General features: G+C 69.0%; 52 protein-coding genes (2 of these 52 running past the window's edge). 29 read left to right on the top strand and 23 right to left on the bottom strand.

The features are described from left to right. On the top strand, positions 1 to 59 hold the end of the coding sequence (locus ASC76_RS05595; RefSeq protein ID WP_056466926.1) for an IclR family transcriptional regulator. Its footprint begins 793 nt before the window's first position; 59 of the gene's 852 nt are visible here — the last part of the coding sequence; its start codon lies off the left edge, out of view; it ends in the stop codon at positions 57 to 59. A 7-nt stretch (positions 60 to 66) separates the two neighbouring features. Here ASC76_RS05595 and ASC76_RS05590 read toward each other — a convergent pair whose 3' ends face one another. Continuing rightward, a complete protein-coding gene (locus ASC76_RS05590) occupies positions 67 to 870 on the bottom strand; it encodes a YdcF family protein (protein WP_056463755.1) in 804 nt (267 codons plus the stop codon). Between the two features lie 101 nt (positions 871 to 971). Here ASC76_RS05590 and ASC76_RS05585 point away from each other — a divergent pair, with 101 nt between their 5' ends. Both ASC76_RS05585 and ASC76_RS05580 read left to right on the top strand, forming a co-directional pair. Further along, a complete protein-coding gene (locus ASC76_RS05585; protein WP_056466923.1) occupies positions 972 to 1,484 on the top strand; it encodes a cupin domain-containing protein in 513 nt (170 codons plus the stop codon). A 64-nt stretch (positions 1,485 to 1,548) separates the two neighbouring features. Further along, a complete protein-coding gene (locus ASC76_RS05580) occupies positions 1,549 to 5,373 on the top strand; it encodes a DUF748 domain-containing protein (RefSeq protein WP_162247060.1) in 3,825 nt (1,274 codons plus the stop codon). A gap of 18 nt (positions 5,374 to 5,391) precedes the next feature. Here the strand turns inward: ASC76_RS05580 and pdxH are convergent, their stop codons facing one another. Further along, positions 5,392 to 6,027, bottom strand: coding sequence for a pyridoxamine 5'-phosphate oxidase (gene pdxH, locus ASC76_RS05575; RefSeq protein WP_056463749.1), 636 nt, complete (start codon positions 6,025 to 6,027; stop codon positions 5,392 to 5,394). Between the two features lie 170 nt (positions 6,028 to 6,197). Here pdxH and ASC76_RS05570 point away from each other — a divergent pair, with 170 nt between their 5' ends. Then, the gene (locus ASC76_RS05570; RefSeq protein ID WP_371262084.1) at positions 6,198 to 6,845 is read left to right on the top strand and encodes an NTP transferase domain-containing protein; all 648 of its coding nucleotides are present in this window, start codon (positions 6,198 to 6,200) and stop codon (positions 6,843 to 6,845) included. Between the two features lie 11 nt (positions 6,846 to 6,856). Here the strand turns inward: ASC76_RS05570 and ASC76_RS05565 are convergent, their stop codons facing one another. Then, positions 6,857 to 7,462, bottom strand: a complete 606-nt coding sequence (locus ASC76_RS05565) for a gamma-glutamylcyclotransferase (protein WP_056463743.1) — start codon at positions 7,460 to 7,462, stop codon at positions 6,857 to 6,859. 42 nt (positions 7,463 to 7,504) lie between these two features. Here ASC76_RS05565 and ASC76_RS05560 point away from each other — a divergent pair, with 42 nt between their 5' ends. The 3 genes from ASC76_RS05560 to eda all read left to right on the top strand — a co-directional run bounded on the left by ASC76_RS05560 (position 7,505) and on the right by eda (position 10,549). Continuing rightward, positions 7,505 to 7,984, top strand: a complete 480-nt coding sequence (locus ASC76_RS05560; protein ID WP_056463740.1) for an OmpA family protein — start codon at positions 7,505 to 7,507, stop codon at positions 7,982 to 7,984. A 104-nt stretch (positions 7,985 to 8,088) separates the two neighbouring features. Next, on the top strand, positions 8,089 to 9,906 hold the full coding sequence (gene edd, locus ASC76_RS05555; RefSeq protein ID WP_056463737.1) for a phosphogluconate dehydratase: 1,818 nt from the start codon (positions 8,089 to 8,091) through the stop codon (positions 9,904 to 9,906). 16 nt (positions 9,907 to 9,922) lie between these two features. Further along, positions 9,923 to 10,549: a bifunctional 4-hydroxy-2-oxoglutarate aldolase/2-dehydro-3-deoxy-phosphogluconate aldolase gene (gene eda / locus ASC76_RS05550; protein ID WP_056463735.1), complete on the top strand. Its 627-nt coding sequence runs from the start codon at positions 9,923 to 9,925 to the stop codon at positions 10,547 to 10,549. 13 nt (positions 10,550 to 10,562) lie between these two features. Here eda and maiA read toward each other — a convergent pair whose 3' ends face one another. From maiA to ASC76_RS05530, 4 genes are read right to left on the bottom strand one after another with little or no spacing between them, the layout of a single operon-like run. Further along, positions 10,563 to 11,240 carry a maleylacetoacetate isomerase gene (maiA, locus tag ASC76_RS05545; RefSeq protein WP_056463732.1) on the bottom strand — a complete coding sequence of 226 codons (678 nt, stop codon included), beginning with the start codon at positions 11,238 to 11,240 and terminating at the stop codon, positions 10,563 to 10,565. A gap of 18 nt (positions 11,241 to 11,258) precedes the next feature. Further along, positions 11,259 to 12,557: an MFS transporter gene (locus ASC76_RS05540; RefSeq protein ID WP_056463730.1), complete on the bottom strand. Its 1,299-nt coding sequence runs from the start codon at positions 12,555 to 12,557 to the stop codon at positions 11,259 to 11,261. Then, complete coding sequence (gene gloA / locus ASC76_RS05535) at positions 12,557 to 12,946, bottom strand: lactoylglutathione lyase (protein ID WP_056463727.1); 390 nt, start codon at positions 12,944 to 12,946, stop codon at positions 12,557 to 12,559. Before gloA ends, ASC76_RS05540 begins: the two co-directional genes overlap by 1 nt. Before the next feature lie 2 nt (positions 12,947 to 12,948). Further along, a complete protein-coding gene (locus ASC76_RS05530; protein ID WP_056466920.1) occupies positions 12,949 to 13,488 on the bottom strand; it encodes a PaaI family thioesterase in 540 nt (179 codons plus the stop codon). A 55-nt stretch (positions 13,489 to 13,543) separates the two neighbouring features. Here ASC76_RS05530 and ASC76_RS05525 point away from each other — a divergent pair, with 55 nt between their 5' ends. Continuing rightward, complete coding sequence (locus ASC76_RS05525; protein WP_056463724.1) at positions 13,544 to 14,005, top strand: MarR family winged helix-turn-helix transcriptional regulator; 462 nt, start codon at positions 13,544 to 13,546, stop codon at positions 14,003 to 14,005. A gap of 4 nt (positions 14,006 to 14,009) precedes the next feature. On the opposite strand, the gene ASC76_RS05520 is transcribed toward ASC76_RS05525, so the two are convergent. From ASC76_RS05520 to ASC76_RS05510, 4 genes are read right to left on the bottom strand one after another with little or no spacing between them, the layout of a single operon-like run. Further along, complete coding sequence (locus ASC76_RS05520; protein ID WP_056463721.1) at positions 14,010 to 14,498, bottom strand: GFA family protein; 489 nt, start codon at positions 14,496 to 14,498, stop codon at positions 14,010 to 14,012. Further along, complete coding sequence (locus ASC76_RS25670; RefSeq protein WP_162247059.1) at positions 14,467 to 14,691, bottom strand: GNAT family N-acetyltransferase; 225 nt, start codon at positions 14,689 to 14,691, stop codon at positions 14,467 to 14,469. The genes ASC76_RS05520 and ASC76_RS25670 overlap by 32 nt, the downstream gene beginning before the upstream one ends. Further along, positions 14,688 to 15,479: an SDR family NAD(P)-dependent oxidoreductase gene (locus ASC76_RS05515; protein ID WP_056463718.1), complete on the bottom strand. Its 792-nt coding sequence runs from the start codon at positions 15,477 to 15,479 to the stop codon at positions 14,688 to 14,690. Before ASC76_RS05515 ends, ASC76_RS25670 begins: the two co-directional genes overlap by 4 nt. After that, positions 15,476 to 16,465, bottom strand: coding sequence for an MBL fold metallo-hydrolase (locus ASC76_RS05510; RefSeq protein ID WP_056463715.1), 990 nt, complete (start codon positions 16,463 to 16,465; stop codon positions 15,476 to 15,478). Before ASC76_RS05510 ends, ASC76_RS05515 begins: the two co-directional genes overlap by 4 nt. Positions 16,466 to 16,549: 84 nt before the next feature. Here ASC76_RS05510 and ASC76_RS05505 point away from each other — a divergent pair, with 84 nt between their 5' ends. Both ASC76_RS05505 and ASC76_RS05500 read left to right on the top strand, forming a co-directional pair. Beyond that, complete coding sequence (locus tag ASC76_RS05505) at positions 16,550 to 17,065, top strand: hypothetical protein (protein ID WP_056463712.1); 516 nt, start codon at positions 16,550 to 16,552, stop codon at positions 17,063 to 17,065. Between the two features lie 4 nt (positions 17,066 to 17,069). After that, complete coding sequence (locus tag ASC76_RS05500; RefSeq protein WP_056463709.1) at positions 17,070 to 17,417, top strand: arsenate reductase; 348 nt, start codon at positions 17,070 to 17,072, stop codon at positions 17,415 to 17,417. Positions 17,418 to 17,421: 4 nt separating this feature from the next. Here the strand turns inward: ASC76_RS05500 and ASC76_RS05495 are convergent, their stop codons facing one another. From ASC76_RS05495 to serC, 4 genes are all read right to left on the bottom strand, one after another. Continuing rightward, complete coding sequence (locus ASC76_RS05495; RefSeq protein ID WP_056463706.1) at positions 17,422 to 20,322, bottom strand: aconitate hydratase; 2,901 nt, start codon at positions 20,320 to 20,322, stop codon at positions 17,422 to 17,424. 74 nt (positions 20,323 to 20,396) lie between these two features. Beyond that, entirely contained in the window at positions 20,397 to 24,041 is a 3,645-nt protein-coding gene (locus tag ASC76_RS05490; protein ID WP_056463703.1) for a response regulator, read from the bottom strand. Positions 24,042 to 24,228: 187 nt separating this feature from the next. Continuing rightward, positions 24,229 to 25,422: a phosphoglycerate dehydrogenase gene (locus tag ASC76_RS05485; RefSeq protein WP_056463700.1), complete on the bottom strand. Its 1,194-nt coding sequence runs from the start codon at positions 25,420 to 25,422 to the stop codon at positions 24,229 to 24,231. Further along, on the bottom strand, positions 25,415 to 26,497 hold the full coding sequence (gene serC / locus ASC76_RS05480) for a 3-phosphoserine/phosphohydroxythreonine transaminase (RefSeq protein ID WP_056463697.1): 1,083 nt from the start codon (positions 26,495 to 26,497) through the stop codon (positions 25,415 to 25,417). The genes ASC76_RS05485 and serC overlap by 8 nt, the downstream gene beginning before the upstream one ends. Positions 26,498 to 26,569: 72 nt before the next feature. Here serC and sbcB point away from each other — a divergent pair, with 72 nt between their 5' ends. After that, a complete protein-coding gene (sbcB, locus tag ASC76_RS05475; RefSeq protein WP_056463695.1) occupies positions 26,570 to 28,003 on the top strand; it encodes an exodeoxyribonuclease I in 1,434 nt (477 codons plus the stop codon). 4 nt (positions 28,004 to 28,007) lie between these two features. Here the strand turns inward: sbcB and ASC76_RS05470 are convergent, their stop codons facing one another. From ASC76_RS05470 to ASC76_RS05440, 7 genes are all read right to left on the bottom strand, one after another. After that, positions 28,008 to 28,655 carry a DUF2242 domain-containing protein gene (locus ASC76_RS05470; protein ID WP_056463692.1) on the bottom strand — a complete coding sequence of 216 codons (648 nt, stop codon included), beginning with the start codon at positions 28,653 to 28,655 and terminating at the stop codon, positions 28,008 to 28,010. Further along, on the bottom strand, positions 28,655 to 31,264 hold the full coding sequence (locus tag ASC76_RS05465; RefSeq protein ID WP_056463690.1) for a bifunctional aconitate hydratase 2/2-methylisocitrate dehydratase: 2,610 nt from the start codon (positions 31,262 to 31,264) through the stop codon (positions 28,655 to 28,657). Before ASC76_RS05465 ends, ASC76_RS05470 begins: the two co-directional genes overlap by 1 nt. Before the next feature lie 53 nt (positions 31,265 to 31,317). Continuing rightward, positions 31,318 to 31,740 (bottom strand): type II toxin-antitoxin system VapC family toxin, encoded by a 423-nt coding sequence (locus tag ASC76_RS05460; protein WP_056463687.1) that lies wholly within the window; start codon positions 31,738 to 31,740, stop codon positions 31,318 to 31,320. After that, positions 31,740 to 31,985 carry an AbrB/MazE/SpoVT family DNA-binding domain-containing protein gene (locus ASC76_RS05455; RefSeq protein ID WP_056463684.1) on the bottom strand — a complete coding sequence of 82 codons (246 nt, stop codon included), beginning with the start codon at positions 31,983 to 31,985 and terminating at the stop codon, positions 31,740 to 31,742. The genes ASC76_RS05460 and ASC76_RS05455 overlap by 1 nt, the downstream gene beginning before the upstream one ends. Before the next feature lie 67 nt (positions 31,986 to 32,052). Next, positions 32,053 to 32,706, bottom strand: a complete 654-nt coding sequence (locus ASC76_RS05450; RefSeq protein WP_056463681.1) for a hypothetical protein — start codon at positions 32,704 to 32,706, stop codon at positions 32,053 to 32,055. 97 nt (positions 32,707 to 32,803) lie between these two features. Beyond that, positions 32,804 to 33,805, bottom strand: a complete 1,002-nt coding sequence (locus ASC76_RS05445) for a CoA ester lyase (protein ID WP_056463678.1) — start codon at positions 33,803 to 33,805, stop codon at positions 32,804 to 32,806. Position 33,806: 1 nt separating this feature from the next. Beyond that, entirely contained in the window at positions 33,807 to 34,793 is a 987-nt protein-coding gene (locus tag ASC76_RS05440; RefSeq protein WP_056463675.1) for a malate dehydrogenase, read from the bottom strand. Positions 34,794 to 34,967: 174 nt separating this feature from the next. Between ASC76_RS05440 and ASC76_RS05435 the strand changes: the two genes are divergently transcribed. From ASC76_RS05435 to ASC76_RS05390, 10 genes are all read left to right on the top strand, one after another. Next, complete coding sequence (locus ASC76_RS05435) at positions 34,968 to 35,726, top strand: GntR family transcriptional regulator (RefSeq protein ID WP_056463672.1); 759 nt, start codon at positions 34,968 to 34,970, stop codon at positions 35,724 to 35,726. Positions 35,727 to 35,869: 143 nt separating this feature from the next. Further along, entirely contained in the window at positions 35,870 to 36,259 is a 390-nt protein-coding gene (gene sdhC / locus ASC76_RS05430; protein WP_056463668.1) for a succinate dehydrogenase, cytochrome b556 subunit, read from the top strand. 34 nt (positions 36,260 to 36,293) lie between these two features. Continuing rightward, a complete protein-coding gene (sdhD, locus tag ASC76_RS05425) occupies positions 36,294 to 36,656 on the top strand; it encodes a succinate dehydrogenase, hydrophobic membrane anchor protein (RefSeq protein ID WP_056463665.1) in 363 nt (120 codons plus the stop codon). 23 nt (positions 36,657 to 36,679) lie between these two features. Next, positions 36,680 to 38,479: a succinate dehydrogenase flavoprotein subunit gene (sdhA, locus tag ASC76_RS05420; RefSeq protein ID WP_056466917.1), complete on the top strand. Its 1,800-nt coding sequence runs from the start codon at positions 36,680 to 36,682 to the stop codon at positions 38,477 to 38,479. 16 nt (positions 38,480 to 38,495) lie between these two features. After that, a complete protein-coding gene (locus ASC76_RS05415; RefSeq protein ID WP_056463662.1) occupies positions 38,496 to 39,197 on the top strand; it encodes a succinate dehydrogenase iron-sulfur subunit in 702 nt (233 codons plus the stop codon). Between the two features lie 7 nt (positions 39,198 to 39,204). Next, entirely contained in the window at positions 39,205 to 39,471 is a 267-nt protein-coding gene (locus ASC76_RS05410) for a succinate dehydrogenase assembly factor 2 (protein ID WP_056463658.1), read from the top strand. 51 nt (positions 39,472 to 39,522) lie between these two features. Next, entirely contained in the window at positions 39,523 to 40,836 is a 1,314-nt protein-coding gene (gene gltA / locus ASC76_RS05405) for a citrate synthase (RefSeq protein ID WP_056463655.1), read from the top strand. Between the two features lie 212 nt (positions 40,837 to 41,048). Beyond that, positions 41,049 to 41,501 (top strand): post-PEP-CTERM-1 domain-containing protein, encoded by a 453-nt coding sequence (locus ASC76_RS05400; protein WP_157615324.1) that lies wholly within the window; start codon positions 41,049 to 41,051, stop codon positions 41,499 to 41,501. Continuing rightward, positions 41,488 to 42,930, top strand: a complete 1,443-nt coding sequence (locus ASC76_RS05395; RefSeq protein WP_082548802.1) for a PA domain-containing protein — start codon at positions 41,488 to 41,490, stop codon at positions 42,928 to 42,930. Before ASC76_RS05400 ends, ASC76_RS05395 begins: the two co-directional genes overlap by 14 nt. Before the next feature lie 73 nt (positions 42,931 to 43,003). Next, on the top strand, positions 43,004 to 43,429 hold the full coding sequence (locus tag ASC76_RS05390; RefSeq protein ID WP_056463650.1) for a hypothetical protein: 426 nt from the start codon (positions 43,004 to 43,006) through the stop codon (positions 43,427 to 43,429). A gap of 90 nt (positions 43,430 to 43,519) precedes the next feature. Here the strand turns inward: ASC76_RS05390 and ASC76_RS26420 are convergent, their stop codons facing one another. Next, positions 43,520 to 46,531: a S8 family serine peptidase gene (locus ASC76_RS26420; protein ID WP_056463647.1), complete on the bottom strand. Its 3,012-nt coding sequence runs from the start codon at positions 46,529 to 46,531 to the stop codon at positions 43,520 to 43,522. A 195-nt stretch (positions 46,532 to 46,726) separates the two neighbouring features. Here ASC76_RS26420 and leuC point away from each other — a divergent pair, with 195 nt between their 5' ends. From leuC to trpB, 8 genes are all read left to right on the top strand, one after another. Further along, complete coding sequence (gene leuC, locus ASC76_RS05380; protein ID WP_056463644.1) at positions 46,727 to 48,136, top strand: 3-isopropylmalate dehydratase large subunit; 1,410 nt, start codon at positions 46,727 to 46,729, stop codon at positions 48,134 to 48,136. Between the two features lie 17 nt (positions 48,137 to 48,153). Then, positions 48,154 to 48,798: a 3-isopropylmalate dehydratase small subunit gene (gene leuD, locus ASC76_RS05375; protein WP_056463640.1), complete on the top strand. Its 645-nt coding sequence runs from the start codon at positions 48,154 to 48,156 to the stop codon at positions 48,796 to 48,798. 31 nt (positions 48,799 to 48,829) lie between these two features. Further along, positions 48,830 to 49,933, top strand: a complete 1,104-nt coding sequence (gene leuB / locus ASC76_RS05370) for a 3-isopropylmalate dehydrogenase (protein ID WP_056463635.1) — start codon at positions 48,830 to 48,832, stop codon at positions 49,931 to 49,933. Positions 49,934 to 50,022: 89 nt separating this feature from the next. Further along, positions 50,023 to 51,153 carry an aspartate-semialdehyde dehydrogenase gene (gene asd / locus ASC76_RS05365; RefSeq protein WP_056463631.1) on the top strand — a complete coding sequence of 377 codons (1,131 nt, stop codon included), beginning with the start codon at positions 50,023 to 50,025 and terminating at the stop codon, positions 51,151 to 51,153. Between the two features lie 240 nt (positions 51,154 to 51,393). Next, positions 51,394 to 54,039 (top strand): FimV/HubP family polar landmark protein, encoded by a 2,646-nt coding sequence (locus ASC76_RS05360; protein ID WP_305815376.1) that lies wholly within the window; start codon positions 51,394 to 51,396, stop codon positions 54,037 to 54,039. A 22-nt stretch (positions 54,040 to 54,061) separates the two neighbouring features. Further along, entirely contained in the window at positions 54,062 to 54,847 is a 786-nt protein-coding gene (truA, locus tag ASC76_RS05355; protein WP_056463624.1) for a tRNA pseudouridine(38-40) synthase TruA, read from the top strand. Positions 54,848 to 54,858: 11 nt separating this feature from the next. Further along, on the top strand, positions 54,859 to 55,506 hold the full coding sequence (locus ASC76_RS05350) for a phosphoribosylanthranilate isomerase (protein ID WP_056466912.1): 648 nt from the start codon (positions 54,859 to 54,861) through the stop codon (positions 55,504 to 55,506). Between the two features lie 19 nt (positions 55,507 to 55,525). Beyond that, positions 55,526 to 56,471, top strand: the 5' portion of a protein-coding gene (gene trpB, locus ASC76_RS05345) for a tryptophan synthase subunit beta (RefSeq protein WP_056463620.1). It continues 320 nt past the right edge of the window; the window shows 946 of its 1,266 coding nt (coding positions 1-946); its start codon is at positions 55,526 to 55,528; its stop codon lies beyond the right edge, outside the window.

Here is a 56,471-nt window from a genome sequence, read left to right as displayed (position 1 = left end):
CGGCCTTGCGTCGGCCGTCGGACAGCCTGCGGCTGGACGGCCCGACCCGCGCCCCCTGAAGGCCCGCTAGGCCCCGGCGACGCGGCCCAGCCACTCCCGCACGATATGGCGCACGTCGGTCAGCCCCTTCGACGACGGCATCCAGTTCAGCACCGGCAGTTCGGTGCCGCGCGCCAGGCCCATCGGCGCCGGCTCGATGCGGATGTCCGGCCCGGCCGCGTTGCGGAACGCGCGCAGCGCGCGCGGCATGTGCCAGCCGTGGGTCACCAGCACGATGTGGCGGATGCCGGCCGGCCGCAGCAGCGCGACGGTGCGGTCGGCGTTTTCGCGCGTGTCGCGCGACTGGTCCTCGACCCACTTGAGCGGGCGGCCGAACTCGCCGGCGGCGATCGTTGCGGCGATGCGGGCTTCGGGCATCGCATCGGGCTGGGCCCAGCCGACACCGCCGCTGAACGCGACCGGCAGCCCGGTCTGGCGCCCGAGCCAGACGCCGTAGCGCAGTCGTTCGAGCGACGCGTAGGCGAGGTTGCCGGTGCCGTATTCGGGCGCGAGCGGCTCGAGCCCGCCGCCGAGCACGACGATCGCGGTCGACGGGTTCGACGGCGCGCGCAGCGCCTGCACGCGGGCGGCGCTCAGTGCGGCCGGGGGCTGCAGCAGCGTTTGTGACAGCCATTGCGCCGCGCCGACGCAGCCGCTGAGCCAGACCAGCACCGCGCCCAGCAGCACCACCGACCAGCCCAGCCCGCGCCGCGGCAGGATCAGCCGCGCACCGACCAGCATCATCAGCAGGAACGGCACCGGCGGCAGCAGCAGCGCCGTGACGACCGGCTTCCAGGCAGTGATGTCGAGCAGGGCGAAGAGGCTGTTCACGGTGTGGAAGTCGGCAGGAGGGTGCGGCGGCCCGGGATTGTGCAGCAGGGTCTTGCGGCATTTGGCGCATCATCCGGCGCTGATCGACCACGAGGATGCCGATGAACGAGAAGTCCGCCCAACTGCGCGAGCGACTGATCCGCAACCACCACACGATCGAGAAGCACCGCGAACTGCGCGCGCCGTTCTACGACACGCTGTGCGCGCGCCTGGGCACCGGCACCGCGGCCGTCAAGATCGGCATCAGCGTCGACACGCTCGCGCCGGGAATGCGCGGCTGCCCTTACCACTTCCACTATGCGCAGGAGGAGGCGTTCGTCGTGCTCGACGGCGAAGGCAGCCTGCGGGTCGCGGGCGAGATCCTCCCGCTCGTCGCCGGCGACGTGGTGTTCATCCCGCCCGGGCCGGACTACCCGCACCAGATCGTCAACACCTCCGCGGGGCCGCTGACCTACCTGTCGATCAGCACGCGCGAGAGCCCCGAGGTGGTCGAGTACCCGGATTCGGGCAAGTACCTGGCGATGGCGCGCGGTACGCGCGAGGGCGTCGCCCATTCATTCGATCACGTTCACCGCGCGGCCGACGAGCTGGACTACTGGGATGGCGAGCCCTGAGGCGTCGTGTTGTGACACGATGGCGCCCTCGGCAAGCGGCCGGTGATGCAGGAGGTGGATGGTGGTGGTCTGGCTGAGGCGCTTGGCGTGGGTCGTGGGAGCGGTGCTGCTGCTGTGGATCGCCGTGTGGCTGGCCGTGCCGCCGTTGCTGAAGTGGCAGTTGCCGCTGCGCGCCAGCGAGGCGCTCGGTCGGCCGGTGACGCTCGGCGCCGTCAGCTTCCACCCGTGGACGCTGGAGCTCGCGCTGTCGGACCTGGCGGTCGGCGGGCCCGCGCCGGCGTCTGAGCCGCTGCTGAAGGTCGGGCGGCTGCGCGCCGACGTCTCGACCTCGTCGCTGTTCCGGCTGGCGCCGGTGATCGAGGCGCTCGACGTCGACGGCCTGCGTGTGCGCGTGGCGCGAACGGCCGAGGGGCACTACGACATCGACGACCTGATCACGCGCTTCACGCCGAAGCCGGATGCGAAACCGGATGCAGAACCCGCGCGCTTCGCGCTCTACAACCTGCAGGTGCGCGATGCGCAGCTGCGCTTCGACGACCGGCCGGTGCAGCGCGTGCACAACGTCGATGCGCTGCAGTTGACGTTGCCGTTCATTTCCAATCTGCCGGCGCAAGTGCAGGTCAAGGTCGAGCCGCGACTCGCGTTCCGGCTCAACGGCACGCCGTTCGACAGTGGTGCCCAGGCCACGCCGTTCGCGCAGACCAGGGCGGGCGACCTCAAGCTCGCGATGACCGATCTGGATCTCGCGCCGTACCTGCCCTATCTGCCGGCGTCGCTGCCGGTGCGCGTCACGCAAGGGCGTGTCTCGGCGGACATCGCGCTCAGCTTCTCCGTCCCCCCGGGGAGTGCGCCGAGCGTCGCGTTGAAGGGGATGGTCGGCGCCCGCGATCTCGCGCTCACCGATGCGGGCGGCGCGCCGCTCGCCGCATGGCGGCAGCTGAGCCTGCGCTTGAGTGACGTGCAGCCGCTGGCGCGCAAGGTGGGCCTCGACAGCCTGAAGATCGACGGCCTGCACGTCCACGCGAGCCGCGACGCTGCCGGGCGGATCAACCTGCTGCGGCTCGCGACGCCGGGGAGCGCGGCGGCGTCCGCCCCGGTGTCCGTCGCCGCGGCATCGGCAGCTTCGGCCGCTTCGGCGGCTGCGCGGCGCGCCGAGGCGCCGGCGGCGTGGCAGGCCAGCCTCGAATCGCTCGACCTCGCCGATGCGCGCGTGCTCTGGTCCGACGCCGCCGTGCAACCCGCCGCCGCCCTGCAGCTCGATGGCCTGTCCATCGTCGCGAAGCAGCTGCGCTGGCCGCTGGACAAGGCGGTAAACGTGTCGGTCAAGGGCGCGCTGCGCAGCGCGCCGTCGGGCACCGCGCCGCGCGCGGCGGCGGCGGCGGCGAGTGCCGCTACCGCGTTCGCCGAGTTCACGGCGGCGGGCCCGGTGACCGACCACGACGCCAGGCTCGACGTGTCGATCTCGCGGCTCTCGCTCGGCATGTTCGCGCCCTACCTGGCGCAGGCGCTGGTGCCCAGCGTGGCCGGCCAGCTCGCGGCCCAGGCGCGGCTCGATTGGTCCGGCGCGGCCGATGCGCCGCGGCTGCAACTCTCTGTCGACCAGCTCGCGCTCGACGACCTCAAGGTGCGCGAGGCGCGGCCGGCACGCAACGCGCCCGATGCCGTCGCGCTAAAGCAGCTCGCGCTCGCGGGTCTGCAGGTCGATCTGCTTGCACGCAACGTGACGCTCGGCAGCGTCAAGCTGGTGCAGCCGGTCGTCTACGTCACCCGCGACCGGGAGGGGCGCCTCAACGTGGAGCGCTGGGTCGTGGACCAGCCGGCCGCGTCGCGACCCGCCGACCCGCCCGCGCGACCGGGGGCGTCGACCGCGCCGTGGCGCGTGCAGGTCAAGGACTTCCTGCTGGACGGCGGGCAGGTGCGCTTTGCCGACGAGGTCGTGCGGCGCGGCGTCAGCGAGCCGGTGCGCGCCGAGGTCGCCAACCTGCGCGCAGCGATGCAGAACGTCGAGTGGCACGGCGACCGCGCGGTGCCCGCCGCGAGCGTGCAGCTGAGCGGCCGCGTCGGCGGCGTCACGCGCGACCGGCAGCGCGCGAACGGCACGTTCGACTACAAGGGCCGCGTCGGCCTGCAGCCGCTGCTGGCCAACGGCAACCTGAAGGTCGAGCGTGTGCCGGTTCAGCTGTTCAAGCCGTACTTCGCCGATCTGGCGCAGCTGACACTGCAGCGCGCCGAGGTCGGCTACGTCGGCAAGTTCGACGTTCGTCAACTTGCGAATGGCCTCGACGCCAGCGCCGCCGGCGACGTGTTGCTCGGCGACGTGCACGTCTCGACGCTGCCCGAGAAGGGCGCGCCGGCCAGCGTGCAGGACGGCGAGGAACTGCTGAGCTGGCAGTCGTTCGCGCTGAAGGGTGTGAAGGTCGCGATGAAGCCGAAAGCGCGGCCGCGGATCGAGATCGGCGAGGCCGCGCTGAGCGACTTCTACTCACGGCTGGTGATCACGGAACAGGGTCGCTTCAACTTGCAGGACGTCGCGGCCGGTTCGGCGCCCGAGCCCGTGCCGCTGGGCGGCGTGGCGCCCGCGTCACCACCCGCGTCGGCCGTCGTGGCCTCCGCGCCGGCGAGTGCACCCCCCGCAGAGCGACCCGAGGGCGAACTGCCGGTGGACCTCCGCATCGGCGGCACGACGCTGACCAACGGCCGCGTCGACTTCACCGACCGCTTCGTGCGCCCGAACTACAGCGCCGCGCTGACCGAGTTGAACGGCACGCTCGGCGCGTTCAGCTCCGGCACCCGCGAGATGGCGACGGTCGCATTGCGCGGCCGCGCCGCCGGCACCGCGCTGCTCGAGATCAGCGGCCAGGTGAACCCGACGGTCAAGCCGCTCGCGCTCGACATCCAGGCCAAGGCCACCGATCTCGAACTCGCACCGCTGTCGCCCTACGCCGGCAAGTACGTCGGCTACGCGATCGAGCGCGGCAAGCTGACGATGGACGTGGCCTACAAGATCGATGCCGACGGCAAGCTCGACGCACGCAACCAGGTCGTGCTGAACCAGCTGACCTTCGGCGACAAGATCGAGTCGAAGGACGCGACCAAGCTGCCGGTGCTGCTGGCGGTCGCGCTGCTGAAGGACCGCAACGGTGTGATCGACATCAACCTGCCGGTCAGCGGCAGCGTCAACGATCCGCAGTTCCGCGTCGGCGCGATCATCTGGAAGGTGATCGTGAACCTGCTGACGAAGGCGATCACGTCGCCGTTCGCGCTGCTCGGCGGGGGCGGCGGAGGCGATGACCTGAGTCTGGTGGAATTCAAGCCCGGCACCGCGCAGATCACCGGCAGCGGCGCCGGCGCGATCGACAAGGTCGCGAAGGCGTTGACCGACCGGCCGAGCCTGAAGATGACGGTGACCGGCGCGGCCGACCCGAACTCGGAGCGCGAGGCGTTCCAGGCCGCCGCACTCGAGGCGCGCCTGATCGCCCAGCAGCGCCGCGAAGGCTTGCGCAACGGTGCCACCGTTGCGCCGGCGCCGGCGAGCGGCGCCGCCAGCGCGGCGCCTGCCCCGGTCGTGCTCGGCGCGGAAGAGCGCGCACGGCTGCTGAAGGAGGTCTACAAGGACACCGATCTGCCGAACAAGCCGCGCAACCTGATCGGCTTCGCGAAGGACATCCCGGGCCCCGAGATGGAGGCGTTGCTGAAGGGGCGCGCGCCGGTCACCGCCGAGGCGATGCGCGAGCTCGCGTTGCAGCGCGGCATCGCGGTGCGCGATGCGCTGATCGCGAAGGGCCTGCCGAGCGAGCGCCTGTTCCTGGCCGCGCCGAAGCTGCGCGTATCGGGCGAGGACGATGCGAGCTGGACGCCGCGGGTGCAGCTCTCGCTCGCCGTCAACTGACCCGGCCCGCGACGCGGGTCAGGGCGCGAGGCGCTCGCGGATCCAGGCACCGTCGACCAGCCTGTAGCGCAGCCGGTCGTGCAGGCGCGAGGGCCGGCCCTGCCAGAACTCGAAGGTGTCGGGCACCAGCCGGTAGCCGCCCCAGTGCGGCGGGCGCGGCGGGTTCATCAGGTAGCGGGCACCGATCTTCGCGGCGTTCGCGACCAGCACCGCACGCGAGTCGATCACCGTGCTTTGCGGCGAGGCCCAGGCGCCGATGCGCGAGTCGAGCGGGCGGGTCGCGAAATACGCGTCCGATTCTTCGGCCGAGGTCTTCTCGACGCGGCCCTCGATCCGCACCACGCGCTCGAGCTCGACCCAGTGGAACTGCAGCGCCGCGAACGGCTGCGCCGCCAGTTCTCGGCCCTTGCGGCTGTCGTAGTTGGTGTACCAGGCGATGCCGCGCGCATCCACACCCTTGATCAGCACGATGCGACTCGAGGGCCGCCCGTTCGCACCGACGGTGGCCAGCGTCATCGCGTTCGGCTCGGGCAGCTTCGCCTCGATCGCCTGGTGCAGCCAGTGCTCGAACTGCGCCGTGGGGTCGGCCAACGAAGCCGATTCGTCGAGCTCTGCACGCTCGTAGCTCTTGCGCAGGTTGGCGATGTCGTTCATGCGGCGAGTATAGGAAGGCACGTCGGACGGCCACGACGACCGCCGCGACCGCGTCGACGTACGGGGTAGGCCTTAGGTAAAGGCACCACTTCCTGAAACCGGTGCCGGCTCCCATTCTTGGGCCATCGAAAACCGGAGATTGTGAGATTCGTCCGGTTACAAGCGCTAACGTGCAACACAGGGAGGATGCGATGGGCGGGCGGCCTGCGGTGATCGTGCTGGCAGCGGGGAAGGGGTCCCGCTTTCTGGGCACCGAGCACAAGCTCGCGCAGCACCTGGGCGCGACGACCGTCTTCGGCTGCACGTTGCAGCATGCGATCGCGAGCCACCTGCAGGTCATCGTCGTCACGACCGAAGGCCTGGCCGATATCGCGCGGCGCAGCGTCGCGGCGCGCGACGTGATCGTGCTGCCCGATGTCGGTGCGCCGGGCCAGGCGCAACTCGGCATGGGTTACTCGATCGCGTGCGGCGTGGCGGCGCGGCCGGATGCGGACGGCTGGCTGATCCTGCCCGGCGACATGCCGCGCGTGCAGCCGACCACGCTGCAGGCGGTCGCCCGCGAACTGGACCATCACGCGGTGGCCTACGCGCAGTACAAGGGCAGGCGCGGCCACCCGGTCGGCTTTTCGCCCGAACTCTATTCTGAGCTCGCCGAACTCAGCGGCGACGAAGGGGCGCGACGCCTGATCGCGCGCTATCCGGCGGTTGGCGTCGAGGTCGACGACCCGGGCGTGCTGGTCGATGTGGACACGCTGGCCGATCTCGATGAAGTGCGTCGCGCCGGCGCCGCGGTCGCCGCACCCGCGCCGCGGTGGTAGCCGCCCGCGCGTCAGGCCAGGCGGTGATGGCGCGCCAGCGCGACCAGGCGCTCGATGTCGCGGTCATGGATGCCGCAGTGCTTCAGTGAGCGGTAGGTTTCGAGCAGGTAGTCCAGCGTGCTGCCGAAGCGGCCGGTCGCGCAGCGCAGCACCTCGAGCATCTCTGCATCCGACAGCGGCCCGGTGTGCGCCGGGCTGCGCCGGCTGAGCGTGAACGCCAGCGCGCGCACCGGTCCTTGCGCGGTGCGGCAGGCGAGCCACTTCGGGTCGTACACGCCGGTCGGCATCTCGCGCACCCACAGGCGCTCCAGTTCGGTCGCGGCACGGGCGCGTTCGATGCGATAGGCCATGCCTCGGCACGAGCCGCCCGGCACCAGCGCGAACACCAGCCCCGGGCACTCGGGCGTGCCGCGATTGACCCGCGAGCGCATCTCGAGCGCGCGATGCCAGCCGTGGACGACGGCGGCGCGCTGCTCGTCGGCGTCGAACTCGGGCCGCCAGATCAGCGAGGCGTAGCCGAACACCCAGAGATCGTGCTCGCCGCCCCAGTCCTGCAGCGCCTGCGCCAGCATCGGTTGCGGGTCGCGCAGGTGCAGGGCCGAGAACGGGGACGTCATGACGTGACTCTAGAATGGAAACCGTCCCAGCAGGAGAGACCTGTGAACGATCAAAACGACGAAACCCAGAATTACGCACTGATGGTGGTGGCGGGACTGATCGCGCTGGTGGTGGCCGGCGTCCTGCTGCTCGCGGCCCGCGCCGGAACGGGCGGGCCGGCCAAGCCGCCGAGCACCACCACCACCGCGGTGGCGACCGCGATCGCCGGCGAGCCCGAGGGCCGGATCTACTTCGCGCTCGGCTCCGACGCGCTGCCGCCGGACGCATCGGAGACGCTGGTCAAGGTCGCCGACGCGGCCCGCGCGCAGAGCGGCAAGGTGGTGCTGATCTCCGGTTTCCACGACGCCAGCGGCGATGCGGCCACCAACGCCGAACTGGCCAAGCAGCGCGCCCTCGCGGTGCGCCATGCCCTCGAGGCGAACGGCGTCGCGCCGGACCGCCTCGTGATGGACAAGCCGATGGTCACCACCGGTGGTGCCGACGACCGTGCGGCGCGGCGCGTTGAGATGCGGCTGCGCTGAGGCACGGCCCTTGCCTGTGCCGATCTGGGCGTGCTGCACCGATTGATTTGACGATGTAACTCGGTTACTCGAAAATCGATGGTGTGGTTACGAAGGAGCCCGCCATGAAGCCAGCCGTCAACGAAGTCACCGCCCGCATCCGCGAGCGGAGCGCCGCCACCCGAGGCGCCTACCTGGCGCGCGTCGATGCCGCCATCGCCCGCCCGCGCGGCGCCGACCGCATGGGCTGCGCCAATGTGGCGCACGCGTTTGCGGCGCTGCCCGGTGCGGACAAGCTGCGCATCGTCGCCGAGCGCGCGCCCAACCTGGCGGTCGTGACCTCGTACAACGACATGCTGTCGGCGCACCAGCCGTACGAGGGCTTCCCGGCGCTGATCCGCGACGAGGCCCACCAGCTCGGCGCCACCGTGCAGGTGGCGGGCGGCGTGCCGGCGATGTGCGATGGCGTGACCCAGGGCCTGGCCGGCATGGAGCTGAGCCTGTTCTCGCGCGACACGATCGCGATGGGCACCGCGATCGCGCTGACCCACGACGTGTTCGACGGCGCGCTGCTGCTCGGCGTGTGCGACAAGATCGTGCCCGGGCTGCTGATCGGCGCCTTGCACTTCGGCCACCTGCCGTGCGTGTTCGTGCCGGCCGGGCCGATGAGCACTGGTTTGTCGAACACCGCCAAGTCGAAGGTCCGCGAGCAGTACGCGCAGGGCCTGGTCGGCCGCGACGAACTGCTGAAGGCCGAATCGGCCGCGTACCACGGCGCCGGCACCTGCACCTTCTACGGCACCGCCAACAGCAACCAGATGCTGCTCGAGGCGATGGGCCTGCATGTGCCGGGCGCGGCGTTCGTGCATCCGCACGCCGAACTGCGCGAGGCGCTCACGCGCGAGTCGGTGCGCACGCTGCTCGGCATCACCAAGGGCGCGGGCTTCATGCCAATCGGCCGGCTGGTTGACGAGCGCGTGATCGTCAACGCGATGGTCGCGCTGCTCGCCACCGGCGGCTCGACCAACCACCTGATCCACTGGGTCGCGGTCGCCCGCGCCGCCGGCATCGTGATCGACTGGACCGACTTCGCCGACCTGTCGCGCGCAACGCCGCTGCTGGCGCGCGTCTACCCGAACGGCGTGGCCGATGTGAACCAGTTCCAGGCCGCGGGCGGGCCCGGCTTCGTGATCCGCGAGCTGATCGACAGCGGCGCGATGCACGGCGATGTGAGCACCGTCGTCGCCGGCGGTCTGCGCGAGTACGGCAAGGTGCCCGAGCAGGCGTCGGCCCAGCGCCTGACCTGGACCGACCTGCCGGCCGCGCCGATCGACGACAGCATCGTGCGCACGGCGGACGCGCCGTTCGGCGCCGAGGGCGGCCTGAAGCTGCTGACCGGCAACCTCGGTCGCGCGGTGATCAAGGTCTCGGCCGTGCCGGAAGACCGCCACGTCGTCGAGGCCCCGGCCATCGTCTTCAACACGCAGGAAGAACTGCTCGCCGCGTTCAAGGCCGGCACGCTCGAGCGTGATTTCGTCGCGGTCGTGCGCTTCCAGGGCCCGGCCGCCTGCGGCATGCCCGAGCTGCACAAGCTGACGCCGCCACTGGGCGTGCTGCAGGGCCGCGGCTTCAAGGTGGCGCTGGTCACCGACGGGCGCATGAGCGGCGCCTCGGGCAAGGTGCCTGCGGCCATCCATGTGAGCCCCGAGGCGATGCACGGCGGCCCGCTCGGCAAGGTGCGCGACGGCGACCTGATCCGCCTCGACGCGGTCGCCGGCACGCTGGCCGCGTTGGTCGACGACGCGACCTGGGCCTCGCGCGAACGGGCCGTGCTGCCCGACGCGCAGGCCGAGATCAACGGCCACGGCCTGGGCCGTGAACTCTTCGCCGGCATGCGGCGCAACGTGCTGAGCGCCGAGCAGGGCGCGTGCACCTGGCTCTGACCTCTGGATCATCACCATGAACGACACGCTCGAACTCGTCTCCTGCGGCCCGGTGATCCCGGTCATCGTCATCAACCAGCTGGAGGACGCCGTGCCGATGGCGCAGGCGCTGGTCGACGGCGGCGTGCGTGTGCTCGAGGTGACGCTGCGCACCCCGATCGCGCTGCAGTGCATGGAGGCGATCGCGAAGGCGGTGCCGGACGCGATCCTCGGTGCCGGCACGGTGCGCAGCGCCGCCGACGCGCAGGCCGCGAAAGACGCCGGCTGCACCTTCGCCGTCAGCCCCGGCTACACCAGTGCGATCGGCCACGCCTGCCGCGAGATCGGCCTGCCGCTGCTGCCCGGCACCGCGACCGGCAGCGAGGTGATGCAGGCCAACGCCGACGGTTACTTCTTCCTGAAGTTCTTCCCGGCCATGCAGGCCGGCGGCATCCCGATGCTGAAGGCCCTGGCTGGGCCGTTCACCGACGTGGTGTTCTGCCCGACCGGCGGCATCACGCTCGCGACCGCGCCCGACTTTCTGGCGCTGCCGAACGTCAAGGTCTGCGGCGGCTCGTGGCTCACGCCAGCCGATGCCGTCGCGGCGAAGGACTGGGCCCGCATCACGACGCTCGCACGCGAGGCAAGCGCGCTGCGGCGCTGAGCGAGCGGGCGCGTCAGGCGCGCGGCGCGCCGACCTGACGCATCGGGTCCGCCTTCGCGAACGCGTCGAGTGCCTCGCACGCAGCCATGATGCGCAGCACCGTCGGGATGCCGGCGACCTCGATCTTGAACACGCGCATCACGACGATGATGCTGGCCAGACAGATGTCGGCCAGCGTCGGCGTGTCGCCGTGGCAGAAGGTGCCGGTCTGCGGGTCGCCGGCCAGGCGCTGTTCCAGCGCCTGCAGGCCGGTCGTGAACCAGTGGATCTGCCAGGCGCGCCAGGCCGCGTCGTCGAAGCCGCCGGAAGTCGTCAGGACCTTGCGCACTCGCGGCGTGACCAGCGGGTGGGTGTCGGCCGCCAGCATCGCGGCAATCGAGCGCACCCGCGCGCGGCCATGCGGGTCGGCGGGCAGCAGCGGCGGCGCAGGGTGGATCTCGTCGATGAACTCGAGGATCGCGAGCGACTGGGTCAGCGGCGTGGTCGACGCGCCTGGCGCATGGTCGACCAGCGCCGGGATCGCGCCCATCGGGTTGATCTTCAGGAACGCCGCGCCGCGCTGTTCGCCGGCGTCCAGGTCGACGTTGTGCTCCTGCGGCTGGATGCCCTTCAGGTTGAACGCGACCCGCACCCGGTAGGTGGCCGAGGTGCGCCAGTAGGAGAACAGTTCGAAGCGGGCGGTGTCGGTCATGGTGGGCTTTCCGTTGTGTCAGGCGGCGACCGGTGTAGGCGCCGGCCGGGCCTGCAGCCGGATCATCAGCACCGCCGCAGCCGCCAGCAGGCAGGCCGCACCGGCCGCGAACAGCGCCGGGTTGTAGGTCAGCAGCAGCGTGCGGGTCAGGCCCGCGCCGTAGGCGGCGGTCGCGGCGCCGAGCTGGTGGGCGGCGAACACCCAGCCGAAGATCATGCCGGCCTTCTCCTTGCCGAACTCCTGCGCGGCGAGCTTGACGGTCGGCGGCACGGTGGCGATCCAGTCGAGACCGTAGAACATCGCGAAGATCGACAGGCCGTAGAACGTGAAGGTCGAGAACGGCAGCCAGAACAGCGACAGACCGCGCAGGCCGTAGTACCAGAACAGCAGCTTGCGGTTGTCGTAGCGGTCGGACAGGTAGCCCGACAGCGTGGTGCCGACCAGGTCGAACGCGCCCATCAGCGCCAGCACCGAGGCGGCCGGCACGGCGGTCATGCCGTTGTCGCCGCACAGCGAGATGAAGTGGGTCTGCAGCAGGCCATTGGTGGACAGACCGCAGATGAAGAAGGTGCCGGCCAGGATCCAGAACGTCCGGTTGCGCGAGGCCTCGGCCAGCACCTGGAACGGACCCAGGAAGTTGAGCCGGGTCGCGCGCGGCGGCGGCGCCTCGATCGGCCCGCCGGCGGGCTCGCCGAACGCGCGCAGGCCGATGCTGCCGGGATGGTCGCGCATGAACAGCGTGGCCAATGCCGCGACGACCACGCAGGCGATGAACACCGGGATCACCGCGTAGCGCCAGCCGATGTTCTCGATCATCCACGCGGCGATCGGCAGGAAGATCAGCTGCCCGGTCGCCGTGCTCGCCGCGAACAGGCCGACGACCAGCCCGCGGTTGGTCGTGAACCAGCGGTTCGCGACCATCGCGCCGAGCACGAGCGCCGTCAGGCCCGTGCCGCAGCCGAGCACCAGGCCCCACAGCAGGAACAGCTGCCACAGCTGCGTCACCTGGGTTGCGAGCACCATCGCGACGGCGATGAACGAGGCCGCAGCGACCATGATCGTGCGCAGGCCGAAGCGCCCGATGAACACCGCCGCGAACGGCCCGAGCAGGCCGAACAACGCGAAACGCACCGCGAACACCGACGAGAGCTGGTCGGTGGTCCAGCCGAACTCCTTGCTGAGCGGCTGCAGCATCGCCCCCGGCAGCCCGAGGGCCGCGGAAGTGGTCAGCATCGCCAGGAAGGTGACGGCAGCGATGACCCAGGCGTAGTGGAAGCCGCGGCGGTCGAGCGAGCCGGAAACGGTTTGAGCAAGCATCAGATGTTGGGCCGTTCGATCAGTTCGATCTTGTAGCCGTCCGGGTCGGTGATGAAGGCGATGACGGTGGTGCCGCCCTTGACCGGGCCGGCCTCGCGCGTGACGTTGCCGCCGCCGTGGCGGATCTTCTCGCAGGCCGCTGCGACGTCGGGCACGCCGATCGCGATGTGGCCGTACGCGGTGCCCATCTCGTAGCTCGACACGCCGTGGTTGTAGGTCAGCTCTAGTTCGGCATGCTCGGGGTTCTTGCCGTAGCCGACGAACGCGAGCGAGTAGTTCTGCGACGGGTTCTCGGACTGGCGCAGCAGCGTCATGCCCATGATCTGGGTGTAGAAGTCGATCGAGCGTTGCAGGTCGCCGACTCGGAGCATCGTGTGGAGGAATCGCATGGTCAGGGGGCGTCGAAGATGAAGCAGGTGGTGGAGGCGTGAGCGTACAGCTTGCCGTCCGGCCCCACGAGGCGCCCCTCGGCAGTGGCCATGCGGTTGCCGAGGTGGATGACAGCGCCGATCGCGCGCACCAGGCCGACCTTCTCGGTCACCGGGCGCACGTAGTTGACCTTGAGTTCCGCGGTCGTGTAGGACTTGCCGGCGGGCAGCGAGACATGCACGGCACAGCCGACGCAGGAGTCGAGCAGCGTCGCGATCCAGCCGCCGTGCACGGTGCCGAGCGGGTTGTAGTGGCGCAGCTGTGGGCGACCCTGGAACACGGCCCGCAGCGGCGCGCACTCGACCAGGATGAAGTCGCTGGTGTCGTTGATCGGCGGGTACGGGAGTTCGCCCGACAGCAGCTTCTCGAACACCTGGGCGCCGCTCAGGCCGGCGACCTGGTCCGGCCGCGACACGCCGCTCTTGAACATCGACTGGCGACGCAGCGCCTCGTCGGCTTCCCATTGCGCCAGGACGGCGGAGGTATCGGTGGTCGGATTCATGGGGCGGATGCCGGGGATCAGTTGCAGGTGCAAAGATTGTAGCTACAATCATCAGATGATGTCCACACGACCTCGTAGCGCCTCGTCCAGTCCGCTCGGCTGCAGCAGCTTCAAGCTGCGGCAGCTGTCGCGCCGCGTCAGTCAGCACTTCGATCAGATCGTCGGCGCAGCCGGCTTGAAGACGACGCAGTATTCGCTGCTGTCGCACGTGGTCACCCTCGGCCCGGTGCGCCCCGGCGACCTGGCCGCCGCGATGGAAATGGACGCCTCCACCCTGACGCGCAACCTGCAGCCGCTGGTGGCACAGGGCTGGGTCGAGGTCGGCCCGGGTGACGATGGCCGCAGCCGCTTCGTCACCGCGACCGACGCCGGCCGCGACAAGCGCGTCGAGGCGCAGCGCGAATGGAAGCGGGCCCAGTTGGCGTTCAACGAGCAGGTCGGCGCGGCCCGCGTGGCGCGCCTTCACGCGCTGATCGACGAGTGCCTGGCGGCGATGAACGAGCCGCCGCCCGAGTGACCCGTTAGTCGCCGCGCGCGGCAGTGACGCCGGGTTGCACGTCCTCGCCGTAGGTCGCTTTCCAGCGCGCCATGATCGGCTCGTACGCGTCCAGCCGCTGCCCAGGCAGGCCGTCGTCGTGATGCCACGCATCGACGCGCGTCTCGATCGCGAAATGCGATGTCGGCCGGAACGCGCCCGGCTCGTCGAGACTGCCCACCGACAGGTCCATGCGCTGCGAATCGAGGTATTCGAAGCTCAGCGGCGTCCCGCAACGCCCGCAGAAACCCCGCTGTGCGAACGCTGACGATGCGTAATGCGCGGGGGCGCCGCGCGTCCATTCCACTTCGTCCCGGCGCAGGTTGATGAACGTGGCGCGCGTGTTGCCGAACGCGAGCTGGCACATCCGGCAATGGCAGTAGTAGCCCTCGCGGTGGGTCGGGCGGGCCAGGTAGCGCACCGCGCCGCACAGGCAGCCGCCTTCAACCGGGGGCAGGGTGGCGGGGTCGTTCATAGGCAATGTCCCACTCGTCGTTAGAGACCTCGATGAAGCCGTGGCGCTGGTAGAAGCGGTTGGCATCGCTGTCGCGCAGCGCGCCGACCCGAAAGATTCTGACGCTCGCCGGCGCTTCGTTCAAGAGTCGCTGCAGCACCGCGCTGCCGAGCCCGCGGCGCTGGAATCGGGCGCAGTGCGACGTCGGTGTCACGTCGCGACGGTGTAGTTCAACGTCATCCGACCGCCGTCGATGTAGACGATCTCGCCGGTGATGTAGCTCGACGCGCTGCTGGTCAGGAACGCGCACACGTCGGCGATCTCGCTCGGCTCGCCGAGGCGCTTCATCGGCGTGCGGCTCATGATGCGGGCCTTCGCTTCCTCGCTGCCGAGCACGGCCTTCTGCGCGAGCTCGGTCGCGATCGTGCCGGGCGCGACCGCGTTGACGCGGATGCCGTGGTCGGCCAGCGCCAGCGCCATCACGCGGGTGAGCTGGTTCACGCCGCCCTTGCTGGCGTTGTAGCTGGCGATGCTCGGGATCGCCATGATCCCGTTGACCGAGCTCATGTTGACGATCGTGCCCGGTGTCCTCGATGCGACCATCGCGCGCGCGACCGCCTGGCCGACCAGGAACGAGCCTTTCAGGTTGATGTCCAGCACCGCGTCCCAGTCGGCTTCGGTGATGTCGAGGAAGTCGGCGGCCTTGAAGATGCCGGCGTTGCTGATCAGCGCGTCGACGCGGCCGAAGGCCTGCAGCGTCGTGGCCAACGCGGCATCGACCTCGTCCTTCGCTGCCACGTTGCAGTGAACATAGATCGCGCGCCGGCCCTGGCCGACGAGGCGGTCGGCGAGCGCCTGGCCGCGCGCGTCGTCGACGTCCCACAGCGCGACCGCCGCGCCGTCGTGCGACAGCCGCTCGGCGCAGGCGGCGCCGATGCCCTGCGCTGCGCCGGTGACGATCGCGACCCGGTCTTCGAGGTGGAAATGAACGGCGTGGGTCATGCGGTGGCTCCTTCGGTCTTCTTCTCGCGGTTCTTGCGGTTCAGCCACACGGCGATGCCCTGGGCGTTGAGTTCGTTGTCGAGCGCGAGCAGCTCGCCCACGCGCTCGGCATCGAGCGCGCTGCCGTGGGCGCGCAGGCTGGCGAGGTGGATCGCGCCCAGGCCGTCCATCAGCGCCTGGTGGCGCCGGGCGTCGTCGGGCAGCGCGAGCGCCAGCGCCACCATCGCGTCGAGCTGGTCGAGCAGGAGCCTTGCCAGCCGCGGCACGTCGGTGACCGGACCGTAGTGGGTCAGGTACATGCGCTCCGGTCGATAGGCGAGCATGCGTTCGATCGAGCGGCGCAGCGCATCGGGCTCGAACTGCACCGGGGTCGTCGTCGGCATGATCCACGCGCCCTGGGGCGTGTCGAACTCGCGGTAGGACAGGCCGAAGGTGTCGCCGGTGAAGAAGCCGCGGCTGCGCTCGTCCCAGATGCAGTGGTGGTGGCGCGCGTGGCCGGGCGTGTCGAGGAACTTCAGCGGGCGGCCCGCGAAGTCCAGCACCATCTCGTCGGCGGTGCGCAGCACGCGCGCGGCCGGCACGCCGACCACGTCGCCGTAGGTGCGCGCCACCTCCTCGGCGCCGTAGACGGCGCGCGCGCCGTCCATCAGCCGGCTCGGCTCGATCAGGTGCGGCGCGCCGATCGGGTGCACGACCAGCTGCGCGCGCGGCAGCTGCTGCATCAGCAGACCGACGCCGCCGGCGTGGTCGAGGTGCACATGGGTCGGGATCACGTAGTCGACGTCGTCGGGCCCGAGACCGGCCGCACCCAGCGCCGCCAGCAGGCGCGGCACCGTATCGTTGGTGCCGGTGTCGACGAAGGCGGCGCGGCCGTTCTCGACGATCAGGTAGGCAGCGTCGAACACCGGCCGATGGAAGCCGGTGTCGATGACATGGATGCCGTGCTCGATCGGACGCACGAAGGGCAGGGAGGTGGTCGAGGTCATGCACCGATTCTATGGAGCCCACGTCGGGAACCGGGCTGGCCGAGGCGGGTCAGAATGCGTCGAACGCAGAACGTGGAGACGACGATGAACCCCAACACCTTCCCACGCCGCCGCGCGGCATGGCTCGGCGGGCTGGCGGCCTGCGCCGCGCTGGCCGGTTGCGGCACGCTGGCCCCCGGAGGCCTGCCGCCCGGCACGCCGATCGCGCAGGCCCGCGGCGCGCTGTTCGCGCCGACCGGCGAATATGCGCTGCCCGATGGCGGCACGCGGCTCGAGTTCGCGCAGGGCTCGTTCGGCAAGCAGACCTACATGCTGGACTTCGACCGCAGCGGCCGGCTGGTGACCTCGCAACAGGTCTTGACCGAACTGAACCTCGCGACCATCACGCCCGGCATGACGGCCGAGCAGGTGCGCATGCGCTTCGGCCGCCCGGCGTGGGTGTTCGGCGTCAACTACCCGCGCGGCCAGGTCTGGAACTACCGGTTCGACGGTGGCGACTGCGTCTGGTACCAGGTCTCGATCGCCGATGCCGACCACCGCGTCGTCGAGGCGAACGTCGGCACCGACCCGGCCTGCGACGGCCCGAACAGCCGGGACTGACGCGATGGCCCTCACGCTCTACGGAATTCCCAACTGCGACACGGTCAAGAAGGCCCGCGCCTGGCTGGCCGCGAACGGCCACGACGCCGCGTTCCACGATTTCAAGAAGGCCGGTGTGCCGCCCGATCGGCTCGACGCGTGGCTGCGCAGCGCCGGCTGGGAGCGGGTGCTGAACCGCAAGGGCACCGCCTGGCGCGCTCTCGACGAATCGGTGCGCGACGCCGTCGTCGACGCCGCGGGCGCGAAGAGGGTGATGCTCGCGAACGCCAGCGTGATCAAGCGCCCGGTCGTCGAGTGGCCCGACGGTGCGATTACCGTCGGCTTCGACGCCGAGGACTGGTCGCGGCGCTAGGCGCTCAGGCCGCCAGCAGCTGCCGCAGCACGAACGGCAGGATGCCGCCGTGCTTGTAGTAGTCGACCTCGATCGGCGTGTCGATGCGCAGGATCAGCGGCACCTTGCGGGCGACGCCGTCGCTGTGGATCACCAGCGTGGCCTGCTGCTGCGGCGCGATCTCGTCGGCGAGCTGGATGTCGAAGCGTTCGTCTCCGCGGATGCCGAGCGACTCCCACGAATCGTTGCCGATGAACTGCAGCGGCAGCACGCCCATGCCGACCAGGTTGCTGCGGTGGATGCGCTCGAAGCTGCGCGCGATCACGGCCTTCACGCCCAGCAGCTGCGATCCCTTGGCCGCCCAGTCGCGGCTCGAGCCGGTGCCGTATTCCTCGCCGGCGAAGATCACGGTCGGCGTGCCCTGCTCGATGTACTTCATCGCCGCGTCGTAGATGAACATCTTCTCGCCGGAGGGCTGGAACAGCGTCACGCCGCCTTCCTCGCGCGAGCCGTCGGGGCCGGGCGGGATCATCAGGTTCTTGATCCGCACGTTGGCGAAGGTGCCACGCATCATCACGTCATGGTTGCCGCGGCGCGAGCCGTAGGAGTTGAAGTCCGCCTTCTGCACGCCGTGGGCCTTGAGCCAGATGCCGGCGGGTGACGACTCCTTGATCGAGCCGGCGGGGGAGATGTGGTCGGTCGTGATCGAGTCGCCGAACAGCGCCATCGCCCGGGCGCCGCGCACGCCGGCCACCAATTGCTTCGGCTCCATCGTGAAGTCGTCGAAGAACGGCGGCCGCGCGATGTAGGTCGAGCCGGGCCAGTCGTAGACCTGGCCCTTGACGCCCTTGATCTTCTCCCACAACGCGCCCGGTTCCTTCGCGACCTTGTCGTAGTTCGCCTTGAACGCCTTCCCGTTCATGGCGTACTTCATCAGCGCATGCACCTCGTCGCTGCTGGGCCAGATGTCGCCGAGGTAGATGTCGCGCCCGCCCTTGCCCTTGCCCAGGGGCTCGGTCATCGGGTCTTTCAGCACCGTGCCGGCGATCGCGTACGCGACCACCAGCGGCGGGCTGGCGAGGAAGTTCGCCTTCAGGTTCGGGTGGATGCGCGCCTCGAAGTTGCGGTTGCCCGAGAGCACCGCCGCGCAGATCAGGTCGTTCTTGGTGATCGCGTCGTTGAACTCGGGGCGCAGGTCGCCGGCGTTGCCGATGCAGGTGGTACAGCCGTACGCGGCGACGCTGAAGCCGAGCTTCTCGAGGTAGGGCAGCAGCCCGGCCTTCTCGAGGTATTCGGTGACGATGCGCGAGCCCGGCGCGAGCGAGGTCTTGATGTGCGGCGCCACCTTCAGCCCGGCCTCGACCGCCTTCTTCGCGAGCAGCCCGGCGGCCAGCAGCACGCTCGGGTTCGAGGTGTTGGTGCACGAGGTGATCGCCGCGATCAGCACGTCGCCGTTGCCGAGGGACATGTCGCCCACCGCCGGCTGCTTCGACGCGGCCTCCGACTGCGCGGCCGCCAACGTCGGCCGGTTGCCGACCATCTCGACGACCTGGCGCGGCGCGCCCGGCGGCTCGGCAAGCTTTTCGTGCGGGACCTTCTCGGCCGCGTCCTCGGCCCGCACCACGTGGCGCGTGAGCAGGTGCGCGGCCGGCTGGTTGAAGCCGTTCTCGGCCGGCGGCTTGCTGAACAGCGAGGCGAACTGCGACTTGACGTTGCCGAGCTCGATCCGGTCCTGCGGGCGTTTCGGACCGGCCAGGCTCGGTGTCACGCTGCCCAGATCGAGCGTGACGACGCGGGTGTAGTCGACCTCGCCGGCGCGCGGCGCGCCGAACAGGCCCTGCGCCTTGAAGTAGGCCTCGAAGGCCTCGATCTCGGCGGTGGTGCGGCCGGTGCCGCGGAAGTATTCGATCGTCTTCTCGTCGACCGGGAAGAAACCCATCGTCGCGCCGTATTCGGGCGCCATGTTGCCGATGGTCGCGCGATCCGGCAGCGCCAGGCCGGAGGTGCCTTCGCCGAAGAACTCGACGAACTTGCCGACGACCTTCTCGCGGCGCAGGATCTCGGTGACGGTGAGCACCAGGTCGGTCGCGGTCACGCCTTCGCGCAGGCGCCCGGTGAACTCGAAGCCGACCACGTCCGGCGTCAGGAAGTAGACCGGCTGGCCCAGCATGCCGGCCTCGGCCTCGATGCCGCCGACGCCCCAGCCGACCACGCCGATGCCGTTGATCATCGTCGTGTGGCTGTCGGTGCCGACCAGCGAGTCGGGGTAGTAGACGCCGTCGGCCGTCTTGTGCACGCCGCGGGCGAGGTACTCGAGGTTCACCTGGTGCACGATGCCGAAGCCCGGCGGCACGACGCCGAAGGTGTCGAAGGCCTGCATGCCCCACTTCATGAACTGGTAGCGCTCCTCGTTGCGCTTGAACTCCAGCTTCATGTTCAGGTCGAGCGCGCTCTGTCCACCCTTTTGCTTGCCGTAGTGGTCGATCATGATCGAGTGGTCGACAACGAGATCGACCGGCACCAGCGGCTCGATCGTCTTCGGGTTCTTGCCCATCGCCGCGGCGACGTTGCGCATCGCGGCCAGGTCGGCCAGCAGCGGCACGCCGGTGAAGTCCTGCAGCACGACGCGGGCGACGACGAACGGGATCTCGTTGGTGCGCTCGGCGTTCGGCTGCCAGTTCGCGAGTTCGGCGACGTGCTCCTTCGTCACCTTGACCCCGTCGCAGTTGCGCAGCACCGATTCGAGGACGATGCGGATCGACACCGGCAGCCGGCTCACGGTCGGGAACTGCTTCGCCAGTGCAGGCAGCGAATAGAGCTGGCCGGACCTGCCGGAGGCGGTGCGGAACGATTTGCGCGTGCCGGCGAAGGCATGCGCGGCGGGTTTGGCGGTCCTGGCGGTCGAAGAATTCTTGGTCTTGGGCATGGCGGGAACCTCGTCGAAAAACGCCGGCTGGGCTGAACGAACCATTGTGTCAGCAGACGGTGACGCGCGCTCCTTCAGCGCGGGGCGAGCTCGTCGATCTGCGCGAGCACCCGATCGAGTGCGACCGCGACGTGCTCCATCTCGCCCAGCGCCGGCTGGGCCTGGCGCGCGACCAGCGCGGTATGCAGTGCCTGCGCCGCCGCGAGCAGCGCGTGGGCGCCGAGCGTGCCGGCCAGCCCTTTCATGTCGTGCGAGCGGCGCAGCGCGTCGCTCCAGCGCTGCTCGGCCAGGGCTGCGCCGACCTCGGCCACGAAATTGGCCTCGGCGTCGCGAAAGCCCTCGAGTAAACGCCGGTAAAGATCGTCGTTGCCCATGCAGAACGCGCGGCCCGCGGCGACGTCGATCGGGGTGTCGTCCGGCAGCTCGACCGGCGCGGCCGACGCGGTCTTGCCATCGCCGGCCGGCGCACCCGGGACCGCGATCCACTGCGCCATCGTGCGCAGCATCGATTCGACATGGATCGGCTTCGTGATGTGGGCGTTCATGCCACTGGCGAGTGCACGTTCCCGATCCTCGGTCAGTGCGCTCGCGGTCATCGCGATCACCGGCAGCTTCTGCCACTCGGGCCGTGCGCGCAGTTCGCGGGTCGCGGTGTAGCCGTCCATCACCGGCATCTGGCAGTCCATCAGCACACCGTCGAACGGGCCCTCGGTCGCGAGCTTGTCCAGGGCCTCGCGGCCGTCCTTGGCGACGACCACCTCCATCCCGGCGCGCCGCAGCAGTTCGCAGGCGAGCTGCTGGTTCAGCGGGTGGTCCTCGGCCAGCAGCACGCGGGCACCGGCCAGGCGCTGGCGCACCGCGAGCGACAGCGGCGGCGTGCCGGTCGCGCGGCGCGCGATCACCGGCGGCGGCTCCTGCCGGCGCGCCTGGACGAGCGCGTCGTGCAGGCTGGATGGCGTCACCGGCTTGTGCAGCACGCCTGCCAGCGGCAGGCCTGCGCAGGCCCGCACGGCGTCGTCGCGAGCGAACGCGGTCACCAGCAGGATGCAGGGATGGAGCTGCGGGTGGCGCGCCAGAATCCGCCGCGCGCACTCGACGCCGTCGATGCCGGGCATCTTCCAGTCGATCAGGAACCAGGTGTAGTCGGCCGGTCGCTCGGCGAGCATGGCCAGCGCCTCCTCGCCGCTCTGTGCGCGATCGACCACCACGCCGAGCGCCTCCAGCATCCCGCCGAGCACGTCGAGGGCGGCGGCGCTGTCGTCGACGAGCAGCGCGCGGCGGCCGCGCAGTTCGTTGGCCATCCAGGCGCGCGCCGGCGCCCGCGGCGCGCTGCGGCCGAAGCGCGCGGTGAAATGGAAGGTGGACCCCACACCCGGCGTGCTCTCCACCCACATGCGCCCGCCCATGCGCTCGACCAGCTGGCGGCTGATCACGAGGCCCAGGCCGGTGCCGCCGAAGCGGCGCGTCGTCGAGCTGTCGGCCTGCACGAAGGGCTGGAACAGCCGCGAGATCTCCTCGGCGGACAGCCCGACGCCGGTATCGCGCACCCAGCCGTGCATCTCGATCACGTCGGCGTCCTGGTGGGTCACTTCCATGCCGACCGTGACGTCACCGGCGTCGGTGAACTTGATCGCATTGCTGCCGAGGTTGACGAGCACCTGGCGAAGGCGCGTCGGGTCGCCGATCAGCCGGCGCGGCAGATCGGGCGCAGCGGTGAACAGCAGTTCCAGCCCTTTCTCGTCCGCCTTGAGGCCGAGCACGTCGGCCATTTCGCCGACGACCGATTCGAGCTCGAAGTCGATGCGCTCAAGCGCCATCTGCCCGGCCTCGATCTTCGACACGTCGAGGATGTCGTTCAGGATCTGCAGCAGGTTGCGGGCCGAGCTGTGCGCCTTCTCGACATAGTCTTGCTGCTTGTCCGGCAGGCCGTCCTCGAGCGCGAGGTGGGTCATCCCGATGATCGCGTTCATCGGCGTGCGCAGCTCGTGCGACATGTTGGCGAGGAAGCTCGACTTGGTCTGGCTCGCCGCCTCGGCGGCGGCACGGGCGCGCTCGGTCGCGGCCTGCAGCTGCTTGCGTGCGGTGATGTCCTGGATCACCGCGCAGAACTCCGGTGTGCCGGCCCATTCGAGTGCGATCACGTTCACGTCGGCGTCGAACTCGGTGCCGTTCAGGCGCCGGAAGCGCCACTCGAAGCTGTGCACGCGGTCGCCGCGCGCGGTGTGCGCGCGCAGGTCGGCCAGCGCGCGGTCGCGGCTCGGCTGGCCATCGGCCTGGGTGTCGGCCGACAGCCCCGGGAACCACGGCACGCGGCCGAGCAGCAACTGCGCGTCGCTCGTGCCGAACAGCTTCAGCGCGGCCGGATTGCAGTGGGTGATGCCGCGTTGCGGATCGAAGAACAGGTAGCTGGTCGGGGCGTGCTCGAACAACGCGGCGAAGCGCAGCTCGGTCTCGCGCCGCGAGGTCACGTCGAGCCAGTAGCCGTTGTAGGTCGTGCCGCCGTCGGCCTCCCCGCGCGGCGAGCTGTCGGCCAGCACCCAGCGGCCGCCGCGCTCGCCGGCCGGGTCCGCCGGGACGCGGAACTCCTGCGGCAGCGTGGGCGGCGCATCGCCGGTGCCGGCCAGGCGCCAGGGCAGCGTCGGATCACGCTCGATCTGTTCCGGCGGCACGCCGAACAGATCCTGCGCGCCGCGCCCGATGAACGCGAAGCGCGGCGCGCCGCGCGCCGGGCGGGTGTAGCGGAACACCGTCAGCGGCAGCGCCTGCGCGAGCTCGACGATGTCGCGACGCGCCTGCAACGCCGCGTCGACCGACTGCAGGCGGCGCCAGCTCAGCCAGATCAGCAGGCAGCCGACGGCCCACAGCAGCAGGCCGCCGGTCCACGCACTGTGGGTCAGGGGCGCTTCCTCGTCCAGCGGCTCGAGCACCCAGACCTTCAGCGGCGCGAGGTCGCCCAGTGCTGACGACAACGTCACGTGGCGCATGCCGGCGACCTGCGTGAACATCGGACCGTGCACGGCGTCGCCGAGTCGCCCCTGCGTCCAGTCCAGCGCCGGAGGCACGCGTTGGTAGACCTCCTGCCAGAGCGCGTCGGGGCGGGGCGGGGCGCCCGGCACGCGCTTGAGCATCAGGTCGTTGTGGTTGGACAGCACGACCACGCCGTTGATGTCGGTGACGAACACGCGCGCCCCGTCGGTGTCGCTGAGCAGGCGGTTCAGACGTTCGGTGTCCTGCTTGACGAGCGCGACGCCCACCGGCTGGCCGTCGTTCAGGACGCGGTTGGCGAAGTACATCCCCGGCACGCCGCTCGCCCGGCCGAGCAGGAACTGCACCGCTGCGCCGCTGGCCATCGCCTCGACAAAGTAGTCGCGCTTCGCGAAGTTGCCTTCGATCGCGGCGCGCGCGCTGCGTGCGCTCCCGTTGATCGCGACCAGCGTGCCGGTGCGGTCGATGAACGCGGCCAGCGGGATGCCGAAATCGGCCGCGATCCGATCGAGGGTCTGTTGCAGTTCGACCTGCTCGGAAACTGCGTTCGGCCCATGCGATCCGCCGACGAAGGCAGGCACGAGCCGGCGGTGCGACAGGTCCAGCGGCAGCGCGGCCAGTTGCCGGAAGGTGATCGACAGGGTGTCCTTCACGCCCGTCAGGCGCACGGCGGCCGTGGCGGCCGTGCGCTCGCGATGCTCGGCGAGTCGGTCCTGAAGCCACCAGTACGACATCGCGGCAATCGCCAGCGTCCACGCTCCGGTCAGGATCCAGAGATGACGCGGCCGGCGCGGGCGTCGGTCTCCTGCAGATTCACCCTGGTTGTTCGCCACCCGACTCCTCGCAGCGCGCCCGGCGTTTTGCCCGGGTCACATTTGGTTCACATTTCTAACAGAAATGCGAAGCGTCGAGCTGCATGGCTTAGGGGGTTTGATGAGGCAAATAGCGCACAGACAACACTCCGTCGATCGCGCGCAGCGAATCGAGCACCGGGTCAGCCACCGGGCTGTCCACGTCGACCAGCGTGTAGGCCATGTCGCCGCGCGACTTGTTGACCATGTTGTGGATGTTCAGGCCGGCGGTGGCCATCGCGGTCGAGATCTGCCCGAGCATGTTCGGCACGTTGGAATTGGCGATCGCGACGCGGTAGGCCGACTCGCGCGCCATGTCCACCTGCGGGAAGTTGACGGCGTTGACGACGTTGCCGTGCTCGAGAAAGTCGCGCAGCTGGTCGACGACCATGATCGCGCAGTTCTCTTCCGCCTCCGCGGTCGACGCCCCCAGGTGCGGCAGCGCGAGCACCTTCGGGTGGGCGTGCGCGGCCGCGCTCGGGAAGTCGCAGGCGTACCAGGCGAGGCGGCGCGCATCGAGCGCCTTCAGCACTGCCGCCTCGTTGACGACGCCGTCGCGCGAGAAGTTCAGCAGCACCGCGCCGGGGCGCATCAGGCTCAGGTTGTCGGCATTGACGAGGTCACGCGTCGCGTCGATCAGCGGCACGTGCAGCGTCACGAAGTCGGCGTTCTTCAGCACGTCGGCGACGCTCGCGGCTTTCCGGACCTGCGCGGGCAGGCTCCAGGCCGCGTCGACCGTGATGTGCGGGTCGAAGCCGTGGACCTCCATGCCGAGCTTGATCGCCGCATCGGCGACCAGGCAGCCCACCTTGCCCAGGCCGACGATGCCCAGCGTGTGGCCGGCCAGCTCGAAGCCGGCGAACGCCTTCTTGCCGTCCTCGACGGTCTTGTCCAGGTGGGGCGACGCGGTGTCCAGCCCCGCGACGAAGCGCAGCGCCGGTGCCAGGTTGCGCGCGGTCATCAGCATCGCCGCGAGCACCAGCTCCTTGACGGCGTTGGCGTTGGCGCCCGGCGCGTTGAACACCGGCACGCCGCGCTCGCTCATCGCCTTGACCGGGATGTTGTTGGTGCCGGCACCGGCCCGTGCGATCGCGACGACGCTGGGCGGGATCGACAGCGCATGCATGTCGGCCGAGCGCACCAGCACCGCGTCGGGCGCGGCCATGTCCTTGCCGACCGCGTACATCTCGGGCGGCAGCCGCTTCAGGCCGTTGGCCGAGACCTGGTTCAGCACCAGGACCTGGAACCTCGACGCCTCAGCCATGGCGGGCCTCGAACTCCTTCATGTAGGCGACCAGCGCCTGCACGCCTTCGATCGGCATCGCGTTGTAGATCGACGCGCGCATGCCGCCGACCGCGCGGTGGCCCTTCAGCTGCAGCATGCCCCGTTCCTCGGCGCCCTTCAGGAACGCGGCGTCGAGCGCCTCGTCCTTCAGCTTGAACGGCACGTTCATCAGCGAGCGGTCGGCGCGCTGGATCGGGCTGTTGTAGAACGACGTGGCGTCGAGGAAGTCGTAGAGCACCGCCGCCTTCTTGCGGTTGTGCGTCTCCATCGCGGTGAGGCCGCCGCGCTCCTTGATCCACCTGAACACGAGGCCGGCGATGTAGATCGCGTAGGTCGGCGGCGTGTTCAGCATCGAGTCGTTGGCGGCCTGCTCGGCGTAGTTGAAGGCCGACGGCGTGATCGGCAGCGCGCCGCCGAGCAGGTCCTCGCGCACGATGACGATCGTCAGGCCCGCCGGCCCGATGTTCTTCTGCGCGCCGCCGTAGAGCAGGCCGAACTTCGACACGTCGAGCGGGCGCGACATGATGTTGGAGGACACGTCGGCGATCAGCGGCACGTCGCCGACGTCGGGCGTGAAGTGGTACTCGACGCCGCCAATCGTCTCGTTCGCGCAGATGTGCACGTAGGCGGCGTTCGGGTCGAGCTTCCAGGTGTCGCGCGGCGGCACGCGGTCGAACTTCGTCGCTTCGGAGCTGGCGACGACGTTGATCTTGGCGTACTTGCCCGCCTCCTTGATCGACTTCTTCGACCACTCGCCGGTGTTGACGTAGTCGGCGCTGGCGCGGCCGCGCAGCATGTTCATCGGCACGATCGCGTTCTCGCCGATCGCGCCGCCCTGCATGAACAGCACCTTGTAATTGGCGGGCACGGCCAGCAGTTCGCGCAGCAGCGCTTCGCACTCGGCGTGGATCGAGATGAACTCCTTGCCGCGGTGGCTCATCTCCATCACCGACATGCCCGAGCCGTGCCAGTCGAGCATCTCGTCGGCCGCCTGGCGCAGCACGGATTCGGGCAGGGCGGCAGGGCCGGCGCTGAAGTTGAAGACACGGGTCATGGGAGCGGTTCTCCGGGGGCGGGTTGCAACGGGGCTGGCTAGCTTAGCCGAAGCGCCTGTTAGATTCCTCGCATGGCCGACACGACCTTCTTCTGGCACGACTACGAAACCTTCGGCCGCGTGCCGCGCCGCGACCGGCCGTCCCAGTTCGCCGGCGTGCGCACCGACGCCGACCTGAACGAGATCGGCGCGCCTCTGATGCAGTTCTGCCGGCCCGCGCCCGATTTCCTGCCCGAGCCGGGCGCCTGCGTGCTGACCGGCATCACGCCGCAGCAGTGCCTCGCGCAAGGCGTGCCGGAGCACCGCTTCGCCGACGCGATCGAGCAGGAGCTGGCGCGGCCCGGCACGATTGGCGTCGGCTACAACTCGATCCGCTTCGACGACGAGGTCACGCGCCACCTGTTCTGGCGCAACCTGATCGACCCGTATGCGCGCGAATGGCAGAACGAATGCGGCCGCTGGGACCTGCTCGACGTGGTGCGCACCACCTGGGCGCTGCGGCCCGAGGGCATCGAATGGCCGGTGCACGACGATGGCCGGCCGTCGTTCAAGCTCGAGCACCTGACCGCCGCGAACGGCATCGCGCACGCGGCCGCGCACGATGCGCTGTCGGACGTGCGCGCGACGATCGCGCTGGCCCGGCTGATCAAGGCGCGCCAGCCGCGGCTGTGGGACTTCTGCCTGCGGCTGCGCAGCAAGCACGAAGTCGTGCGCGAGATGGGCGTGGGCAAGCCGTTCCTGCATGTCTCGGGCATGTACGGCGTCGAGCGCGGCTGCATCGCGCCGGTCTGGCCGCTGGCGCCGCACCCGACCAACAAGAACGAGGTCATCGTGTGGGACCTGGCCTCCGCGCCGGACGAGCTCTTCACGCTCGGCGTCGACGCGATCCGCACCCGCATGTTCACGCGCAGCGACGAGCTGCCCGACGGCGTGACGCGGCTGCCGATCAAGACCATCCACATCAACAAGTCGCCGATCGTGATCGGCAACCTGAAGACGCTGAACGACGCGATGGCCGCCAAGTGGGGCCTCGACATCCCGCTGGCGCTGCACCACGCGGAATCGATCGCGGCGCAGGCGCACCTGCTGGCCGGCATGTGGCCGGCGATCTTCGAGCGCCCGGCGCGCGAGGGCACGACCGACGTCGACGAGGACCTGTACGGCGGCTTCGTCGGCAACGAGGACCGGCGCACGCTTCAGAAGCTGCGCACGCTGAACGGCGTGCAACTCGCCGAGAAGCGTCCGGCGTTCGCGGACGCGCGCCTCAACGAATTGCTGTTTCGCTACCGCGCCCGCAACTTTCCCGAGACCTTGAGCGACGCCGAGCAGACGCAGTGGACCGAGCACTGCGCGCACCGGCTGCACGACGGCGCCGGCGGCGCGCTGACGCTGCAGGCGTTCCTCGACGAGGTCGATGCGCTCGGCGAGGACGCCGACGAGCGTACGCAGGAGATCCTCGGCGCGCTGGTCGACTACGCGACCGAGATCGCGCCCGAGCGGGACTGACCCTTCAGGGCGCCGACGCGGCGCTGGCCGCCGGCATCGCAGCGGAAGCGGCCGCGGCGGGCGGCACCGGCGCGATCACCATCGGCTCGGCCTTCGGCTCGACAAGTTCCGCATCGGCCACGAGGTAGCGCTGCAGCAGCTTGTAGAAGCGGTCGTAGAAGGGCGCCGACGTGATCGTCTCGCTCGCGACCTTGACCAGCGAATCGTCGCTCGACGTGAACGGCAGCGACAACGAGCCGATCGCGCCGACGCCGACGCTCGCCGAGTTGTTGCTCTTCTTCAGCGCGTAGCGGTCCTGCAGCGCGTTGACGAAGGCCAGCGTCGCGCGACCGCCGCGCCCGTCCGGCGCACAGACGGTGTGGAACTCGAGCTGCACGTGCACCTCGGGCTCGGGCTGGAAATACTTGCGGCCATTGACGCGCTCACCGTCGGCCGCGGTGATCACGAAGCCCTGGCTGAGCAACGCGCGCCGTGCCGCCTCGCAGGTGTAGGCGGGCGCCGAGTCGAAGCGGCGCGAGTGCGTCGTCGTCGAGCCGAACGCTTCCGGCTCGAGCTTGACGCGGCCGCCGCCGAGGCTTCCGCACGACGCCAGCAGCGCGCCTGCGACCAGCGAAGAAAGCGCGGCCCCGAGGGGCCGCCACGCCTTGTGCATCACGCCCCGACGCTGGCCGCCGCGTCGGTGAACTCCTCGATCTGGTCGAAGTTCAGGTACTTGTAGACGGTGCCGCTGGCGGCGGTCAGCACGCCCATGTCGACCATGTACTCCTCGCGGGTCGGGATGCGGCCGAGCTTGGAGCAGATGGCGGCCAGCTCGGCCGAACCGAGGTAGACGTTCGAGTTCTTGCCGAGCCGGTTCGGGAAGTTGCGGGTGCTGGTGCTGAACACCGTGGCGCCTTCCTTCACCTGCGCCTGGTTGCCCATGCACAGGCTGCAGCCCGGCATCTCCATGCGCGCGCCGGCATTGCCGAGCACGCCGTAGTGGCCTTCGTCGCTGAGCTTCTTGGCGTCCATCTTGGTCGGCGGGGCGACCCACAGCTTGACCGGGATGTCGCGCTTGCCTTCGAGCAGCTTGCTGGCGGCGCGGAAGTGGCCGATGTTGGTCATGCACGAGCCGATGAACACTTCGTCGATCTTCGCGCCGGCCACGTCGGACAGGGTCTTCACGTCGTCCGGGTCGTTCGGGCAGGCGACGATCGGCTCGTGCACGTCGGCCAGGTCGATCTCGATCACGGCGGCGTACTCGGCGTCGGCATCACCCGCGAGCAGCTCGGGGTTCGCGAGCCAGGCTTCCTGCGCCTTGATGCGGCGCTCGAGCGAGCGGGCGTCCGAGTAGCCGTTCGCGATCATCCACTTCATCATCGTGATGTTGCTGTTGATGTACTCGGCGATCGGCTCCTTGTTCAGCTTGACCGTGCAGCCGGCGGCGCTGCGCTCGGCCGAGGCGTCGCTCAGCTCGAAGGCCTGTTCGACCTTCAGGTCCGGCAGGCCCTCGATCTCGAGGATGCGGCCCGAGAAGATGTTCTTCTTGCCCTTCTTCTCGACCGTCAGCAGCCCGGCCTTGATCGCGTACAGCGGGATCGCGTTGACCAGGTCGCGCAGGGTGACGCCGCGCTTTGAAGCATCCGCCATCGTGCCCTTGAAGCGCACCAGCACGCTCTCCGGCATGTCGAGCGGCATCACGCCGGTGGCGGCGGCGAACGCGACCAGGCCGGAGCCGGCCGGAAAGCTGATGCCGATCGGGAAGCGGGTGTGCGAGTCGCCGCCGGTGCCCACGGTGTCGGGCAGCAACAGGCGGTTCAGCCAGCTGTGGATCACGCCGTCACCCGGGCGCAGCGAGATGCCTCCGCGGGTGCTGATGAAGTCGGGCAGCTCGTGGTGCATCTTCACGTCGACCGGCTTCGGGTAGGCCGCGGTGTGGCAGAACGACTGCATTACCAGGTCGGCGCTGAAGCCCAGGCAGGCCAGGTCTTTCAGCTCGTCGCGGGTCATCGGGCCGGTGGTGTCCTGCGAGCCGACGCTGGTCATGCGCGGCTCGCAATACGTGCCGGGGCGCACGCCCTGCTGCTGGCCGTTCACGATCGGCAGGCCGCAGGCCTTGCCGACCATCTTCTGGCCGAGGCTGAAGCCCTTCTTGGTGTCGACCGGGTTTTGCGGCAGGCGGAAGAGGGTGCTGACCGGCAGGCCCAACGCTTCACGCGCCTTGGCCGTCAGGCCGCGGCCGATGATCAGCGGGATGCGGCCGCCGGCGCGCACCTCGTCGAACAGCACGTCGCTCTTGACGCTGAATTCGGCGATCACCTTGCCGTCCTTCAGCGCCTTGCCGTCGTAGGGGCGCAGCTCGACCACGTCGCCCATGTTCATCTGGCTCACGTCGAGCTCGATCGGCAGCGCGCCCGAGTCTTCCATCGTGTTGTAGAAGATCGGCGCGATCTTGCCGCCCAGGCAGACGCCGCCGAAGCGCTTGTTCGGCACGAACGGGATGTCTTCGCCGGTGAACCACAGGACCGAGTTGGTCGCCGACTTGCGCGACGAGCCGGTGCCGACAACGTCGCCCACGTAGGCGACGAGGTTGCCGCGTGCGCGCAGCTCCTCGATGAACTTGACCGGGCCGCGCTTGCCTTCTTCCTCCGGCACGATGCCCGGGCGCGGGTTCTTGTGCATCGCCAGCGCGTGCATCGGGATGTCGGGGCGGCTCCAGGCGTCCGGCGCGGGGGAAAGATCATCGGTGTTGATCTCGCCGGCGACCTTGAAGATGCTGACGGTGATGGACTTCGGCACTTCCGGGCGCGAGGTGAACCACTCGGCATCGGCCCAGCTCTGCAACACGGCCTTGGCGTTGGCGTTGCCCTTCTCGGCCTTCTCCTGCACGTCGTGGAACTGGTCGAACATCAGCAGCGTCTTCTTCAGGCCCTCGGCGGCGACCGCGCCGACCGAGACGTCGTCCAGCAGGTCGACCAGCGGGCTGATGTTGTAGCCGCCGAGCATCGTGCCGAGCAGCTCGGTGGCGCGCACGCGGCTGATCAGCGGCGAGATCTCGGTGCCGTGCGCGACCGCGGCGAGGTAGCTCGCCTTGACCTTGGCCGCGTCGTCGACGCCGGCCGGCACGCGGTGCGTGATCAGGTCGAGCAGCGTGGTCTCCTCGCCGGCCGGCGGGGCCTTCAGCAGCTCGATCAGTTCTCCGGTCTGCTGGGCCGACAGCGGCAGCGGCGGGATGCCGAGGGCGGCGCGTTCGGCAACGTGTTGACGGTAGGCTTGCAGCATGGGAGCTCCTGGTGTTCGTGAGAGAGTGGGAGGGGGCGGGCGGAGGAGGAACGTCAGGCCGCTTTCGGCACGATGACCTTCAGGCCCTTGAAATAGTCGCGGAAGAAGCCGGCGTCGCGGGTGATCAGTGCGCTGCACTGAAGCAAGGCATGTGCCCCGACGATGAAGTCGGGCACGGCGCGCTGGCCTGCGCTCTCCTTGCCGAGCGCGCGCAGGCGCTGCTTGTAGCGCCGTTGCATTTCCCCGGCGCGGATCGCAGCCTTGCGCTCGACAGGCAGGAAGCTCATGCCCATCTCCTCGACCACGTCCATGATCTCGGAGCCGTGGCCGAGCCCGGCGGTGATCTCGCTGACGACCACGTCGCACAGCACGACGGGGCCGTGGGCGAGCGCGTCGCGCACGCAGGCCTCCGCGGAATCGGCGCCGGCGTCCTCGCCGAGCAGGTCGATCAGGACCGAAGAGTCGATAGCGATCATCAGGCGTCGACGGGATCGCCCGGGGCCCGACCGCGCAACTCGCGCATCACGTCGTCGGTCGTCAAGCCTTCGGCGAGCTTGAAGCGGCCGCGCGCCCGCGAGATCGCGTCGTCGACGTTCTTGCGCAGGATGATGCGGCCGCCGTCGAGCTCGACCTTCAGTTGCGTGCCCTTGGTCAGCCCGAGCGCATCGCGCACGGCCTTGGGCAGCGTGATCTGTCCGCGTTCGGCAACGGTGGCTTCCATGACGCGCTCCTTCGATGAAGTATGCATGAATTGTACATACTTCCCGAAGCGTACTTGCGGCGCGGGGTTACTTCAGCGGGGCAGAAGCGGGCGCCGTGGTCATTGCCGGCGCCGATGCGGCGTCCGACGCGCTCGATGTGGCGGGTGCCGGTGGGGTCGGCGTCGGCGCCGGGCCCGAAAGCATGTTCCCGGCAGCCGGCGCGGCGCCGGAGGCGGCCGCGGCGGCCTTGGCGACACGCGCCGCCTCGATCAGCTCGCGCTGCTTCGGGCTGACGCAGTCGTCGACGATGCGCTGCGCGGTCTTGACGTTCAACAGCATGGACTTGTTGACGATTTGCACCATCAGCGTCTCGCCGCGCACGTCCTCGAGTCGGATCGCGCCGGTCGACGACAGCACCGGCTTCATCAGGTAGTCGGCTTTGCCGTGCTTGACTTCCACATACGCCGGGAACTTGGCGCTGGCGACGATGTCGATCGTCTGCTTGAACTCGCAGTCGTAGAGGCCGTAGAAGACGCGCTCGGCGGCGTCGATCTGCTCCGGGCCCGCGGCGGCCGGCGGCGGCGGCGGCTCGACGACCTTCTTGGGGGCGGCTGCCTTCTTCGGTGTGCTCTTAGCCGGCGCGGCCTTCTTGGCGGGCGCCGTCTGCGCGAGGGCGACCGGCGCAGCGACACTGAGGGCGAAGGCGGCGGCCAGGGCGAACGTCGAAGATTGAATCGTCATGGTGTGTGGGTGACTGAATGAGGAGCCGCGATTGTGGCCGCGTGGGGCCATCGTGCGTGCCGGTGCGCAACGGACGCGCGGCGCAGCCGTGCAGCCATCACGCCGCGGCCGCAACCGGCGGAAAGAACCGTGTCAGCACGTTTGCAGGAAGCGGCTGGCCGGTTCGCTTGGCGCGTTCCAGCACCTGCCAGAAGTAACGGTAGCTCGCGCGGTCATGCAGCGTGCTGCGGTGGCTGATCGGCGCCCACTGGGCGTCCTGCGCTGCGGTGATGATCTCGATCGCCAGATCGGTTTCAGCCGCGCTCGGCGCGAACGCCTCGACGATCGGCTCGATCTGGTTCGGGTGGATGCTCCACATCCGCGCATAGCCGAACTCGCGCGCGGCGCGCGTGGCCGCAGCGGAGATGGCGCGTTCGTCGTTGAACTCGGTGACGACGCAGTGGGACGGCACCTTCGCGAACCCGTGGCAGGCCGCGGCGATCTCGAGCTTGGCGCGCACCACCAGCGGATGCGTGAACTGACCGTCGACGCCCATGGCGGAGGCCGGTATCGCGCCCCGATGCGCGGAGACGAAATCCATCAGACCGAACGACAGCGACTCGATGCGCGGGTTCGCCGCGATCGCCGCCACGTCGCGCAGCGCGCCGTGGGTCTCGATCAGCGCGTGGACCGGAATCGGCCGCGCGAGCTGGTGGACGCGGATCTGGTGGTCGATCTCGGCGCAGGCGCGCTGCAACTCCCGCGCGTCGCGCGGCTTGGGCACCATCAGGTACGCGAGCCGCGTGCCGGCGCGGGCGACCAAGGTGGCCACGTCGTCGGCGAAGCTGGGATGATCGACCGGGTGAACCCGTGCGCCGACGCGACCGAACGCGTTGGCGGACGACATCACCAGCTCGGCCGCCATGCGCGCGTGCTCGGCCTCGCCGCCGACCGGCGCGCCGTCCTCGCAATCGAGCGTGACGTCGAACACCGGGCCCATCTCGGCCTGCAGCGCGAGGCTCTTGCGCATGCGCGCCTCGACCCCGCAATAGTGGTCGCACACCGGGATCGCCGGGGCGGCGTCCCCGGCGTCGAACAGCGCGTCGCGGGGGTGGGTCACCTTACAGCAGGTGCTTGACGCCGTCTTGCTCGCCCTGGAGTTCCGCCAAGGTGACGTTGATGCGCTCCTGGCTGAACGCGTCGATCGGCAGGCCCTCGACGATCTTGTACTGGCCGTTCTCGGTCGTGACCGGGAACCCGAACATCACGTCCTTCGGAATGCCGTACTCGCCGTTCGACGGCACGCCCATCGTGACCCACTTGCCTTGCGTGCCCAGCGCCCAGTCGCGCATGTGGTCGATCGCGGCGTTGGCGGCGGAAGCGGCAGACGAGACGCCGCGCGCCGCAATGATCGCCGCGCCGCGCTTGCCGACGGTCGGCAGGAAGGTCTCGGCGTTCCAGACCTGGTCGTTGATCATGTCCTTGACGCTGGCGCCGCCGATCGTCGCGAAGCGGTAGTCGGCGTACATGGTCGGCGAGTGGTTGCCCCAGACCGCGAGCTTCTCGATGTCGGCCACCGGCTTGCCGGTCTTGGCCGCAACCTGGCTCAGCGCGCGGTTGTGATCGAGACGCAGCATCGCGGTGAAGTTCTCGCGCGGCAGGCTGGGCGCGCTCTTCATCGCGATGTAGGCGTTGGTGTTCGCCGGGTTGCCGACCACCAGCACCTTGACGTTGCGGCTGGCCACCTTGTCGAGCGCCTTGCCCTGGGCGGTGAAGATCTCGGCATTGACGGCCAGCAGTTCGGCACGTTCCATGCCCGGGCCGCGCGGGCGCGAGCCGATCAGCAGCGCGTAGTCGGCATCCTTGAAGGCGGTCATCGGGTCGCCGTGCGCTTCGATGCCGACCAGCAGCGGGAACGCGCAGTCCTCGAGCTCCATGATCACGCCCTTCAGCGCGGCCTGCGGCTTTTCCATCGGCACTTCGAGCAGGCTCAGGATCACCGGCTGGTCCTTGCCCAGCATCTCGCCCGAGGCGATGCGGAACAGGACGGCGTAACCGATCTGGCCAGCGGCGCCGGTGACGGCGACGCGAACGGGTTTCTTGCTCATGCGGATTCTCCGAAGGAATGGTGAAAAGATCGTCTGCGAGTTTAGGCCAGAGTGCAGGCCGCACTGCGGGTTGTCACCGATTTTCCGACCCGGAGCGATGAGTCTGATGTCTTCTATAAGACATAAACCAGTCGTCGGACGGCGATTCGGGCCACTTTGTGCTGCAATCGGGGCATGTCCGTGATCTCCCCGCCCGCCTCGGCCGACGCGCCGGTCGGCCCCGCCTTCAGTCCGCTCTATCAGCAGATCAAGGCGCTGATGACCAAGAGCCTGCAGCACGCCGAGTGGCGGCCGGGAGAAGCGATCCCGAGCGAGATGGAACTCGCAGCCCGTTTCAAGGTGAGCCAGGGCACCGTGCGCAAGGCCATCGACGAGCTCGCCGCCGAGAACCTGCTCGTGCGCCGGCAGGGCAAGGGCACGTTCGTCGCGACGCATGCCGAGGAACACGTCCAGTTCCGCTTCCTGCGCCTGATGCCGGACAGCGGCGAGACCGGCGGCATGACGCGCCGGCTGATCGATTGCAGGCGCCAGCGCGCGCCGGCCGAGGTGGCGCGCGCGCTGCATCTGCGCGCCAGCGACCCGGTGATCCGTGTTCGCCGGGTGCTGTCGTTCCGCGGGACGCCCGTCGTGTTCGACGACATCTGGCTGCCGTCCGCGCTGTTCAAGGGGCTGACCGGCGAGCGGCTCGCGGCCTACCGGGGGCCGCTGTACGGCCTGTTCGAGACCGAATTCGGTGTTCGCATGATCCGCGCCGAGGAGCAAATCCGCGCCGTCGCCGCGCAGGCGGCCAGCGCCGAGCTGCTCGCGCTGCCGCTCGGCGCGCCGCTGCTGAGCGTGGAGCGCTTGTCGATGACCTACGGCGACAAGCCGGTCGAACTGCGCCGCGGCCTTTACAGCACGGCGTCTCACTACTATCGCAATGACCTCAGCTGACTTGATTTCGGCTCCGGCCACGGCGCGTGGTGCTGCATTGCAATAAAATCGTTCGGTTACGCACCGGTTTCGACAGATCAGAACAAGGTTTCTTCATGGCACACACGGCAGAAGCAGTCAAAAAAACCAGGCCCGGCGAGAACATGCGGCTGATCGATGCGCTGGGGTACCGGCTCCCGCTGGCCGGCGTCGTGTCGATCCTGCACCGCGCGAGCGGTCTCGTGATGTTCGTGCTCCTGCCGTTCGTGATCTGGATGTTCGACACCAGCCTCACGTCCGAGATCAGCTACAGCCAGTTCGCCTCGGTCTTCCGATCGGGCACCGGGCTGCTGCCGGGCTGGTTCTACAAGCTGGTCGCGCTCGCGTTGATCTGGGCCTACCTCCATCACCTGATCGCTGGCCTGCGCCACCTGTGGATGGACGTGTCGCACGAGGCGGTGAGCAAGGAGTTCGGGCGCACGTCGGCCATCGTCACGCTGGCCGTCAGCATCGTGCTGACCCTCGCGCTCGGTGCCAAGCTGTTCTTCTTCTGATCGCTTTTCCAAGTCACCACTGAGGCGCCCCTTCATGGCACAGAGTTTCGGTTCGAAGCGCACCGTCGTCGGCGCGCATTACGGTCTGCGCGACTGGCTTTCGCAGCGCGTCACGGCCACGCTGATGGCGTTGTTCACGCTGGCGGTCATCGTTCAGGTGCTGATGCCCGGCGAGATGGGCTACGACAAGTGGGCCGGCATCTTCTCGCGGCAGTGGATGAAGGTGCTGACCTTCGTCGTGATCGTGTCGCTGCTCGTGCACGTGTGGGTCGGTGTGCGCGACGTGTTGATGGACTACGTGAAATCGGTGGGTGCGCGCCTCGCGCTGCAGGTGGCCACGATCGTCTGGCTGGTCGGCTGCGCCGGCTGGGCCATCCAGGTTCTTTGGAGACTTTGAGAATGCAATCGGCAATTCCCAAGATGTCGGCCGGCACGGCCTCGCTGTCGCGGCGCAAGTTCGACGTCGTCATCGTCGGCGCCGGCGGCTCCGGCATGCGCGCCTCGCTGCAACTGTCGCTCGCCGGCCTGAACGTGGCCGTGCTCTCCAAGGTGTTCCCGACCCGCTCGCACACGGTGGCGGCGCAAGGCGGCATCGGCGCCTCGCTCGGCAACATGAGCGAGGACAACTGGCACTACCACTTCTACGACACCGTCAAGGGCTCCGATTGGCTCGGTGATCAAGACGCGATCGAGTTCATGTGCCGCGAGGCGCCGAAGGTCGTCTACGAGCTCGAGCACTTCGGCATGCCGTTCGACCGCAACCCCGACGGCACGATCTACCAGCGCCCGTTCGGTGGCCACACCGCCAACTACGGCGAGAAGCCGGTCCAGCGCGCCTGCGCCGCGGCCGACCGCACCGGCCACGCGATGCTGCACACGCTCTACCAGCAGAACGTCAAGGCGCGCACCAACTTCTTCGTCGAGTGGATGGCGCTCGACCTGATTCGCGATGCCGACGGCGACGTGGTCGGCGTCACGGCGCTCGAGATGGAGACCGGCGAAGTCCACATCTTGGAGGCCAAGACCGTGCTGCTCGCCACCGGCGGAGCAGGGCGCATCTTCGCGGCCTCGACCAACGCGTTCATCAACACCGGCGACGGCCTGGGCATGGCGGCGCGCGCCGGCCTCCCGCTCGAGGACATGGAGTTCTGGCAGTTCCACCCGACCGGCGTGGCCGGCGCCGGCGTGCTGCTGACCGAAGGCTGCCGCGGCGAGGGCGCGATCCTGCGCAACAGCGACGGCGAGCGCTTCATGGAGCGCTACGCGCCGACGCTGAAGGACCTGGCGCCGCGCGACTTCGTCTCGCGCTGCATGGACCAGGAGATCAAGGAAGGTCGCGGCTGCGGGCCGAACAAGGACTACATCGTCCTCGACATGACCCACCTCGGCGCCGAGACCATCGCCAAGCGCCTGCCCAGCGTGCTCGAGATCGGCCACAACTTTGCGAACGTCGACATCACGAAGGAACCGATTCCCGTCGTGCCGACCATCCACTACCAGATGGGCGGCGTGCCGACCAACATCCACGGCCAGGTCGTGGCGCCGAAGGACGGCAACCCCAACGCGGTGGTGAACGGCCTGTACGCCGTCGGCGAATGCTCCTGCGTGAGTGTCCACGGCGCGAACCGCCTGGGCACGAACTCGCTGCTCGACCTGCTGGTGTTCGGCAAGGCGGCCGGCAACCACATCGTCGACAGCGGCCTGAAGGCGAAGCAGCACAAGCCGCTGCCGGCCGACGCGGCCGACTTCACGCTCGCGCGCCTGGCACGGCTGGACGGCTCGACCGGCGGCGAGTATGCGCAGGACGTGGCCAACGACATCCGCAACTCGATGCAACAGCACGCCAGCGTGTTCCGCACCCAGAAGCTGATGGACGCCGGCGTGGTCGAGATCAAGGCGCTGGCCGAACGCGTCAAGGGCATCCACCTCGCCGACAAGAGCAAGGTGTTCAACACCGCGCGGATCGAGGCGCTCGAGGTCGACAACCTGATCGAGGCGGCCATGGCGACGATGATCTCGGCCGCCGCGCGCCACGAGAGCCGCGGCGCGCACACCGTCGACGACTACGCCGACACGCCCGAGCACCCGAACGGGCGCAACGACGAGGTCTGGATGAAGCATTCGCTCTGGTACTCGGAGGGCAACCGCCTCGAGTACAAGCCGGTCAACCTGAAGCCGCTGACCGTCGAGTCGGTGCCGCCGAAGGTTCGCACGTTCTGATCCGGGAAAGAATCACATGAAGCGCACGTTCCAGATCTACCGCTACGACCCCGACACCGACGCCAAGCCGCGCATGCAGACGATCGAGGTCGAGCTCGACGGCCACGAGCGCATGCTGCTCGACGCGCTGAACAAGCTCAAGGCGGTCGATCCGTCGCTGAGCTTCCGCCGCTCGTGCCGCGAAGGCGTGTGCGGCTCGGACGCGATGAACATCAACGGCAAGAACGGCCTGGCCTGCCTGACCAACATGCGCACGCTGCCCGGCGTGATCGTGCTGAAGCCGCTGCCCGGCCTGCCGGTGATCCGCGACCTGATCGTCGACATGACTCAGTTCTTCAAGCAGTACAACTCGATCAAGCCGTACCTCGTCAACGACGAGACGCCGCCCGAGAAGGAGCGCCTGCAGTCGCCCGAAGAGCGCGACGAGCTGAACGGTCTGTACGAGTGCATCCTGTGCGCGAGCTGCTCGACGAGCTGCCCGAGCTTCTGGTGGAACCCGGACAAGTTCGTCGGCCCGGCCGGCCTGCTGCAGGCCTACCGCTTCATTGCCGACAGCCGCGATCAGGACACCGCGGGCCGCCTCGACAACCTCGAGGACCCGTACCGCCTGTTCCGCTGCCACACGATCATGAATTGCGTCGACGTCTGCCCGAAGGGCCTGAATCCGACGCGCGCGATCGGCAAGATCAAGGAACTGATGGTGCGCCGCGCCGTCTGACCTCGAGATGGAAGCGTTGATTGACGAACGGGCGTTGAGCAAGCTGCGCTGGCGGTGTCGCCGCGGCCTGCTCGAGAACGACCTGTTCATCGAGCGCTTCTTCAAGCGCCACGCGGCGCAGTTGACCGAAGATCAGGCCCAGGGTTTGCTGATCCTGATGGACCTGTCCGACAACGACCTGCTCGACCTGCTGCTGGCCCGCCAGGAGCCCGCCGGGGAGCTGGAGAGAGACGACGTGGTGCAGGTGCTGCGCATGATGCGCGTGCCCGCGTGACGCAAGCGAGTTCACACCCCTTAGGCACTCTAGGCACTTGAAGGAAAGATCATGACCCCGTCCGACGTGAAAGCCACGCTGTCGTTCTCCGATGGCAGCCCCACCATGGATCTGCCGATCTACAAGGGCAGCATCGGCCCCGACGTGATCGACATCCGCAAGCTCTACGCGCAGACCGGCAAGTTCACCTACGACCCGGGCTTCCTGTCGACGGCGTCGTGCAACTCGACGATCACCTACATCGACGGCGACAAGGGCGAGCTGCTGTATCGCGGCTACCCGATCGAGCAGCTCGCCGAAAACTGCGACTACCTCGAGACCTGTTACCTGCTGCTCAAGGGCGAACTGCCCAACGCGACCCAGAAGACCGACTTCACCAAGCTCGTCACGAACCACACGATGGTCAACGAGCAGATGCAGTTCTTCCTGCGCGGCTTCCGCCGCGACGCGCACCCGATGGCCATCATGACCGGCCTGGTCGGCGCGATGTCGGCCTTCTATCACGACAGCACCGACATCCACAACGCCGAGCACCGCGACATCGCCGCGATCCGCCTGATCGCGAAGATGCCCACGCTGGTGGCGATGGCCTACAAGTACACCGTCGGCCAGCCCTACATCTACCCGAAGAACGACCTCTCGTACGCCGGCAACTTCATGCGCATGATGTTCGCGACGCCGTGCGAGGAGTACGAGCCGAACGAGGTGCTGGTGCGCGCGATGGACCGCATCTTCATCCTGCACGCCGACCACGAGCAGAACGCCTCGACCTCGACGGTGCGCCTGTGCGGCTCGTCGGGCACCAACCCGTTCGCGGCGATCGCGGCCGGCGTGGCCTGCCTGTGGGGCCCCGCGCACGGCGGTGCCAACGAGGCGGCGCTGAACATGCTCGAGGACGTGCAGCGCATGGGCGGCGTCGAGAAGATCGGCGATTTCATCAAGCAGGTGAAGGACAAGAACTCGAACGTCAAGCTGATGGGCTTCGGGCACCGCGTCTACAAGAATTACGACCCGCGCGCCAAGCTGATGCGCGAGACCTGCCACGAGGTGCTGGACGCGCTCGGCCTGCACAACGACCCGATCTTCAAGCTCGCGATGGCGCTCGAGAAGATCGCCCTCGAGGACGACTACTTCGTCTCGCGCAAGCTCTATCCGAACGTCGACTTCTACTCCGGCATCGTGCAGCGCGCGATCGGCATCCCGGTCACGCTGTTCACCGCGATCTTCGCGCTGGCCCGCACCGTCGGCTGGATCGCGCAGCTCAACGAGATGATCGGCGACCCGGAATACAAGATCGGCCGGCCGCGCCAGCTGTTCAGCGGCTCGACGCCGCGCAACGTCGCGCCGATCGCGCAGCGCCGCTGATCGCTGCAGGAACTTCGCGGCGCGCAGGCGCCGCGCCCACGGCCCCGCGGCGACGCGGGGCTTTTTTTTGTCCGGCCCCCCTGAACAGGTGGGGCGTCCGAGGGTTTCCCGGGAACGGCTTTTGCATCGTCATCCCCTATCGTGACTTCGCCGCGCGTGGCGCTACGAGTGACCTCGACGGTTCCTTTCCACCCTACCCACAGGAAGCTGCAATGACACTTGCGATCAATCCCTTGGCGTTGGCCGGCGCGGCGTTGTGCCTCGCGGCCTTCGCGACACCGGCGGCGATGGCCGGCAACGACAGCATCGGCATGCGCGTGGTGCGCGACCCGGTCACCGGCGTGCTGCGCGCGCCGACCCATGAAGAATTCAAGGCGATGCAGGACGAGGAAAAGGCCGCCCGTGCAGCTGCTCGCACCCCCTCGACGGCCGCTGCCGAAGCGGCCGCCGCACCGGTGCGCATCCAGGGCGCCAACGGCGCGAAGGGCGTGCGCGCCGGCGATGCATTCCTGTCGTATTCGGTCGTGACCCGCCAGGCCGACGGCAGCCTCGACACCGCGTGCGTCACCGGCGCCGAGGCGGCCGAGAAGATCGTCCTCGCCAAGCCGACCGCCGCCACGAGCGCCAAGGCCAGCAAGAAGGGGCACGACCATGACCACCAATAAGTCCGCATGGGGTCGGGTCGGCGGCGCGCTCGCCGGAGCGGCCCTGGTTGCCGCACTGGGCACATTGACGGCCACGGCGCAGGCCGCGGCCACGATCGTGATCATGAACACCAACGCGCCTGGCGTCGGCTTCAACGACCCGACGCCTGCCGCGCCGGTCGGCGGCAACGCCGGCACGACGCTGGGGCAGCAGCGCCTGATCGCCTTCCAGGCCGCGGCCGACATCTGGGGCGCGACGCTGACAAGCTCGCAGACCATCAAGATCCGCGCGTCGTTCGAGCCGCTGACCTGCACCGCCACCAGCGCAGTGCTGGGCAGCGCTGGGGCGTACAACATCTGGAGCGACTTCCCGAACGCGGCGAAGGCCGGCGCCTGGTACCCGCAGGCGCTCGCCAACAAGCTGGCCGGTACCGACCTGAGCGAAGGTGACCCGCAGGGCCAGGACATCCAGGCCCGCTTCAACTCGCGCCTGGGCCTGTTCTCGAACTGCCTGCCGGGTTCGCCGTTCTACCTCGGCCTGGACAACAACCACGGCACGGCGATCGACCTGGTCACGGTGCTGTTGCATGAGTTCGGCCACGGCCTGGGCTTCCAGACCTTCACGAGTGGTGCCACCGGCGACGTGTTCTTCGGCCAGCCGTCGATCTGGGACTACTACCTGATGGACGACACCACCGGCAAGCTGTGGATCAACATGACGAGCGCCGAGCGTGCCGCGTCGGCGTTGAAGCCGCGGCAGCTGTCGTGGACCGGGGCGAACGTCACCAAGGCAGTGCCGATGGCGCTGTCCGCGGGCACGCCGCGCCTGCAGGTCTACGGCGCAGCCGGCGGTGCCGCCGGTACCTACGACGTCGGGGGGGCCTCGTTCGGACCGCCGCTCAGCACCACGCCTGTCACCGGCCAGATGGTGCAGCTGGTCGACCAGCCGAACGGCACCGGGCTCGCGTGCACGCCGGTGGCGGGCAATGCGTTCCAGGGCAAGGTCGCCGTGGTCGATCGCGGCGTCTGCGGGTTTGCGGTGAAGGCCGCGATCATGCAGGCGGCCGGCGCGAAGGGCGTGGTCATCGTCGACAACGTCGCCGGCGGACCGCCGGCGGGGATGAGCGGGACCGACCCGACCATCACGATCCCGTCGGTGCGCATCACGCTGGAGGCCGGCACCTTGATCAAGAAGGCGCTGGCCGAGCGCTCCGGCGGCGTGATCGGTCGCTTCGATGTGAACACGGCGCAGTACGCAGGTGCCGACGCCTTCGGTCGCGCGCTGATGTACACGCCGAACCCGTACCAGAGCGGGTCGTCGGTGTCGCACTGGGACACGATCGCGTTCCCCAACCAGCTGATGGAGCCCGCGATCAACGCCGACCTGCTGCACACCGTCGTGATGCCGGCCGACATGACCTTCGAGCTGCTGAAGGACATCGGCTGGTAAGAACGGTCGCTTCCACCTCGAAAGGCACGGCACACGCCGTGCCTTTTTCTTTGGATCGCGGTACAACCGGTCCATGAGCGACAGGGCCTTCCCCACGATCCCGATGCTGGCGGCGTTGGTGCTGGCCGGCGGTTGCGCGGCGCAGGGTCGAGAGGACGCGGCCCGCCCGCCTGCGCCGCCCGCCACGAAGGAGTGGATGCCGATGAATGCCGATCTTCACGCGATGACGCAGGCCGCCCTGGCCGATGCGATGCGTCGCGCAGCGCCGGGTGCTGCGGCGCCGACGCTGCTGAGCGCGGAGCGCGTGACCTGGCCCGACGGTTCGCTCGGCTGCCCGATGCCCGGGCGCATGTACACGATGGCGCTGGTGCCGGGCTACCGGATCCGCATCCAGTCCGGCACCGAACAACTCGACTACCACGCCTCGATGCGTGGCGAGCCGCAGCTGTGCCCGCCGGGGCGTGCGACCGACCCGGCGCCGCGCTCGGCCGTGTACTGACCTTCGTCCGCGCCAAAGAAAGGCCCCGCGGTCGGTACCGCGGGGCCTTCTTTTTTGTGCCGGCCGGCGACGTCGTCCGGCCGAGGGCGGTCAGGGCGCGTCGACCCGCACGATCGTCGGGTTCGGCATGCCGGATGCGCCGCTGTAGGCCACCGAGCCGAGGTACTTCGTCTTGGTGGCCAGGCCGCTGAACGTCAGGCCGATGTTGCCGGTCTGGCCGAGCGTGGCGGTTGCCGGTGCAGCCACCGTCATGTTGCCGGCCAATGCGCTGCCGAGCGTCCAGCTGAACAACGTGAAGTCAGCCGCGCCGACCGGCACCGCGAACCCGACGACGCGCGCCGTATACGTGCCCGCGGGCGGGTTGACGAAGTTCACCTCTTCGGCCGAGGTGCCGCTGCCGCTCGAGCCCACGAGCACGCCGTTGCGGTAGACCTCGAGGTCGAGATCGCTCGCCTGGCTGACATTGGCGTCGAACAGCGAGAAGCGCAGGTAGGTCTGGCCCGCCGGCACGTCGACGGTGAAATCCTTCGAGGTGTTGGTCTGGACCGAGCCGGCCTGCGTGGCTGCCGGCACGAGCCCCCGGGCGGTCGCCGTGAACGGACCCGAATAGCCGAAGGTCACGTTGTACGAGCCCGTCACCTCGACCGGCGCCGCTAGAGCGACCGGGTTCGCCACCACCGGGATGCGAACGACGTGACCCTTGTTGCCGGTCAGCGTGAGCTGGCCGCCGGTGTAGGCGTTCAGCGCCGCCGTGGTCGTCGTGAAGGTCAGCTCGAACTTGGCGGACTTGCCTTTGCCCACCGTCAAGGCGCCCGGCAGCGTCACGTTGATGCCCGACATGCCGGCCACCGAGAACGTGTACGTTTCTTCAGCGCCGCCGACGTTCGTGACCGTGCGCGTGACCCTCTGCGAACCCGCCAGCTTGCCCAGCGCGATCGACGCGCCGTTGAAGTTGCTCGGCTCGATGACCGGCACGCCGGCCGATGTGCAGAACGACACCGGCAGCTGGGTGCCGCACAGGAAACCGAACCAGTCGCTGAAGCCCGAATCGAACACCAGGCCCGGATCGGCGGCGTTCATCGGCCGCACGTGGCCGGCGCCCTGGCGGAAGATGACCAGCGGATTCGTGTTCGGGCCATCGAGCACGTCCGTGCCGGTGGTCATCAACGCCGACTTGATCGCCATCGGCGACCAATCCGGATGAATCTGCTTCATCAGCGCCGCGGTGCCGGCCACGTGCGGGCTCGACATCGAGGTGCCGCTGTACAGGTCGAACAGCTTGCCGTTGTTGTTCGGCGGCGCGACGCCGGCGAGGATGTCCTGCCCCGGCGCGATCAGGTCGGGCTTGAGCAGGCTGCCACTGGCACGCAGCGGGCCGCGCGAGGAGAAGTCGGCCGTGTAGGGCGCGGGCACGTTGGTCAGGATGTCGGCGCGGCCGATCGTCGCCGTCGGGTTGGCCGTCCCGACATACGCCTTGAGCGGCGCGTACGCCGCCACCGTCAAGTGGACTGCCGCGATGTCATAGGCGACGAACGGCGTCGTGGTGTTGCTGGTCGGCGTATTGACGAGCACCATGCCGACACCGCCAGCGGCCTTCACCGCTGCGGCCTTGTTGACGAGCACGTTGCCGCCGCGCTCGCAGAGCACGATCTTGCCGCTCACCTTGGCCGGGTCGAGGCGGGCCACGCCGTCGTCCGCCGCGCCATAGCACAGCGCCAGCGTGGCCGCATTCGCGCCAGCGACGCCGACCGTGCCGGCATCGACCAACGGCGCCGGGCCGGCGGTCAGCAGGTAGCCGCTGCCGGAGTAGGTCACTCCGTTGCCGAGCGTGACCGAGCCACCCGAAATGCTGCGGGTGTGCGTGCCGGCGGCCACCGTCGTGACCCACGGGCTGGGGTGCGCGACGGTGCTGATCGTCGGGCCGCTGTTGCCCGCCGAAGTCGCCACGAACACGCCCGCGTCGGCAGCGTAGAGGAACGCGATTTCGACCGGATCGCGGAAGCTGGTCTGCGAGCCGCTGATCGAATAGTTGATCACGTCGACGCCGTCGGCCACCGCTTGGTCGATCGCGGCTACCAAGTCGTCCGTGAAGCCCGAGCCCGTGCCGTCGGACTGGGTCCACAACGCCTTGTAGGCGGCGATGCGGGCGCGAGGCGCCATGCCGGAAATCTTGCCCAGTGCCGCAGTGACCCCGGTCGCCTGGACGCCTTCATTGCCGCCGGCCGTGCTCGCCGTGTGGGTGCCGTGGCCGTCGTAGTCGCGTGGCGAATTGAACTCCCACGGCAGTTCTGCGGCGACACCGGCATCGCCGCCGAAGCCAGCGTTGTAGTAGCGCGCGCCGATCAGCTTCTGGTTGCAGTTCGAGTTGCTGAACTGGTCGCCGTTCTGGCACTTGCCGTGCCAGCCAGGGATCTGCTGGTACGACAGCTTGCCGTCCTGCGTGCCGTTGCCGTTGGTTCCGGTGCGGTCCGAGAAACTCGGATGTTCGGGCCAGATGCCGGTGTCGATGATGCCGATGATGACGCCTTCGCCGGTGCCCTTGGTCGCCCAGAAACCGGTCGGGCCGCTCAGGCCCAGGAAGGCCGGAGTGGTCGAGGTGTCCTTGGTCCTGATCTCGTTGCGCGACACCGAAAGAACGCCGGGCGTCTGCGCCAGTTTCTGCGCCTGGGCTTCGGTCAGCTTGGCGGCAAAGCCGTTGAAGACATAGCCGTAGCTGTACACCTTGGTGCCGCCACCGACCGCGGCGAGCGCGGCGTCGTGGCGCGCGGCGAGGTAGCCCTTGTAATTGCCGACGGCCGGTGAATCGGGATCGATCTTCTTGCCGGCGGACGGCTTGGTCGCGGCGTAGCCCTTCAGCCCGCCCTTGTACGCGGTGACCGGTTCATCGGCCATGCGCACGACGAAGGTGGCGGTGCCGGTGGCGCGGGCCGCGACGTCCGACGGCTCGACTTGTCCGGCCGTGACGTTCTTGACCGACAGCGCGGTCGACATCGAAGCGGATTGGGCGGTGGACGAGCTTGCCCCGCCGTCGCCGCCCCCGCAGGCCGTCAGCGCCATGATGGCCGCGGCCACCAAAGCCGGTTGCCAGTAAATCAGTTTCATCGGAAGGCCCTGAGTCGATGTAAATGAGGCGCTTTGGCAACTTGTGGTCACCCGAGCGTTAAGGATCGTGAAGTTTCACCGCTCAGTGTGGTCGAACCAACCGTACTGTCCCTACCCCCTGGTTCGGGGGTCGTTCAGGCGCTGCGCCTAAAATCATCGTCCTGCCGCAAGAACGCTGGCGCCACCGGTCCGACCATGCTCCGCACGCTGTACGACAAGATCTGGGACGAGCACGTCGTCCACACCGAGGACGACGGCACTGCCGTGCTCTACATCGATCGCCACCTGGTCCACGAAGTGACCAGCCCGCAGGCGTTCGACGGCCTGGACCTGGCGGGTCGCAAGGTCTGGCGCGTTTCCGCGAACCTGGCGGTGAGCGACCACAACGTGCCGACGACCGACCGCTCGCACGGCATCGCCGACCCGATCTCGAAGCTGCAGGTCGACACGCTGGATGCCAACTGCGACCGCGTCGGCATCACGCAGTTCAAGATGAACGACCGCCGCCAGGGCATCGTCCACGTGATCGGGCCGGAGCAGGGCGCCACGCTGCCGGGCATGACGGTGGTCTGCGGCGATTCGCACACCTCCACCCACGGCGCATTCGGCGCACTCGCCCACGGCATCGGCACCAGCGAGGTCGAGCATGTGCTGGCCACGCAAACGCTGCTGGCGCGCAAGGCGAAGAACATGCTGGTCAAGGTCGAGGGCAAGCTCGGTGTCGGCGTCAGCGCGAAGGACGTCGTGCTTGCCATCATCGGCAAGATCGGCACCGCCGGCGGCACCGGCTACACGATCGAGTTCGCCGGCTCGGCGATCCGCGCGCTGAGCATGGAAGGCCGCATGACGGTGTGCAACATGGCGATCGAGGCCGGGGCGCGGGCCGGCCTGATCGGCGTCGACGAAAGCACCGTCGCCTACGTCAAGGGCCGGCCGTTCACGCCGAGCGGCATCGAATGGGATCAGGCGCTGCGCTACTGGAGCACGCTGAAGACCGACCCCGGTGCGCACTTCGACGCCGTGGTCGAGCTCGACGCGTCGTCGATCCGCCCGCAGGTGACCTGGGGCACCTCGCCCGAGATGGTGCTGTCGATCGACGACCGCGTGCCCGACCCCGACCGCGAGAAGGACGCCGGCAAGCGCGGCGCGATCGAACGCGCGCTGCAGTACATGGCGCTGGAGCCGAACAAGCCGATCGTCGACATCCTGATCGACAAGGTCTTCATCGGCTCGTGCACCAACTCGCGGATCGAGGACCTGCGCGAGGCGGCGAACGTGGTGCGCCACCTGCGCAAGCGCATCGCCAAGAACGTCAAGCTCGCGATGGTCGTGCCGGGTTCGGGGCTGGTGAAGGAGCAGGCCGAGCGCGAAGGCCTGGACGTGATCTTCAAGGGCGCCGGTTTCGAGTGGCGCGAGCCCGGCTGCTCGATGTGCCTGGCGATGAATGCCGACCGGCTCGAGCCGGGCGAGCGCTGCGCCTCGACCAGCAACCGCAACTTCGAAGGGCGGCAGGGCGCGGGCGGCCGCACCCACCTGGTCAGCCCGGCGATGGCGGCCGCTGCCGCGATCGAAGGCCACTTCGTCGACGTCAGCCGCCTGAGCTGAACCCCCACAGGATTCCCATGACCCCGTTTCGCATCCACACCGGCCTGGTCGCTCCGATGGACCGGGAGAACGTCGACACCGACGCGATCATTCCGAAGCAGTTCCTGAAGTCGATCAAGCGCTCGGGCTTCGGTCCGAACCTGTTCGACGAATGGCGCTACCTGGACCACGGCGAACCCGGGCAGGACCCGGCGTCGCGCCGTCCGAACCCCGACTTCGTGTTGAACCAGCCACGCTATCAGGGCGCCTCGGTGCTGCTGGCCCGCAAGAATTTCGGCTGCGGCTCGTCGCGCGAGCATGCGCCGTGGGCGCTCGATCAGTTCGGATTCCGCGCGATCATTGCGCCGAGCTACGCCGACATCTTCTTCAACAACTGCTTCAAGAACGGCCTGCTGCCGATCGTGCTGCCGGAGGAGCAGGTCGCGCGCCTGTTCGACGAGGCGGCGGCCTTCATCGGCTACAAGCTCACGATCGACCTCGAGCAGCAAGTCATCGTCAAGCCGGACGGCGCGACGATCCCGTTCGACGTGCAGCCGTTCCGCAAGTACTGCCTGCTCGGCGGCTTCGACGACATCGGCCTGACGCTGCGCCATGCCGACAAGATCCGCGCCTTCGAGGCCGAACGGCTGCTGACCAAGCCGTGGCTCGCGCACACGATCTGATCCACCACGACAACGACAGAAAGCTCCCCCCGTGAAGATTGCAATCCTGCCGGGTGACGGCATCGGCACCGAGATCGTCGCGCAGGCCGTGCGCGTGCTGGGCGCGCTCGACCTGCGTTTCGAGACCGAGACTGCGCTGGTCGGCGGTGCCGCGTACGACGCGCATGGTCACCCGCTGCCCGAGGCGACGCTCAAGCTCGCGCAGGGCGCCGACGCGGTGCTGTTCGGCGCCGTCGGCGACTGGAAGTACGACAAGCTCGAGCGCGCCTTGCGTCCCGAGCAGGCGATCCTCGGTCTGCGCAAAAGCCTGGGCCTGTTCGCGAACTTCCGCCCGGCGATCTGCTACGAGCAGCTGACTCACGCGTCGAGCCTGAAGCCCGAGCTGGTCGCGGGGCTGGACATCCTGATCATTCGCGAGCTCACCGGCGACATCTATTTCGGCCAGCCGCGCGGCCGCCGCGAGTCGCCGGACGGCGCGTTCGCCGGCGCCGAGGAGGCGTTCGATACGATGCGCTACTCGCGCCCGGAGATCGAGCGCATCGCGCATGTCGCGTTCCAGGCCGCACGCAAGCGCAACAAGCGCCTGACCAGCGTCGACAAGGCCAACGTGCTGGAGACCTTCCAGTTCTGGAAGGACGTCGTCACCGAGGTGCACGCGCAGTATCCGGACGTCGCGCTCGACCACATGTACGTCGACAACGCCGCGATGCAGCTGGTCAAGGATCCGAAGAAGTTCGACGTCATCGTCACCGGCAACATGTTCGGCGACATCCTGTCCGACGAGGCCGCGATGCTGACCGGCTCGATCGGCATGCTGCCGTCGGCCTCGCTCAATTCGGCGGGCAAGGGGCTGTACGAGCCGAGCCACGGCAGCGCGCCTGACATCGCCGGCAAGAACCTGGCGAATCCGCTGGCTACAATACTGTCTGCCGCCATGATGCTCCGCTTCTCGCTCAACCAACCCGCCGCCGCCGACCGCATCGAGTCGGCCGTGCAGCGTGTGCTCGCGCAGGGCTTGCGCACGGCAGACATCTGGTCCGCAGGAACGACCAAGGTCGGCACGATCGAGATGGGCGACGCCGTCGTCGCCGCGCTCTCGGCCGCCACCGCGAAAACCACGATTACCAAGGGCTAGCTGGCTCCGGTTCGTGTCGCCCCATCCCTTGGCGAGCGAGCCGGGGGAGCAAAGAGGTTTCGATCAACTTTTTCACTGGGGCAACTTTGATGACAGCACTCACGGGTTTGGTTGGATGGCGGGGGATGGTCGGTTCCGTGCTGATGGATCGCATGCAGGCCGAAGGCGACTTCGACCACATCGAGCCGATGTTCTTCAGCACCAGCAATGCCGGCGGCACCGCCCCGGTGATGGCGAAGAACGAGAAGAAGCTCTTCGATGCCTATGACATCGACGCGCTGAAGCGCTGCGAAATCATCGTCACCGCGCAAGGCGGCGACTACACGTCGGACGTGTTCCCGCGCCTGCGCGCCGCAGGCTGGAACGGTCACTGGATCGACGCCGCCTCCACGCTGCGCATGAAGGACGACGCCGTCATCGTGCTCGACCCGGTCAACATGCCGGTGATCAAGGACGCGCTCGCCAAGGGCGGACGCAACTGGATCGGCGGCAACTGCACGGTCAGCTGCATGCTGATGGGCGTGGGCGCGTTGTACAAGGCCGGGCTGGTCGAGTGGATGAACACGATGACGTACCAGGCCGCCTCGGGCGGTGGTGCGGCCCACATGCGTGAACTGTTGACGCAATACGGTACCTTGAACGCCTCGGTGCGCCACCTGCTCGACGACCCGAAGAGTGCCATCCTCGAGATCGACCGCCAGCTGGCGGCCACCCAGCGCGGCCTGTCCGACGCCGAGACCGCCAACTTCGGCGTGCCGCTGGGCGGCAGCCTGATCCCGTGGATCGACAAGGATCTGGGCGACGGCATGAGCAAGGAAGAGTGGAAGGGCGAGGCCGAGACCAACAAGATCCTCGGCCAGGGCGCCGGCTTCGGCACGGACGCCACGCCGGTCGATGGCTTCTGCGTGCGTGTCGGCGCGATGCGCTGCCACAGCCAGGCGCTGCTGTTCAAGCTCAAGAAGGATGTGCCGCTGGCCGATATCGAGGCGCTGATCGCGGCCGACAACGCCTGGGTCAAGCTGGTCCCGAACACCAAGGAAGCGACGCTGCGCGACCTGACGCCGGTGGCCGTCACCGGCACGATGACGATCCCGGTCGGCCGCTTGCGCAAGATGTCGATGGGCCCGCAGTACCTGGGCGCGTTCACGATCGGCGACCAACTGCTTTGGGGCGCGGCCGAGCCGCTTCGGCGCATGCTGCGCATCGTGGTCGACGCCTGAGGCGGGCAGGGCAGCTGCGCGACACTTGTTGCAGGGCTGCCACGCCACGATCCGGCCGATTCGTCGAACAGCGCAAAATGTCAGCCATTGCATTAGCTTGTCAACGTATCTTGTTGATGTTATTGTGATTTCTAAGATTTTGCGTTGGCGCCGACTTTTCCGAGGTGCGGAACGCGAGATGGACGCTGTCGATATCGGCGGTCGCGCGCAGGCGCTCGCCTCGTCTTTTTGGGAGACGCCTTGAAAAGAAGCTTGACGTTCTCGGGGCGTTTCGCCCTGACCGGGGTGGCCGCGGCCGCGTTGATCATGGCGGCGCCCGCGGCCTGGTCTCTGGGTTTAGGGCGGGTTCAGGTGCAGTCGGCGCTGGGCGAGGTGCTCCGTGCGGAGATCGACGTCACCAGCATGACGCCCGAGGAGGCGTCGAACCTGCGCGTGCGCGTGGCGCCGCCCGAGTCGTACAAGGCCGCTGGCGTCGACTACAACGCGGTGCTGCCCGGCACGCAGGTCGAACTGCTGCGCCGCGCCGATGGACGGCCGTACCTGAAGCTGACGAGCGACCGCGGCGTCCAGGAGCCTTTCGTCGACGTCATCCTCGAACTGAACTGGTCCACCGGCCGATTGGTGCGCGAGTACACGATGCTGTTCGATCCGCCGGTGACGGCCCGTGCCGCGCCGCCCGCGCCGACGCCGACGACCGCACCGGCCCTGAGCGCCGCGACCCCGGTGCCGGCCGCACCGCCGCGTGCCGCCGAACGCCGCCCGGCGCCCGCTCCGGCGGTTGCGGCTGCTCCCGCGCCTGCGGCCGAACCGCCGGCACCGCGTCCCGCGGCCGCGCCGCGCGAGCCGCGCGCCGTGGCCGTCAAGCCGGCAGATGCGCCGGCCGCAGCCGGCGTCGACGACTACAAGGTTCGCCCGGGCGATTCGCTGTCGAAGATCGCCACCCGCACCCAGCGGCCCGGCGTGTCGCTCGACCAGATGCTGGTGTCGCTGTACCGCGGCAATCCGCAGGCGTTCATGGACAACAACATGAACCGTCTCAAGGCGGGCGTGGTGCTGGCCGTGCCGAGCGCCGACGCCGCCAAGGGCGTGACGCCGAACGAAGCGCGTCAGGTCATCCAGGCCCAGAGCGCCGACTTCGGCGCTTACCGTCAACGCCTCGCCGGCGCAGTGCCGACGACCCGGCCGGAGGGCAGTTCGCGCCAGGCCAGCGGCAAGGTGACGGCCTCGGTCGATGACCGCAAGCAGGCCGCCGCGGCGACGCCCGACAAGCTCACGCTGAGCAAGGGTGCCGCGGGCGCGAAGGTCGAAGAACAGATTTCGAAGGATCGCGCGAAGAAGGCCGACGACGTGCGCGTCGCCGAACTGGCGAAGAACGTCGACGAATTGAAGAAGTTGTCGGGCGCGACCGCAAGTGCCGCTGCGCCGAAGACGGCCGCACCGCCGCCGGCGCCCGCGCCCGCTGCTGCACCGACCCCGCCGGCTGCACCGGTGGTCGTGGCTGCTGCGCCCGCTCCCGCGCCGCCGCCGGCGCCTGTGGCGCCACCGCCTCCGGCCGCGCCCGTCGTCGTCGCCTCGGCGCCGATGGCCGCTTCGGCGCCAGCGCCGGCGGTGACCGCTTCAGCGGCTCCGGCCGCCCCGGTCGTGGCGGCCAAGCCGGCTGCCAGCGCACCGGCGGTGGCCAAGTCGCCGGTCAAGGCGCCGCTGCCCGCCGAGGAGCCCAGCGTGATCGGCTCGCTGCTCGACGACAACCCGATGGCGCTCGGCATCGGCGGGCTCGCGCTCGCGCTGCTCGCCGGCTTCGGCGTCTACAAGTTCGCCCGGCGCGCCGGCAAGGACAGCGGCGAAACATCGTTCCTCGAAAGCCGCCTGCAGCCCGATTCGTTCTTCGGCGCCAGCGGCGGCCAGCGCATCGACACGCGAGACGCCGGCGGCACCTCGTCGTCGATGAGCTACTCGCTGAGCCAGCTCGATGCGATCGGCGACGTCGACCCGGTCGCCGAGGCCGATGTGTACCTGGCCTACGGTCGCGATCTGCAAGCCGAGGAGATCCTGAAGGAGGCCATGCGCAGCAACCCGGACCGCATGGCGATCCGCACCAAGCTGCTCGAGGTCTACGCCAAGCGTCGCGATACCAAGGGCTTCGAATTGCTGGCGACCCAGCTCTACTCACTGACCCGCGGGCAAGGCGAGGACTGGGCCAAGGCGCAGGAGCTCGGCACCCAGATCGACGCCGACAACCCGCTCTACAAGCCGGGCGGCGTGCCGGCCGGCATGCACCGCGACGGTGGCGAAGTCCTCGAACCACTCGACGCGAGCACCATGCCGCAGTCGGTGCTGCCGTCGCCATCGCAGTTCGGCAATTCGGTGCGTGGGGCCTTGATGACCGACAGCGGCGGCAGCGTAGGCGCCGATCTCGACCTCGACCTGGGCAACCCCGAATCCGGTCAACCCAGCGTCCGCGGCAACCTCGAGACCACGCAGGCCTTCGCGCCGTCTCCGCCGCCGCCTGTCGACGACATGTCGCTCGATTTCGCGCTGCCCGACGTGCCCGAACTGCAGGCCAAGCCGGTCCCGCGTCCGGCCGAGCCGTCCACGTTCGACCTGTCCGACATCTCTCTCGACCTCGACATGCCGCCGACGCACCCGATGACGACCGAGGCGACGCGCGCGCCGGCCGCCGAGTCGACGTCCGCGTTCGGCGCGCTGGACCTGTCGGCCCAGGACGGCGGCGAGGACGACCCGATGTCGCGCAAGCTCGAGTTGGCCGAGGAGTTCCGCCAGATCGGCGACAACGATGGCGCGCGCGATCTGCTGCACGAAGTCGTTGCCAAGTCGAGCGGCAGCGTGAAGAGCCGCGCGCAGAGCATGCTGGCCGACCTCGGGTGACCGGCGGCGGCGGGGCGCCCTCGTGAGGGTGGTGCTCGGCGTCGCCTACCGCGGCCAGGCTTACCGCGGCTGGCAGAGCCAGCCGGACGGTCAGACGGTGCAGGATCGGCTCGAGCACGCGCTGGGCCGTTTTGCCGACGTGCCGCTGCGCACCGTCTGCGCGGGCCGCACCGACACCGGCGTCCACGCGCTGAACCAGGTCGTGCACCTGGACACGCCGATCGAGCGTGCCGAATCGTCGTGGGTGCGCGGCACCAACCGCTTCCTGCCGCCGGACATCGCGGTGCAATGGTGCCGGCGCTTCGACGACGAGACCTTCCACGCCCGCTACGCAGCGCTGGGCCGGCGCTACGTCTACGTGCTGCTCGAGTCGGCGGTGCGCCCGGCGGTCGAGGCCGGTTCCGTCGGCTGGAGCTTTCGTCCGCTCGATGGCGCGCGCATGGAAGCGGCCGCGGCCTTGCTGCTCGGCGAACACGACTTCAGCGCGTTCCGCTCGTCGGAGTGTCAGGCGCCGACACCGGTCAAGACGATCCGCTCGATCGCGCTCACCCGCCGAGGTGCCTACTGGCGCTTCGAATTCGACGCCAATGCGTTCCTGCATCACATGGTGCGCAACCTGATGGGTGCGCTCCTTGCCGTCGGATCCGGTACGCGGGACGGCGCGTGGCTGGCGGCGGTGCTCGCAGGACGCGACCGCAGCCGGGCGGCACCGACCTTTCCGGCGGATGGCCTCTACTTCGTCGGGCCGTACTACGATCCCGTCCACGACATCCCGCAGCGCACGCCGGTGCTCGACTGGTTGCCGTGACCCACACGACCATGAACCAGCGCACCCGAATCAAGATCTGCGGCCTGACCCGCGAAGCCGATGTCGACGCGGCCGTCGAGGCGGGCGCCGACGCGATCGGCTTCGTCTTCTACGCCCGCAGCGCACGCCACATTGACCTGGCCCGCGCCGAGGTGCTGGCGCGGCGGTTGCCACCTTTCGTGACGCCCGTGGGCCTGTTTGTCAACGCGTCGGACGCCGACATCGCGGCGGCCACCGCGGCGATTCCGGCGCTGCTGCCGCAGTTCCATGGCGATGAGAGCCCGCAGGACTGCGCCCGCGCCGGGCGGCCCTATCTGCGCGCGGCCCGCATGACCGCAGGCTTCGATTTGCTAGACTTCGCCTCCCGGTTCACACAGGCCCAAGCCCTCCTGCTCGACGCGCATGTCGACGGTTATGGCGGCGGTGGAAAGGTTTTCGATTGGTCGCTCATTCCCTCCGACGTGCCCCTTCCAGTCGTTTTGTCTGGTGGGTTGCATGCCGGAAATGTGATCCAAGGCATCCAGACGCTGCGGCCGTGGGCCGTTGACGTCAGCTCCGGCGTGGAGTCCGCGAAAGGCATCAAGGATGCCGTCGCGATCCGCCGGTTCTGCGATGCAGTGCGCGAGGCCGATGCCCGCAGTGCCGCATCGCCCGCCTGATCAATCCGAATCTTTCATCATGTCGAACTACCAACAACCCGATGCCTCGGGCCACTTCGGCCCCTATGGCGGCAGCTTCGTCGCCGAAACGCTGGTGCATGCGCTCGATGAACTCAAGCGCGCCTATGCCGACGTCCAGAACGACCCGGCGTTCCTCGCGGAATTCCAATACGAACTGAAGCACTTCGTCGGCCGCCCGAGCCCGATCTACCACGCGGCGCGCATGAGCCGCGAACTCGGCGGCGCGCAGATCTTCCTGAAGCGCGAGGACCTGAACCACACCGGCGCGCACAAGGTCAACAACACGATCGGCCAGGCGATGCTTGCGCGCCGCATGGGCAAGCCGCGCGTGATCGCCGAGACCGGCGCCGGCCAGCACGGCGTGGCGACCGCGACGATCTGCGCACGCTACGGCCTGGAGTGCGTGGTCTACATGGGCAGCGAGGACGTGAAGCGCCAGTCGCCGAACGTCTACCGCATGAACCTGCTCGGCGCGACGGTGGTGCCGGTCGAGAGTGGCTCCAAGACGCTGAAGGACGCGCTGAACGAGGCGTTGCGCGACTGGGTCACCAACGTCGAGAACACCTTCTACATCATCGGCACGGTGGCGGGCCCGCACCCGTACCCGACGATGGTGCGCGACTTCCAGCGCGTGATCGGCGACGAGTGCCTGGTGCAGATGCCCGAGATGATCGGCCGCCAGCCCGATGCCGTGATCGCCTGCGTCGGCGGCGGCAGCAACGCGATGGGCATCTTCTACCCGTACATCGACCATGCCGGCACGCGCCTGATCGGCGTCGAGGCGGCGGGGCAGGGCCTGGAGAGCGGCAAGCATTCGGCGTCGCTCACCAAAGGCTCGCCAGGCGTGCTGCACGGTAACCGCACCTACCTGCTGCAGGACGCGAACGGCCAGATCACCGAGACCCATTCGATCTCCGCCGGGCTCGACTACCCGGGCGTTGGCC

It is taken from the genome of Rhizobacter sp. Root404 (assembly GCF_001425865.1).
In the GTDB taxonomy this organism is placed as follows: domain Bacteria; phylum Pseudomonadota; class Gammaproteobacteria; order Burkholderiales; family Burkholderiaceae_C; genus LMDS01.
The sequence above is the reverse complement of the archived record's forward strand: the minus strand, read 5'-3'. Positions and strand labels throughout refer to the sequence as shown.

What these genes read in the sequence shown, in the direction of transcription:
- ASC76_RS05505 (WP_056463712.1), top strand. Translation starts at nt 16,550, where the DNA reads ATGAACCCCAACACCTTCCCACGCCGCCGCGCGGCATGGCTCGGCGGG.
- ASC76_RS05525 (WP_056463724.1), top strand. Translation starts at nt 13,544, where the DNA reads ATGATGTCCACACGACCTCGTAGCGCCTCGTCCAGTCCGCTCGGCTGC.
- ASC76_RS05530 (WP_056466920.1), bottom strand. Translation starts at nt 13,488, where the DNA reads ATGAATCCGACCACCGATACCTCCGCCGTCCTGGCGCAATGGGAAGCC.
- leuC (WP_056463644.1), top strand. Translation starts at nt 46,727, where the DNA reads ATGCTCCGCACGCTGTACGACAAGATCTGGGACGAGCACGTCGTCCAC.
- ASC76_RS05485 (WP_056463700.1), bottom strand. Translation starts at nt 25,422, where the DNA reads ATGGCTGAGGCGTCGAGGTTCCAGGTCCTGGTGCTGAACCAGGTCTCG.
- ASC76_RS26420 (WP_056463647.1), bottom strand. Translation starts at nt 46,531, where the DNA reads ATGAAACTGATTTACTGGCAACCGGCTTTGGTGGCCGCGGCCATCATG.
- sdhC (WP_056463668.1), top strand. Translation starts at nt 35,870, where the DNA reads ATGCGGCTGATCGATGCGCTGGGGTACCGGCTCCCGCTGGCCGGCGTC.
- ASC76_RS05435 (WP_056463672.1), top strand. Translation starts at nt 34,968, where the DNA reads ATGTCCGTGATCTCCCCGCCCGCCTCGGCCGACGCGCCGGTCGGCCCC.
- ASC76_RS05440 (WP_056463675.1), bottom strand. Translation starts at nt 34,793, where the DNA reads ATGAGCAAGAAACCCGTTCGCGTCGCCGTCACCGGCGCCGCTGGCCAG.
- ASC76_RS05540 (WP_056463730.1), bottom strand. Translation starts at nt 12,557, where the DNA reads ATGCTTGCTCAAACCGTTTCCGGCTCGCTCGACCGCCGCGGCTTCCAC.
- ASC76_RS05455 (WP_056463684.1), bottom strand. Translation starts at nt 31,985, where the DNA reads ATGGAAGCCACCGTTGCCGAACGCGGACAGATCACGCTGCCCAAGGCC.
- gloA (WP_056463727.1), bottom strand. Translation starts at nt 12,946, where the DNA reads ATGCGATTCCTCCACACGATGCTCCGAGTCGGCGACCTGCAACGCTCG.
- asd (WP_056463631.1), top strand. Translation starts at nt 50,023, where the DNA reads ATGACAGCACTCACGGGTTTGGTTGGATGGCGGGGGATGGTCGGTTCC.
- sdhD (WP_056463665.1), top strand. Translation starts at nt 36,294, where the DNA reads ATGGCACAGAGTTTCGGTTCGAAGCGCACCGTCGTCGGCGCGCATTAC.
- ASC76_RS05390 (WP_056463650.1), top strand. Translation starts at nt 43,004, where the DNA reads ATGAGCGACAGGGCCTTCCCCACGATCCCGATGCTGGCGGCGTTGGTG.
- ASC76_RS05565 (WP_056463743.1), bottom strand. Translation starts at nt 7,462, where the DNA reads ATGACGTCCCCGTTCTCGGCCCTGCACCTGCGCGACCCGCAACCGATG.
- serC (WP_056463697.1), bottom strand. Translation starts at nt 26,497, where the DNA reads ATGACCCGTGTCTTCAACTTCAGCGCCGGCCCTGCCGCCCTGCCCGAA.
- ASC76_RS05395 (WP_082548802.1), top strand. Translation starts at nt 41,488, where the DNA reads ATGACCACCAATAAGTCCGCATGGGGTCGGGTCGGCGGCGCGCTCGCC.
- ASC76_RS05350 (WP_056466912.1), top strand. Translation starts at nt 54,859, where the DNA reads ATGAACCAGCGCACCCGAATCAAGATCTGCGGCCTGACCCGCGAAGCC.
- gltA (WP_056463655.1), top strand. Translation starts at nt 39,523, where the DNA reads ATGACCCCGTCCGACGTGAAAGCCACGCTGTCGTTCTCCGATGGCAGC.
- ASC76_RS05515 (WP_056463718.1), bottom strand. Translation starts at nt 15,479, where the DNA reads ATGACCCACGCCGTTCATTTCCACCTCGAAGACCGGGTCGCGATCGTC.
- ASC76_RS05465 (WP_056463690.1), bottom strand. Translation starts at nt 31,264, where the DNA reads ATGCTGCAAGCCTACCGTCAACACGTTGCCGAACGCGCCGCCCTCGGC.
- eda (WP_056463735.1), top strand. Translation starts at nt 9,923, where the DNA reads ATGAACGACACGCTCGAACTCGTCTCCTGCGGCCCGGTGATCCCGGTC.
- sbcB (WP_056463695.1), top strand. Translation starts at nt 26,570, where the DNA reads ATGGCCGACACGACCTTCTTCTGGCACGACTACGAAACCTTCGGCCGC.
- pdxH (WP_056463749.1), bottom strand. Translation starts at nt 6,027, where the DNA reads ATGAACGACATCGCCAACCTGCGCAAGAGCTACGAGCGTGCAGAGCTC.
- ASC76_RS05400 (WP_157615324.1), top strand. Translation starts at nt 41,049, where the DNA reads ATGACACTTGCGATCAATCCCTTGGCGTTGGCCGGCGCGGCGTTGTGC.
- ASC76_RS05500 (WP_056463709.1), top strand. Translation starts at nt 17,070, where the DNA reads ATGGCCCTCACGCTCTACGGAATTCCCAACTGCGACACGGTCAAGAAG.
- maiA (WP_056463732.1), bottom strand. Translation starts at nt 11,240, where the DNA reads ATGACCGACACCGCCCGCTTCGAACTGTTCTCCTACTGGCGCACCTCG.
- ASC76_RS05460 (WP_056463687.1), bottom strand. Translation starts at nt 31,740, where the DNA reads ATGATCGCTATCGACTCTTCGGTCCTGATCGACCTGCTCGGCGAGGAC.
- edd (WP_056463737.1), top strand. Translation starts at nt 8,089, where the DNA reads ATGAAGCCAGCCGTCAACGAAGTCACCGCCCGCATCCGCGAGCGGAGC.
- ASC76_RS05495 (WP_056463706.1), bottom strand. Translation starts at nt 20,322, where the DNA reads ATGCCCAAGACCAAGAATTCTTCGACCGCCAGGACCGCCAAACCCGCC.
- ASC76_RS05490 (WP_056463703.1), bottom strand. Translation starts at nt 24,041, where the DNA reads ATGTCGTACTGGTGGCTTCAGGACCGACTCGCCGAGCATCGCGAGCGC.
- leuD (WP_056463640.1), top strand. Translation starts at nt 48,154, where the DNA reads ATGACCCCGTTTCGCATCCACACCGGCCTGGTCGCTCCGATGGACCGG.
- ASC76_RS05450 (WP_056463681.1), bottom strand. Translation starts at nt 32,706, where the DNA reads ATGACGATTCAATCTTCGACGTTCGCCCTGGCCGCCGCCTTCGCCCTC.
- ASC76_RS05415 (WP_056463662.1), top strand. Translation starts at nt 38,496, where the DNA reads ATGAAGCGCACGTTCCAGATCTACCGCTACGACCCCGACACCGACGCC.
- ASC76_RS05410 (WP_056463658.1), top strand. Translation starts at nt 39,205, where the DNA reads ATGGAAGCGTTGATTGACGAACGGGCGTTGAGCAAGCTGCGCTGGCGG.
- ASC76_RS05470 (WP_056463692.1), bottom strand. Translation starts at nt 28,655, where the DNA reads ATGCACAAGGCGTGGCGGCCCCTCGGGGCCGCGCTTTCTTCGCTGGTC.
- ASC76_RS05510 (WP_056463715.1), bottom strand. Translation starts at nt 16,465, where the DNA reads ATGACCTCGACCACCTCCCTGCCCTTCGTGCGTCCGATCGAGCACGGC.
- ASC76_RS05520 (WP_056463721.1), bottom strand. Translation starts at nt 14,498, where the DNA reads ATGAACGACCCCGCCACCCTGCCCCCGGTTGAAGGCGGCTGCCTGTGC.
- sdhA (WP_056466917.1), top strand. Translation starts at nt 36,680, where the DNA reads ATGTCGGCCGGCACGGCCTCGCTGTCGCGGCGCAAGTTCGACGTCGTC.
- ASC76_RS05585 (WP_056466923.1), top strand. Translation starts at nt 972, where the DNA reads ATGAACGAGAAGTCCGCCCAACTGCGCGAGCGACTGATCCGCAACCAC.